34 protein-coding genes and 1 tRNA gene are annotated in these 41,456 nt (G+C 71.5%); 23 read left to right on the forward strand and 12 right to left on the reverse strand.

Annotated elements, in window-relative coordinates; all coding sequences use genetic code 11:
- Positions 1-115: 115 nt before the first annotated feature.
- Positions 116-655: a DUF309 domain-containing protein gene (locus GTY56_RS39010; protein ID WP_161369983.1), complete on the reverse strand. Its 540-nt coding sequence runs from the start codon at positions 653-655 to the stop codon at positions 116-118.
- A gap of 98 nt (positions 656-753) precedes the next feature.
- On the opposite strand from GTY56_RS39010, the gene GTY56_RS39015 reads away from it, so the two are divergent.
- Positions 754-827: transfer RNA gene (locus tag GTY56_RS39015), tRNA-Pro, on the forward strand.
- An 86-nt stretch (positions 828-913) separates the two neighbouring features.
- On the opposite strand, the gene GTY56_RS39020 is transcribed toward GTY56_RS39015, so the two are convergent.
- The gene (locus GTY56_RS39020; protein WP_161369984.1) at positions 914-2,104 is read right to left on the reverse strand and encodes an FAD-dependent monooxygenase; all 1,191 of its coding nucleotides are present in this window, start codon (positions 2,102-2,104) and stop codon (positions 914-916) included.
- A gap of 298 nt (positions 2,105-2,402) precedes the next feature.
- Between GTY56_RS39020 and GTY56_RS39025 the strand changes: the two genes are divergently transcribed.
- Positions 2,403-3,386: an aldo/keto reductase gene (locus tag GTY56_RS39025; protein ID WP_161369985.1), complete on the forward strand. Its 984-nt coding sequence runs from the start codon at positions 2,403-2,405 to the stop codon at positions 3,384-3,386.
- A gap of 56 nt (positions 3,387-3,442) precedes the next feature.
- Positions 3,443-4,270, forward strand: a complete 828-nt coding sequence (locus GTY56_RS39030) for a DUF427 domain-containing protein (RefSeq protein WP_161369986.1) — start codon at positions 3,443-3,445, stop codon at positions 4,268-4,270.
- On the opposite strand, the gene GTY56_RS39035 is transcribed toward GTY56_RS39030, so the two are convergent.
- On the reverse strand, positions 4,236-4,964 hold the full coding sequence (locus GTY56_RS39035; RefSeq protein ID WP_161369987.1) for a TetR/AcrR family transcriptional regulator: 729 nt from the start codon (positions 4,962-4,964) through the stop codon (positions 4,236-4,238). The genes GTY56_RS39030 and GTY56_RS39035 overlap by 35 nt on opposite strands.
- 169 nt (positions 4,965-5,133) lie before the next feature.
- Here GTY56_RS39035 and GTY56_RS39040 point away from each other — a divergent pair, with 169 nt between their 5' ends.
- The 4 genes from GTY56_RS39040 (at position 5,134) to GTY56_RS39055 (ending at position 11,588) form a co-directional block, all read left to right on the forward strand.
- The gene (locus tag GTY56_RS39040; RefSeq protein WP_161369988.1) at positions 5,134-6,219 is read left to right on the forward strand and encodes a phosphotransferase family protein; all 1,086 of its coding nucleotides are present in this window, start codon (positions 5,134-5,136) and stop codon (positions 6,217-6,219) included.
- Positions 6,220-6,299: 80 nt separating this feature from the next.
- Positions 6,300-7,385 (forward strand): GNAT family N-acetyltransferase, encoded by a 1,086-nt coding sequence (locus GTY56_RS39045; RefSeq protein WP_161369989.1) that lies wholly within the window; start codon positions 6,300-6,302, stop codon positions 7,383-7,385.
- A gap of 154 nt (positions 7,386-7,539) precedes the next feature.
- Positions 7,540-10,260, forward strand: coding sequence for an HAD hydrolase family protein (locus tag GTY56_RS41465; RefSeq protein WP_161369990.1), 2,721 nt, complete (start codon positions 7,540-7,542; stop codon positions 10,258-10,260).
- Positions 10,257-11,588: an oligosaccharide flippase family protein gene (locus GTY56_RS39055; protein ID WP_161369991.1), complete on the forward strand. Its 1,332-nt coding sequence runs from the start codon at positions 10,257-10,259 to the stop codon at positions 11,586-11,588. Before GTY56_RS41465 ends, GTY56_RS39055 begins: the two co-directional genes overlap by 4 nt.
- A 42-nt stretch (positions 11,589-11,630) precedes the next feature.
- On the opposite strand, the gene GTY56_RS39060 is transcribed toward GTY56_RS39055, so the two are convergent.
- Positions 11,631-12,506 carry an alkaline phosphatase family protein gene (locus GTY56_RS39060; protein ID WP_161369992.1) on the reverse strand — a complete coding sequence of 292 codons (876 nt, stop codon included), beginning with the start codon at positions 12,504-12,506 and terminating at the stop codon, positions 11,631-11,633.
- 205 nt (positions 12,507-12,711) lie between these two features.
- On the opposite strand from GTY56_RS39060, the gene GTY56_RS39065 reads away from it, so the two are divergent.
- The 10 genes from GTY56_RS39065 (at position 12,712) to GTY56_RS39110 (ending at position 24,035) form a co-directional block, all read left to right on the forward strand.
- Complete coding sequence (locus GTY56_RS39065) at positions 12,712-14,508, forward strand: glycosyltransferase (RefSeq protein ID WP_161369993.1); 1,797 nt, start codon at positions 12,712-12,714, stop codon at positions 14,506-14,508.
- Entirely contained in the window at positions 14,505-14,912 is a 408-nt protein-coding gene (locus GTY56_RS39070; protein WP_161369994.1) for a hypothetical protein, read from the forward strand. The genes GTY56_RS39065 and GTY56_RS39070 overlap by 4 nt, the downstream gene beginning before the upstream one ends.
- Positions 14,909-15,730 carry a family 16 glycosylhydrolase gene (locus GTY56_RS39075; RefSeq protein ID WP_161369995.1) on the forward strand — a complete coding sequence of 274 codons (822 nt, stop codon included), beginning with the start codon at positions 14,909-14,911 and terminating at the stop codon, positions 15,728-15,730. Before GTY56_RS39070 ends, GTY56_RS39075 begins: the two co-directional genes overlap by 4 nt.
- A gap of 124 nt (positions 15,731-15,854) precedes the next feature.
- Positions 15,855-16,619 carry a glycosyltransferase family 2 protein gene (locus GTY56_RS39080; protein WP_161369996.1) on the forward strand — a complete coding sequence of 255 codons (765 nt, stop codon included), beginning with the start codon at positions 15,855-15,857 and terminating at the stop codon, positions 16,617-16,619.
- Positions 16,616-17,932 carry a glycosyltransferase family 2 protein gene (locus tag GTY56_RS39085; RefSeq protein WP_346345679.1) on the forward strand — a complete coding sequence of 439 codons (1,317 nt, stop codon included), beginning with the start codon at positions 16,616-16,618 and terminating at the stop codon, positions 17,930-17,932. The genes GTY56_RS39080 and GTY56_RS39085 overlap by 4 nt, the downstream gene beginning before the upstream one ends.
- Positions 17,929-18,936: a glycosyltransferase family 2 protein gene (locus GTY56_RS39090; protein WP_161369997.1), complete on the forward strand. Its 1,008-nt coding sequence runs from the start codon at positions 17,929-17,931 to the stop codon at positions 18,934-18,936. Before GTY56_RS39085 ends, GTY56_RS39090 begins: the two co-directional genes overlap by 4 nt.
- On the forward strand, positions 18,933-19,748 hold the full coding sequence (locus tag GTY56_RS39095) for a polysaccharide deacetylase family protein (protein WP_161369998.1): 816 nt from the start codon (positions 18,933-18,935) through the stop codon (positions 19,746-19,748). Before GTY56_RS39090 ends, GTY56_RS39095 begins: the two co-directional genes overlap by 4 nt.
- A 102-nt stretch (positions 19,749-19,850) precedes the next feature.
- Positions 19,851-21,176 (forward strand): UDP-glucose dehydrogenase family protein, encoded by a 1,326-nt coding sequence (locus GTY56_RS39100; RefSeq protein ID WP_161369999.1) that lies wholly within the window; start codon positions 19,851-19,853, stop codon positions 21,174-21,176.
- A gap of 16 nt (positions 21,177-21,192) precedes the next feature.
- Positions 21,193-22,221 carry a UDP-glucuronic acid decarboxylase family protein gene (locus GTY56_RS39105; protein ID WP_161370000.1) on the forward strand — a complete coding sequence of 343 codons (1,029 nt, stop codon included), beginning with the start codon at positions 21,193-21,195 and terminating at the stop codon, positions 22,219-22,221.
- Positions 22,218-24,035, forward strand: a complete 1,818-nt coding sequence (locus tag GTY56_RS39110; RefSeq protein WP_161370001.1) for a glycoside hydrolase family 15 protein — start codon at positions 22,218-22,220, stop codon at positions 24,033-24,035. The genes GTY56_RS39105 and GTY56_RS39110 overlap by 4 nt, the downstream gene beginning before the upstream one ends.
- Positions 24,036-24,060: 25 nt before the next feature.
- Here GTY56_RS39110 and GTY56_RS39115 read toward each other — a convergent pair whose 3' ends face one another.
- The 8 genes from GTY56_RS39115 to iolC form a co-directional block, all read right to left on the reverse strand.
- Positions 24,061-27,096 (reverse strand): putative bifunctional diguanylate cyclase/phosphodiesterase, encoded by a 3,036-nt coding sequence (locus tag GTY56_RS39115; protein ID WP_237525240.1) that lies wholly within the window; start codon positions 27,094-27,096, stop codon positions 24,061-24,063.
- Positions 27,097-27,460: 364 nt separating this feature from the next.
- A complete protein-coding gene (gene galE, locus GTY56_RS39120) occupies positions 27,461-28,507 on the reverse strand; it encodes a UDP-glucose 4-epimerase GalE (RefSeq protein WP_161370002.1) in 1,047 nt (348 codons plus the stop codon).
- Positions 28,508-28,623: 116 nt separating this feature from the next.
- A complete protein-coding gene (locus GTY56_RS39125) occupies positions 28,624-29,409 on the reverse strand; it encodes a GntR family transcriptional regulator (RefSeq protein ID WP_161370003.1) in 786 nt (261 codons plus the stop codon).
- Between the two features lie 21 nt (positions 29,410-29,430).
- Positions 29,431-30,924: a CoA-acylating methylmalonate-semialdehyde dehydrogenase gene (locus GTY56_RS39130; RefSeq protein WP_161370004.1), complete on the reverse strand. Its 1,494-nt coding sequence runs from the start codon at positions 30,922-30,924 to the stop codon at positions 29,431-29,433.
- A gap of 42 nt (positions 30,925-30,966) precedes the next feature.
- Entirely contained in the window at positions 30,967-32,841 is a 1,875-nt protein-coding gene (iolD, locus tag GTY56_RS39135) for a 3D-(3,5/4)-trihydroxycyclohexane-1,2-dione acylhydrolase (decyclizing) (RefSeq protein ID WP_161370005.1), read from the reverse strand.
- Positions 32,838-33,731, reverse strand: coding sequence for a 5-deoxy-glucuronate isomerase (iolB, locus tag GTY56_RS39140; RefSeq protein WP_161370006.1), 894 nt, complete (start codon positions 33,729-33,731; stop codon positions 32,838-32,840). The genes iolD and iolB overlap by 4 nt, the downstream gene beginning before the upstream one ends.
- Before the next feature lie 13 nt (positions 33,732-33,744).
- Positions 33,745-34,623, reverse strand: a complete 879-nt coding sequence (locus tag GTY56_RS39145; protein ID WP_161370007.1) for a Cgl0159 family (beta/alpha)8-fold protein — start codon at positions 34,621-34,623, stop codon at positions 33,745-33,747.
- A gap of 13 nt (positions 34,624-34,636) precedes the next feature.
- A complete protein-coding gene (gene iolC, locus GTY56_RS39150; protein ID WP_161370008.1) occupies positions 34,637-35,614 on the reverse strand; it encodes a 5-dehydro-2-deoxygluconokinase in 978 nt (325 codons plus the stop codon).
- A gap of 322 nt (positions 35,615-35,936) precedes the next feature.
- Between iolC and GTY56_RS39155 the strand changes: the two genes are divergently transcribed.
- The 6 genes from GTY56_RS39155 to GTY56_RS39180 all read left to right on the forward strand — a co-directional run.
- A complete protein-coding gene (locus GTY56_RS39155; protein WP_161370009.1) occupies positions 35,937-36,956 on the forward strand; it encodes a sugar ABC transporter substrate-binding protein in 1,020 nt (339 codons plus the stop codon).
- On the forward strand, positions 36,956-38,032 hold the full coding sequence (locus GTY56_RS39160; protein ID WP_161370010.1) for an ABC transporter permease: 1,077 nt from the start codon (positions 36,956-36,958) through the stop codon (positions 38,030-38,032). The genes GTY56_RS39155 and GTY56_RS39160 overlap by 1 nt, the downstream gene beginning before the upstream one ends.
- A 5-nt stretch (positions 38,033-38,037) precedes the next feature.
- Positions 38,038-38,949: an ATP-binding cassette domain-containing protein gene (locus GTY56_RS39165; RefSeq protein ID WP_161370011.1), complete on the forward strand. Its 912-nt coding sequence runs from the start codon at positions 38,038-38,040 to the stop codon at positions 38,947-38,949.
- A 1-nt stretch (position 38,950) separates the two neighbouring features.
- The gene (locus GTY56_RS39170; RefSeq protein WP_161370012.1) at positions 38,951-39,853 is read left to right on the forward strand and encodes a sugar phosphate isomerase/epimerase family protein; all 903 of its coding nucleotides are present in this window, start codon (positions 38,951-38,953) and stop codon (positions 39,851-39,853) included.
- A gap of 18 nt (positions 39,854-39,871) precedes the next feature.
- Positions 39,872-40,891, forward strand: coding sequence for a Gfo/Idh/MocA family protein (locus GTY56_RS39175; protein WP_161370013.1), 1,020 nt, complete (start codon positions 39,872-39,874; stop codon positions 40,889-40,891).
- 101 nt (positions 40,892-40,992) lie between these two features.
- Positions 40,993-41,456: hypothetical protein (locus GTY56_RS39180; protein ID WP_161370014.1), on the forward strand; the 464-nt coding region annotated here is incomplete at its 3' end.

Consider the following 41,456-nt stretch of genomic DNA (forward strand, 5'->3'; position numbering starts at 1 on the left):
GCACGGAGATCCGGACGGGTACACCGAGGTCGGCGTGCACGGAGATCCGGACGGGTACACCGAGGCCGGCGTCCCGCCCCGGGGAGTTGGCGAGACGATCGTCCGTCGGCGCAGCTCAGCGACCGGCTGCCGGACCCCGCAGCCGAGGCGCCCGCGCCCCGGCGTCGACCGGCCGGCCGGTTCGTTCCACGTCCCCGGCCAGCTCCCGCGCCCACGCGGCCACGCCCACGACGTCGATGCCGTGCGGCAGGCCCTGCCCGGCCGCGCACACCCACGCCTCGGCCGCTCCCGCCCCGCGCCGCAGCAGCCGGGCCCCGCCGGTCAGGTTCCCCCGGGCGGCGTGCGTGAGCCCCACGGCGAGCTGGGCGAGCCCCCGCCACAGCTCGCGCTCCCGGTCGGGCCCCGACTTCCACGCGTCCTCGAACACCTCGTGCGCGTGGAACGGCTTGCCCTCGTCCAGCAGCCGCTGGGCTTCCGCGACGGTCTCCTCCGGGGTGCGGACGACGCCCTCGGGCTGCCGGGGCACACCGTCCGCGCCGTACGGCAGGGGCCGCCCGAGGCCGTCCCGGGGCCGGGCGTTGCGCGCCCGCCCCTCACTGTCGCGGTCCCGTGCGTCGCCCGGCCGGTCCGGCGAGGTCTCTCCTGTGCTGCCCATACGCCGATTGTCCCGCCCGGCCCGCTTTCGGCGCGGCCAGGGGTGTGGGGTAAAGTGCTGTTCGCGCGATCACGCGGCTCACCGCGGGTGGCGCGCACCGGGACGTGGCGCAGCTTGGTAGCGCACTTGACTGGGGGTCAAGGGGTCGCAGGTTCAAATCCTGTCGTCCCGACGGTGCGGAAGGTCCCCGCAGGCGGAGCCTGCGGGGACCTTTTCTGTTTCCGTCGGGCTCCCCCCGGCCTGGTCGAGGCAGCGAGGTCAGGGCACCCGGTGCCCATAGAGCCAGTCCAGCCGCCGGTGGTACACGCGCGGCGCCAGCTTCCCGAGGAACCACAGGGGCAGGTGGGCGAAACGGCCCCCTCGGTGGAAGCGCCGGCCGTTCTGGCGGGAACCGGCCTGGACCCGTGCGGTGCGCGGGCGCCGGGCGGCGGCGTACGACCGCAGCGCCCGCGGCACGTCGTCGGTGTGTTCGAGCCGGTCGGCGAGGACCCGGGCGTCCTCAAGGGCCATGGTGGCGCCCTGCGCCAGGTAGGGCAGCATCGGGTGGCACGCGTCACCGAGGAGCGCGACCCGTCCGTCCACCCACGTCTTCAGCGGATCGCGGTCGAACAGCGCCCAGCGGAAATGCCTCTCCGCTTCCCGCAGGGCGGTGGTCACCGTCGGGTGCCAGCCCGCGAAATCGGCCAGCGCGTCCTGCCGGGAGCCGCGCTCGGTCCAGGACTCCCCCCGCCACGCGTCGCGCTCCACCACCGCCACCAGGTTGGCCTGCGTCCCGCCGCGGAGCCGGTAGGTGATGGCATGCCGCCGCTCACCGACCCAGAGGCACGCGGTGGGCGGGGGTACGTCCCCTCCCAGACGCTCGACCGGGACGGTGACCCGCCAGGCGACATGACCGGTGAACCGGGGCTCGTCGGCCCCCAGCATCCGCTCGCGGATCGCCGAGTGGATCCCGTCCGCCCCGACGAGCAGGCTCCCGCCGATCCGCCGGCCCGAGTCGAGCACCGCCGTCACGTCCCGCGGCCCCTGTTCGTAGCCGCGCACGGCCGACCCCGCGAGCAACGTGATGTCCAAGCCGCTGTCGGCCGTCCCGGCGAGCAGGGCGTGGAGCAGGTCGGAGCGGTGGACGTGCAGGTAGGGGGCTCCCCACCGACGTACCGCGGTCTCGGCGAGTTCGACGCGGAAGACGCGCCGGCCGGAGCGGCCGAGCCGCATCTCGACCGCCTCGGGGCGGAACGTGGTGGGCAGCAGCCGGTCCAGCACGCCGAGGGCGCTCAGCACGCGCACCCCGTTCGGGCTGAGCTGGATGCCCGCGCCGATCTCCCCGACGGTCGCCGCCCGCTCCAGCACTGTCACCCGCCACCCGGTGCGACCGAGGGCGAGCGCGGTGGCCAGGCCGCCGATCCCGGCCCCGACCACGAGCGCGTGCCGTGCGTCCCGATCCGTTCTCATGGACCCTCCCCCGTGAGGTGCATCGGCTCATTACCGTCCGCCGTCCGCCGTCCGCTGCCCTCGTAGCCCGTAGCCCGTAGCCCGTAGCCCGTCACCACGAGGGCCGTGAGGGGGCGGACCCCTACTGTCCCCCGCCGCACGGCGCGAGGGGCAGTCCCTGACACGTCATGCTGCGTACCCCGCGTCGAGGAGGGCGAGGACATCGAGATCCTCGAACTGCCCTTGACTTCGAGCGCTGTTCAACAGGAAGACTCCCGTGCGTGCCCCGAGGTCCGGGGCGCGCACGGGAGGAGCAGCCATGAAGTACCGCACGATCGGCACGGACCCGCGCACCCGCCGTGAGGTGAGCGTGCTCGCGCTCGGCACCATGCTGTTCGGCTCGGTGACGGACGAGGCGACGTCCTTCGCCCTGCTCGACCGCTACGTCGAGGCCGGCGGCACCTTCATCGACACGTCCGACAACTACGCCTTCTGGACCGACGGCGGCCAGGGCGGCCAGAGCGAGGAACTCCTCGGGCGCTGGCGGCGCAGCCGCGGCGTCGGCGACGAGATCGTCATCGCGACGAAGCTCGGCGCCCGCCCCCTCGCCCCCGGCACCAGCTTCACCGACAACCCCGAGGGCCTGTCGGCGAAGGTGATCCGCGAGTCGGCGGAGCGCAGCCGCGAGCGGCTCGGCATGGAGAAGCTCGACCTGCTCTACGCGCACATCGAGGACCACACCGTCCCGCTCCAGGAGACCGTCGAGGCCTTCGGCGGGCTCGTCGCCGAGGGCACGGTCTCACTGCTCGGCGTCAGCAACCACGCCACCTGGCGCGTCGAGCGGGCCCGGGCCCTTTCCGCCGCGGCCGGCCTGCCGGGCTACGAGGTGCTCCAGTACGCGCACACCCACCTGCGCCCCCGCACCGACGTGCCCGACGGCCTCTTCCCGGACGGCAGCCTCGGCCACGCCGGCCCTGACCTGCTGAGCTACCTCAGGGCCGAACCCGGCCTGACCCTGGTCGCGTACTCACCCCTGCTCAAAGGCGCCTACAGCCGGCCGGAGCGGCTGCCCGCCGACTTCGACCACCCCGGCACACCGGCCCGGCTGGCCGTACTGCACGAGGTGGCCCGGGAGACCGGGGCGACCGTCAACCAGGTCGTGCTCGCCTGGCAGATCGGCGGCGACCTGCCCGTCCTGCCGCTGGCGGGGGTCTCCTCGATCGCCCAGCTGGAGGAGAACCTGGCGGCCGTGGACCTGGAGCTGACCCCGGAGCAGCGCGCCCGGCTGGACGCGGCGCACTGACACCGTGGGACCGTGGAGGGGAACGGCACACCGGACCTCCGGAAGGAGCACCGGCCATGACCACCCACCCGGCCCACCCCGCCGCCGGCTCGATCAGCACCACCCCGGAAGGCCTCCTGTGGGAGCCCAGCGAGCGCTGGGTGCGCGGCCGCAAGGGCGACGTGACCGTCGTCGACAGCCGCCACCCGGTGCTCGTCTGGGAGCCCGGCCTGCCCGTGCCCCAGTACGCCTTCCCGCGGGCGGACGTGCGTACCGACCTGCTGCGCCCGGCGGCCGACCCGCCCGCCGGCACCCACACCGGCTCCCGGATCTTCTACGACCTGGTCGCCGACGACGGTGAGGTGCGCGCGAACGCGGCCTGGACCTTCCCCGCCGAGGACCTGGCCGGCCACATCGCCTTCGAATGGTTCCGGCGCACCGACACGGGCCTCGACCACTGGTACGAGGAGGACGAAGAGATCTTCATCCACCCCCGTGACCCGCACAAGCGCGTCGACGCGCTGCCCAGCAGCCGGCACGTGCGGGTCGAGATCGACGGGCAGGTCGTCGCGGACAGTCACGACCCCGTCCTGCTCTTCGAGACCTCGCTGCCCACCCGGTACTACCTGCCCCGCGAGGACGTCCGCCTCGACCTGTTCGACGCCACCGACCACCACACCGGATGCCCGTACAAGGGCACCGCCTCGTACTGGTCCTGGCGCGGCGGGGCCGATGTGCCGCCCAACGTCGTGTGGACCTATCCCGAGCCGCTGCCCGCGGTGGCGGTCATCCAGGGGCGCGTCGCCTTCTTCAACGAGGTCGTCGACATCACGCTGGACGGCGAGCGCCTGGAACGCCCGGACACGCCGTTCAGCGGGATGCTGCGGAAGGCGAGCCGCCGGTGAAGCCGTCGAGCAGGGCGTCGAGGCCGGCCGCGAGACCCTCCGGGCCGCCCCGCTCGGCGAGCGCCGCCGCCGTCTCCCGCAGGGTCGGCAGCTCCTTCGCGGACAGCCGGTGCAGTCCGAGGCGGAAGGCCGGATCGGTCTCATCCGGGTTGTCGACCACGGGGCGCAGTTCCACGGACACGTAGCCGAGCAGCCAGGCGGTGAAGGCGCGGAACACGGCGGAAGCGCCGGCCTCGTCGAACCCGGCCCGTCGCAGCAACGCGAGCACCCTCTCGTGATCCCGCAGCACGGCCTCGGGCCGCCGGGCCAGCGGAACCGCGAGCAGTCGTGTCCCGAGCAGCGGCACCGCCTGGGGGTGGGCCAGGCACACGTCGTAGGTCGCGCCGGCGATGCGGTGCAGCCCGTCCCGCCAGTCGGCGCCCGCCCGCCCGTCCGGGCCGAGCCGCTCCTCCAGCTCCAGGTAGAGAGCCTCGACGAGACCGTCGAGCAGAGCGTCTTTGCTGGACGCGTACCGGTAGAGCGCCATGGCCTCGACGCCGAGTTCCGCGCCCAGCCGGCGCATGCTCAGAGCGGACAGCCCTTCCCGGTCCACCAGTGCCAGCGCGCTGGCCAGGACCCGCTCCCGGCTCAGTCGGCCATAGCGGCCGCGGTCGCTGGCGCGGCGCGCCGGGCTCGTCTCGGGGACACCCGTCATCACCATGCCTCCTCGCCGCATCGTCACCTGCTGGGACCCTGTCCCCGTGCAGCGTATCCAGGCACGCGCTGTGCCGCAGAGGGGGCGCGCGTCGTCGGGTCGCCCCTCTGCGGAGCAGTGGTGATGATGGGAAGACGGGGGGCGGGCCTGCTGGCGGGAAGGAGGGCTGATGCCCCTTGCTGCGGAGCTGCGCGGTCTCCTGCCGCTGCGGCCCGCCGGAGCCCTCACCCGCCCGGCGGACGTTCTGACCGCGCGTCGGCTGGCGGACTCCCTGCATGCGGACGGTGTCGCCCTCGGGCAACCGGCCGGGGCGCGCCGGACGTTCTCGGATCTGCTGGTGTTCCGGCTGAGCGGTGACGGCGTTCCGGCGATGCTGGTCAAGCACCCCCGCAGCTCACGCGCCATCGAGTCGCTGGCGAGGGAATGCGACGTCGTGCGGTCCCTGGCGGGCGACGAGCGCCTGGGTGCTTGGCGGCGACTGCTGCCGAGCATCGAGCGGTGCCGCCTCGAAGAGCCGCTGCCCCTGCTGGTGGAGAGCGCCCTGCCAGGTGTCGAGGGCGACGCACTCCTGAGGCGCTCCCCGCACCTGGCCCACCCGGTCGCCGCGTCCGCCCTGGCAACCATCCGCGCACTGCACCGCGCCACCGGACGCACGCAGGAGGTGACGGAGCTGGCGAGCGACTGGGTCCGGCCCCGCCTGGCCGCGCTGGCCGACGAAGTCCGCTGGTGCCGCGAGGGCGGCGGCGCGGACGCCCTGCTGGTGCTGCGCCAACTACTGGAGCGGGAACTGGCGGGCCGCAGGCTGCTGGTGGCCTGGACGCACGGCGACTTCCACCCGGGAAACGTGCTGCTGACGGGGCGCCAGGGGGCGCTGAGCGGGGTGATCGACTGGGCGGGAGCCCTCCCCGACGGCCCGTCCGAACTGGACTGCCTCACCTTTGTCCTGACCTTGCGACACCGACTAGGAGGGCGGCAGCTGGGGCGGATCGTCGCCGATGCCGTCCGGGTCGGCGCCCTGCCACCCGCCGACCGGCGACTCCTCGCCGAGGCGGGTGCGCTCGCTCCCGACGCACCGGGCGAGACCGCGCTCACGCTGTTGACCTGGCTGTGGCATGTCGCTGGCAACGTGACCAAGTCGGCCCGGTACGGCCGCAGCCGCCGCTGGATCGCCCAGAACGTCGTGCCGGTGCTGACCGAGGTGGCCGCCCGTGAGGCAGCGGACACCCGGGATGCCCGCCACTTTCACCCCACCTAGGATGTGCAGAGGGAGGTTCGTGGGTCTTCGGTCCGTGAGCGTCGTCCTTGCGGGATCCGCGCCCTCGGCAGGAGAAGGTCGTGAACGCACCCGCTGAACTCCTGATCCACACCGCGGCCGGTCCTGCGCACGTGACGACGCCGGCACCACGCGACACCTGGTGGGACCTCGTCGAACGGGACACGGAGAGCCACGTCACCCAGACACCGACCTGGCTCGAATGCCTCTGTGCCTCGGGACGGTACGGGGACGCCAGCCGGCTGTACACCTTCGGTGACGGCAACCGGATCCTGCTGCCGCTCGTGCGCCGGCTGCGGCATCCACCCCGGCTGGGCGCCGAGGAGTCCTGGCCGACGGGCTGGGGGGTCGGAGGTCCGGTGGCCCCGGGCGGCATCGGGCCGGAGAAGGCGCGTGTCCTCTTCGACGATCTGGCGGACCGGCCCGTCCTCCGCGTCGGAGTGCGCTTCCGGCCCGGCGACAGCGGCACGTGGGAGCGGGCGGCCCCGGCGGGCTTCCGGCTGGAACCCCACACGACACAGGTCGTGGATCTGGACGGCGGCTTCGACACCGTATGGCGGAGCCGCTTCCACACGCGGGTGCGGCGCGACGTCCGGCGGGCCGAGAACTCGTCCCTTGAGGTGGAGGTGGACCGCACCGGCCGGCTCGTCCCCGCCTTCCAGTACCTCTACGACCAGTCGATCGAACGCTGGGCCGGGCAGCAGCACGAGCCGTTGGCCCTGGCCCGGTGGCGAAGGAGGAGAGAGTTCCCCGGCGAACGACTCGCCGCGGTGGCCGCGAGGTTCGGAGCGGACTGCGCGATTTGGATGGCCTGGCGCTCGGGGGAGCCCGTCGCGTCGATCGTCGTGCTGCGGCACGGGCCGCACGCGAAGTTCTGGCGCGCGGCCATGAACCGGGAACTGGCTCACCCGGTCCGGGCCACCCCGCTGCTCAACCGGCTGGCGATCGAGGAGGCGTGCGAAGAGGGGTGCCGGTGCTACGACATGGGGGAGTCCACCCCGGACTCGTCCCTGGCGCACTTCAAGGCCGGTTTCGGCGCCGTGGCCCACTCGTCCCCCCGTTACTCCCGTGAGCGGTTGCCGGTCTCCGCGGTGGAGCGCGGGCTGCGAACGGCCGTCAAACGAGTGATCCGCTTCCGGGACGCCTGACCGCCGACCGGCCCGTGGGAAGCAGGCCCGGGTCGCGAACCCAGGGGGCGGACCCCGTGAGTCGCCAGCGGCGGCGGAGAACGAGCGACACGGCAGGAGAGGAGTGGTCCCCATTCCCCACGACCCGCCGGGTCACCCCGGCCCCCGATCGGCGGTGCCCGATCTCTACGCCGACGTGACGGAGCTGCACCGCGGCCTGGTCGACTCCGCGGAGCGCGGCAACCCCTTGGACGCCTTCCTCTACGCAGCCGGCCTCGTCCAGGTCTGTGAGGACCACCTGGCGGGCACACCCTGGCTCCTCAGCCGGGCGGCGGCGCAGTTGGACGGCACGAGAACCGGGACGGTGCTGGGCCGGGCGCTGAACGGCGCGGTGACCACGACCGGCCTGACCCCCGGCACCCGGCGGCTGAGGGCCTGGCTGCCAGTGCCACGGCAGCTGACCGACGCGCTGGCGGACGCCGTGACTGCCCGGCCGGCGGACGCGGGCAACGACCGGAGCGGAATTCCGGAGCCGAGCGTCGTACTGCTCGAGCGGCTCGGCGCACAGGTCCCGCCGCCCCTCACGGACCTGCTCAGGCACTCGGTCCTGCGTCCGCCCTCCTGCTTCCGCAGCTTCGACCAACACCCCCGCGACATCGTCGCACTCGTTCGCCGCTTCGCCGGCACCCACCCCGACCGCAACCGCCCGCTCCTCGTCATCGGCGTGCGCACGTCGGGTTCCTACATGGCGCCCCTGGCCGGAGCCGCCCTGCGGGCCGAGGGCTACGCGCGCGTGACGGTCCGCACGACACGGCCCGCGGGCGGAACCGTGCGCGCGGACGCCGCCGCGCTTCGACGCGCCGGACGGGACGGCACGCTCGCGCTGCTGATCGACGATCCGCCGATCACCGGCGGCAGTCTGGTCGGGGTGGCTCGCGCGCTGCTGCGCGCCGGTTTCTCCGCCGACCGGGTCGTGGTGCTGGTGGCAGCCTTCGCCGACCGGCCGGTTCCGGCATTCCTCCCCGGCCAGCCACGCATCGTCCTGCCGCCGCGGTCCTGGCACATCCGGGACCTCCTCGGGGTCGCGCACCTGCGCCGTACGCTGGCGGCGCTGCTGCCGGACCAGGAAGTGCTCGGCCTGAAGGCGGACGAGCCCGGCCTGCCCTCGCGCTGGTCCCGTCTGCGGGTTCCCCTCACCGCCCGGGTGCGCTCCGGCGCGGGGGACAGGGACGTGCACATGCTCGCGCAGGGGGCGGGAACCGGGTACTTCGGGCGGCACACGCTGGCCGTCGCGGAGGCGCTCGACGGCCTGGTACCCCGCGTCCACGGGTTCCACGACGGGGTGCTGCTCAGTGAGCGCCGGTTCGGTGAGAACGGTCTGCCGCCGGACCTCGCCGCCACCCATCAGATCCCCGCCGGAGACGTCGTCCGCTATGTGGTCCAGCGTCGCGCGAGGGTGCCGCTGGCCGCGGACCGCAGCCCACTGCTGCGGGGATGCCAGCCGGTCTGGGAGATCGCCGCGCGCATGTTCGCCGGCCGGTGTGGCCGGCTCGGGTCCCCCTTGCGTCCGTTGCTGGTCGATCCCCTGGTGCGCGACCTGCTGCAGACCTCCTCCGCATCGCTGGTGGACGGCCAGATGACGGACGGACGCTGGTCGCCCGGCCCCGGTGGATGGACCAAGGCAGACTTCAACGAGGGGTACTTCAGCCACCTGGACCTTGCGGCCTACGACGCGGTCTACGACCTCTCGGGCGCGGCGCAGGCCCGGCTCGATCTTGAGAACGGGCTGCTGGCCGCCTACGAGCGCCTCACGGACAGCAGGGTCCCGGCCGCGCGCTGGTGTGTGTACGGTGTCGCGCACGGCTGGAACACCGAGCGTCTCATCCATGCGGGCGCGTGCGCGGGGCCGGGAGAGGCCGACGCGAGACGGGCGCGAGCCAGGGCCGTCCAGGAATTTCTCGCCGGGCTCTACCTGAGGGACGCCCCGGACGCCGCCGCCACCGTGCCGTCGGACGAAGCGGCCACGGGTGGCTGGTGCGCGCTGGACGTGGACGGCGTCCTGGAGTCGGACCTGTCCGGCGCGCCCGCGTCCTCACCGGCCGGGATGCTGGCTCTGCGCGGCCTGCGCGCGCACGGGTACCACGTACTGCCGGCCACCGGGCGCCCGGTACCCGAGTTGATCGACCGGTGCCGTGCGTACGACTTGCAGGGCGGGGTCGCCGAGTACGGCGCCCTCGTGTACGACGCCGAACGCAACCGTTGCGTGCCGCTCGTGACCGGCCCGGACCGCGCAGGGCTGACGCGGCTGCTGTTGGAGCTGCCGTCCGTCAGCCTCGACCCTCAGTACCAGTGCTGTGTGCGGGTGTCCCGCGGCTGGGGCGCCGGCCGTAGAGCGCTCGACGCGGGAACCGTGCTCCAAGTGGCGTCCCGTCCGGAAGCGGACGGCTTCGTCGTGGTCCAAGGCGAGACACAGACCGATTTCGTTCCCGCGGACGTCGACAAGGCGACAGGCCTCGCGGTGCTCCTGGACATGCTCGGGGCGCCGGAGGGGACCCGCCCGGTTCTCGCGGTCGGAGACAGCGCCGGCGACATCCCTATGTTGCGGTGGGCCCGGCACGGCTTCGCACCGGCCAATGCCGCTCCCGAGGTGAGGGCAGCCGGCATCACGGTCCTGCGACGGCCCTACCAGGCGGGGCTGGCCGACGCAGTGACCCGGCTGCTGGGGCACTCGCCGGGCCGTTGCCCGGGGTGTCGCGCCCCTTCGCTGTCATCCGCCGACGCGGCCCTGGCGGCTCTGCTGGGGATCCCCGAAGCAGGCCGGGCCGGAATGCCCGTGCGGCTGGCCCGGCTGCTCAGGGCCCGTGCGGCCATGGCCGGAAAGGGGAGCGCGGGGTGAGGGCCGGCGATGCCGTACGCCGGCTGAAGCGTGGCCCGGACGCCGCGCCCAGGCGCATTCTCTCCGCGGAGTTCAGGTCACTGGAGACGGTGCTCCGCAACGGCCACATCCTGACCTTCAGCACGCTGCTCACCTCCGGTCTCGGCGCCCTGTACTGGGCCTTGGCCGCCCGCTCCTACAGCGACGACACCGTCGGCCGGAACTACGCGGCGGTGGCGGCGATGATGCTGTTGGCCGGGATCGGACAGCTCAACCTGACCAACGTGATGATCAGGTTCACGCCGGTCGCCGGTCACCGCAGCCGCCGCCTGGTGGCCGTGTCCTATCTGGCCGCCTCCCTGACCACTGCCTCCCTCACCGTGGGATTCGTGCTCCTCATCCCCGTGCTGTCCCCGGGCCTGACGTTCCTCCGCAGTCCGCTCGTGGCCTGCGGCTTCATCCTGGCTACGGCCGGCTATGCCGTCTTCGTGCTGCAGGACGGCGTGCTGACGGGACTGCGCAGGTCCGGCTGGGTGGTGGTGGAGAACCTCGTCTTCGCCCTCGTGAAGATCGTGCTCGTGGTGGCGCTCGCGTTCCTCACGATCACAGGAATCCTCTGGTCCTGGGCCCTGTCGGTCGTCGTCGCCGTTGCCCTGGCCAACTTCCTGCTGTTCGCACGATTCCTGCCCCGGCGAGGCGACATCGTGTCCGCGGACCGGACGGACCCCGGCGGCCCCACCGGCCGCTACATCGTCGCGGACTACACGGGGGCCATGTTCTGGCTGGCCGCCACGACCTCTCTGCCGATCTTGGTGCTCAATCATCTGGGACCGCGGCAGGCCGCCTTCTTCTCGCTCTCGTGGTTGGTCGCCTTCTTCCTCTACCACCTGAACACCAGCATGGGCTCCTCCCTCATCGTCGAGGCCGCCAACGACCCGGCCCGGCTCGGCACCCACTGCAGGCTGGTCCTCCGGCACACCGCTGTGCTCCTGGCCTGCGGCGTCATCGTGCTGTGCGCCGCGGCCCCCCTCATTCTGCGGATCTTTGGTGAGGGCTACGCCGAGAACGGTGCCGCTCTGCTCCGGCTGACGGCAGTGTCCGCCCTGCCCAACCTTGTGGTGGTCGCGGCAGTCAGCATCTGCCGCGTCCGCCGCCGACTGCGCCTGCTGATGGTCATCATGGTCACGGAGTGCACGCTGGCCACCGGGCTGTCGTACGTCCTGTTGCGGGCCATGGGCATCACCGGGGTCGGGGTGGCCTGGGTCGTGGCTCAGACCGTCGTCGCGGCCGCCTTGTGGTGGCGCAGGGCCCAGTGGCTGCCCCGCGCGCACCCCCAGGCCGCGGGGTGAGGTGCCGGCCGGTGGCCGGCGCCGAGGGCGCGGTCCGTCGACTCAGGCGTCGTCTTTCCAGACGTCGAGAGGTTCTGCTTCCTCGGCATGACCGATCGGAGGCAGGCCGTAGGCATCCAGCAACGTGCGCAGGAGGCCGTAGAGATTGCTCGGCTGCTCATGGTCGCCCGGCTTGATCTTCTCGCCGACGAGAACAGTCGGGACCCGGTTGGCCTGTCGGTCCTCGCGGTCCTCGTCCCAGGTGACCACCAGCAGGCTGTTGTGCGTCATGGCCCATCGCGCGTAGTCGTCGAGGTTCTCCCGCAGCCAGGTGTCGCCCTTCGCCACGGCGCCGTCGCTCATGTCGTGCTCCGTGTCGGGGACGACGAAGGAAACGGTGGGCAGTTTGCCGAAGTCCCGTGGGAAGGAAGTCCAGGGGCGGTTGATCGACGAGGGCAGGGGGTAGAAGTTGACCCACGGGTTGTGCCGGCGCACATAAGGACCCTGCTGGCAGCCCGTGAAGCCCACGCGCGGCATGCTCTGTGCGTATCCCGCGAAGGTCCTGCCGGCGTCGGACAGCGCGGCGGCCAGATTGGGGCGCTCCCAGAACTCGTGCGGGCACGTGTCACGCCGCACGCCCTGAGGGGAGCCGGAGAAAAGGGCCAGGAAGTTCGGCTGGCTCGGGTGGGTGAGGGAGTAGAAGTCGGTGAGCGAGGCGCCCCGTTCTGCCAGTTCGTTGAGGTAGGGGGCCCGCGGGTTGCCGATGATGTCGGCGAAGCCCTGATTCTGCTCGATCACCACCACGACGTGGTCCGGCCGGGGCGTCTCGGCCCGTCCGGCGCCGCATCCGGCCGTCGGCAGCAGGGCACCGAGCACGATCAGCAGGGCGGTGGATCTCCGGCTCGTGCGGCGCTTCGGGCAGGGTGGTGCACCCGTCACGTGCGACCTCACGGCTCTCCCCTCGGAGCGGCTCTGGGCTTCCTGACTGCCACCGAGCAAAAACGACTGCAACGCTACTAATCTGTATTAACACGACATGCTGGGCATCAGGTCGTCCTGACGTCGTGGCGACGACGGGTGTGGCGATCTCCGGCCGGACCCGCATCCGCACCCAAGGAGGCTGCCCGATGAGGATGGCGCGGCCGTGAGAGGGGAACTGGCGCGCTCACCGGCCGAGGATGCGGCCGTACCGGTCGCCACGCGGGAAGGCCGTGCGCGAGGTTCGGCCCTCGGCCGTTGGGCGATCCGCCTCCTGCCGTTGGCGGTAGTCGCCTTCTGGCTGCTGTCCCTGCGCGACGTGAACCTGCGTGCCATGGGTGACCTGGGGTTGCTGCAGGTGCTGCCCGTGCTCTTCTGGGTCGCCCTGGGGCTGCTCGTCCTCGGTTTCTGTCTGGCTCTCGGAGACCGGCGCATCGGCAACGGCTGGCTCCTCGCCTACGTTCTGACGCTGATCGGGATGGTTCACGCCACGCCGTCGATCCTCTATCCGGAACTGCGCTACTCCTGGGGCTGGAAGCACGTGGCGGTGGTGGACGCCATGCTGCGGCACAACGGCCCGGTGCCGTACGCCCCCGAGTTCGACATCTACGACCAGTGGCCCGGGTTCTTCCAGGTCAATGTGCTGTTCCTGCGGCTCACCGGGTTGGATTCCCCTCTCGGCTACGCGGAGTGGGCTCAGCCCTTCTTCAACGTGGCGCTCATCGGGCCACTGCTGCTGATCTACCGGTCTGTGACCCGTGACCGCCGCCTGATCTGGGGAGGCGTGTGGATCTACTACTCGTGCTCGTGGGTGGGGCAGGACTACTTCGCCCCCCAAGCACTGGCCTTCCTGCTGTTCGTGACCGTGATCGCCCTGGTCATGCGGCAGTTGCCCACCTCGACGTTGCCCCGCACGGGGCCGGGTGACCGGAGCTGGCCGGTCGGCAGGCTGATCGCGGTCCTGCTGATGACGGCCGCGATCGCCTCCTCGCACCAGCTCACCCCGGTCATGCTGATCACCGCGCTGGCGGCCCTCTCGCTTCCTCGCCGCAACCGAAGAGTGACCGGGCCGGTCCTCCTGGGGGCGGTCGTGATCACGGTGGCGTGGGACGCCACCGTGGCCCGGCCCTATATGGCGGAGAACATCAAGGGCATGCTGAGAGAGCTGGTGTCGCCCGATGCCAACGTCACGTCGGGGCTGTACCGGCTCGGAACGGCCGCACCGGCGCAGGTCTTCGTGGCCTGGGTGGACCGGGCCCTGTCGGGCGCCGTCCTTCTGCTCGCGGTGATCGCCGTCCTGTACCTGCGATGGACCCGCCGTACAGGGCTGCCGCTGCTTCTCCTCTCGCCCTTCCTGCTCCTGGCCGCGAACTCGTACGGCGGTGAGATGATTTTCCGGGCCTATTTGTTCGCCCTCCCGGCTGCGGCGTTCCTCATCTCCGCCCTCGTCTTCCGAAGAGGCCACCGGCTCAGATGGCGCACCCTCGCCGTGTTTCCGCTGCTGCTGCTCATGCTCGGGAGCCTGCTTTTCGCCTACTACAGCAAAGAGGCGATGAACTCCTTCACCCGCCAGGAAGCCACCGCCATCCGCTACGCCGTCGCCACCGCCCCGACGGGATCACAGCTCGTGTCCATCAGCGGGGCGGCCCCAGGACTCGACATGCAGTACGACCAGCACTACCGGACCCATTTCAACCTTCAGCGGTCGTTCGACGTCCAGCAGCAGGCCAGGGACCTGCGATCTGCGCTGGTGGGGGTCACCGAGACCAACGCGTCCGCTCCGACGTTCGTCATCGTCAACAAAGCGGCGTTCGCCGACAACCGCCTCAACGGACTCTTCCCCGCCGAGACGCTCGATCACCTGAAGACAGTGCTCCCGAAGATGCAGCGTTTCACTCTCGTCTACCGCAACGACGACGCGGAGGTCTACCGCTACGACCCGCCGCTGAGGAGGGGATCGTGAGGATCTTCCGGCGCCTGGGGCTCGCCCTGTCCGGCTGGGTGGCCGCTGCGTTCGCCACCCTGCCGGACGCCGCGCCGCCGCGCCTGGTCGTCGTCACCGCGTTCCTGCTCGTGTGTCCGGGGCTGGCGGCCCTGCGCTGGGCCCGGCCGCCCGGGGCGGTGGCGGACCCGCGGGGCACCGCCGTGGTGGAGTCCTGTGTCCTCACACTGGTGCTCAGTCTGACGCTGTCGATCGTCGTGGCCGAGACGCTGTTCCTGGCCCGCGCCTTCACGCCGGCCCGTGCACTGCTGATCCTCGCTGCGCTGACCACCCTCCTGGTGCTGCTGCCGCCTCCGGGTCGCCGGCGCCGAGTCCGGCGGCGACCGGCGGGGAAGCGGCCTGAGGCGGCCGAGGAGGGGCGGTGACGGTGAAAGCGAGGACGGCGGGGCGCGCGCTCGCCGCTGTCGCGCTGCTGCTCGCGGTGTCCTGCGGCAGCGGCGAGACGGACAAGCCGGGATCGCCCGTGCCCGACGGCTGGCGAACGGTCTTCCATGATGACTTCGGCGGCTCACGTCTCGACTCCGGCCGTTGGACCACCTGCTACGACTGGAACGACGGGGGATGCACCAACAGCGGCAATCCCGAGCAGCAGTGGTACCTGCCCGGCCAGGTGTCGGTGGGTGACGGCGTGCTGACGCTGTACGCGGACCGCAAGTCCGCACGGGGCAGCGACGGCAAGACCTACCCGTGGGTGTCCGGCATGATCTCCACGGGCCGGGACCACTGGGACGCCCGGCCCCGGTACACCTTCACGTACGGCTACTTCGAGGCGTCGATCCGGATCTCCCCGGAGAGAACGATGTTCCCGGGGTTCTGGCTGATGCCCGCGTCCCGATTCACGCCGCCGGAACTGGACATCATGGAGTTCTTCGGCACCACGGAAGAGGTGTCGATGTACACGCACTGGCGTGACCGCAACGGGGTGGACCACCAGAAGGCGGGCAACTACGGACCGGTCGACTTCCCGGCCGAATACCACAGGTTCGGCATGCTCTGGGAGGCCGATGCGGTGACCTGGTACGTGGACGGCGTGGAGCGGTTCAAGGTGACCGAGCCGGAGCGTATCCCGCACGTTCCGATGGAACTGCTGATCAACCTTGCCGTAGGGGTCCCGCAGCCACCACCTCCCTCCGTGGACTCGGGCCGGATGACGGTGGACTGGGTCCGCGTCTGGCAGAGGTGACTCGTATGCGTAGGTCGGCAGGACCGAAAGATGCGGCCGTTTTCACTTGACGGTGGGCCTCAAGAGGACAAAAGTGCACATATACGCCGTAAACATATGCCGTTGCACTCGGAGACCCGCGATCATGTACAGCGACCCGATCACCAGCCACACGGCCGACCTCAGCCGGAGGACCGACAAGCCGCCCGCCACCGTGAGCCTGGTCGTGCCGGCTCGCAACGAGGCGCGCAACATCCCCTGGGTCTTCGAGCAGATCCCTGACTGCGTCGACGAGGTGATCCTCGTCGACGGCGACTCCGTCGACGCCACTGTGCCCATGGCCATGCTCTGCCTGCCCGAGGTGCGCTCCGTGCGGCAGAGCGGTCCCGGCAAGGGAAACGCCCTGCGCACCGGCTTCCTGGCGGCCACCGGGGACTACGTGGTGATGATGGACGCCGACGGCAGCATGTCGCCGGCGGAGATCCCGCACTTTCTGCACTTCCTCGACCATGGCTACGACTTCGTCAAGGGGTCGAGGTTCGTGCAGGGGGGCGGCTCCCTGGACATCACCCCCTTCCGCCGGCTCGGGAACCACGTCCTCCTGGCCGCCGCGAATCGGCTCTACCATGCGTCGCTCACCGACCTGTGCTATGGCTTCTGCGCCTTCCGGCGCAGCTTCCTCGAACAGCTGGACCTGCACGCCTCCGGATTCGAGATCGAGACCGAGATGGTGGTGCACGCCCTGCGCTGCGGGCTGCGCATCGCCGAGGTTCCCAGCCTGGAGCTGCCGCGGCGCAGCGGGCGCTCGAACCTGCACGCCATATCCGATGGGCGCCGGGTGCTGCACACCCTGTTGTCGGAACGCGCGGGTGCGCGCACCTCACTGGTGCGAGAGCCGAGCGCGCGGTGACCGTGGTGGCCCCGGGCCCGGCCCCGCTCCGGGTGGTCGACGTCGACCTGGCCCGTCCGGGGCAGTTCCGGCTGCCGGGCACGCGGGAGGAGGTTCGCCCTCGTGGGCCGGTCCGGGCCTTGGTGCGCCTGCACAGCGTTCCCCTGGGCATGGTCGACGCCGTCGTCGGGGCCTCCGGGTCCGCAGAGCCCTGGGCGGCGGTGGCGGCCGCCGCCCACCGCGAACTTGCCGACCCGATCGCCCGGCACCGCGCGGCGGACCTGGTCGTGGCTCCGGACGGGCGCGGCGGATGGCCCTGTCTGTCCCGGCGTGGGCGCACCCTGCGTGAGGCGCCCGCCCTGAGCGTGATCGTGGCCACCCACAACCGGGCCGGGCGACTCCGCCGCTGCCTTTCCTCCCTCCTGGAGTCGGACTACCCCGATTTCGAGGTCATCGTCGTCGACAACGCACCGGCCGACGACGCGGCCGACGAGCTCATCCGGGCAGAGTTCGCGAGGCGGGTGCGCTACGTCCGCGAGCCCGTCCCCGGTCTGGCGCTGGCCCACAACCGGGGACTGGCCCACGCGAGCGGCGACGTGGCTGCCTTCACCGACGACGACACCCTCGTCGACCCTCAGTGGCTGTCCGCGCTGGCCGAGGCATTCGCGAGGGACGGCGGCATCGGCTGTGTGACCGGACTGATCGTGCCCGCGGAACTGGAGACACCGGCCCAGGTCGCGCTCGAGCGGCACGGCGGCTTCGCCAAGGGGTGTACGCCACGCGTCTGGTCGCTGTCCGACCCGCCGGCGGACCCGCTCTTCCCCTTCACCGCAGGGCGTTTCGGCTCCGGCGCCAACATGTCGTTCCGCACCGAGGTGCTCCGGTCGCTCGGCGGCTTCGACCCCGCGACCGGTGTCGGCACCCCGGCCAGGGGCGGAGACGATCTGCTGGCCTTCTTCGACGTCCTGGCCGCCGGCCACACCCTCGCCTACCAGCCCGGCGCCCTCGTCTGGCACCACCACCGCCGTACGCAGGAGGCCGTCGCCGCGCAGGCGTTCGGGTACGGGGCCGGACTCGGCGCGTACCTCGCCGGGGCGCTGAGCGCCCATCCTCGAGCGCTGCCGGCCCTGCTGCGCCGCCTTCCCCGAGGTGTGCGTCATGTCATCGCGCGATCGCGCGACCGCGGTCATGACCCCGAGGCGGCGTGGTCGGCGCGGATGGCCGTCCTGGAGGTGTGCGGCATGGTCTACGGGCCGTACGGGTACCTGCGCGGGCGCCTCACCCCTGGCGGTGGCAGATGTTCCGGCCGGCGACGAAGCCAGGGGGCACCATGAACGACGCACCGTCCGACACGCCCCCGGCTCCGACCCTGTCGGTCGTCATCTGCGCCTACACCCTCGATCGCTGGGACGACCTGAGGGCGGCGGTCCGGTCCGTCCTGGACCAGGACCCGCCCGCCGCCGAGGTCGTGCTGGTCGTCGACCACAACCGCGCTCTCCTGGAGCGGGCCGCGCGGGAGCTGGTTGGAGCCCGGGTGGTTCCCAACCAGGAGCGGCGAGGGCTGTCCGGAGGGCGTAACACCGGCGTGGCGGTCTCGCACGGCGACGTGGTGGCCTTCCTCGACGACGACGCGACCGCTGAACCGGGCTGGATCCGGAGCCTGCTGGCGCCTTACGGCGATCCACGTGTGGTGGGGGTCGGCGGGCTCGTCCGGCCGTCGTGGTCCACCGGGCGGCCGGTGTGGTTCCCTCCGGAGTTCGACTGGGTGGTGGGCTGCTCCTACCGGGGCCAGCCCGAGCGGGCGGCTCCGGTGCGCAACTTCATCGGGGCCAACATGTCGTTCCGAAGATCGGAGCTGCTGGCCGTCGGTGGATTCCTCGACGCCCTGGGCCGGGTGGGCACCCGTCCGGTGGCGAGTTGTGACGAGACGGACCTGTGCCTGCGCCTCGCAGCCCGTGACCCGCGGGCCGTCCTGTTGTACGAGCCCGCCGCCGGGATACGGCACCGGGTTCCGCGGTCCCGGACGAGCTGGTCCTACTTCCGGTACCGCTGCTACGTGGAAGGGCTCTCCAAGGCGCTGGTGGCGCGGCGCTGCGGCAGCGGCCCGGCACTGGCCGACGAACGCGCGTACGTGCGATCGACGCTGTCGCGGGCCCTGGTCCGGAACCTGACCCGGGTCGGGCGTCCCGGCGGGCTCGGCACGGTCGGCGCGTTGCTGGCGGGGGTGGGCGCCACTACCGCCGGCTACCTCGTCGGATGGGTCCGCCCGCTGGATTCCGGAGGATCGGAGCGGCGATCGCGGGCAGTTGCCGACCCCCCGACGACGGCCCGCTCATGAGCGTCGTACCCGTCTTCCTCTACCACGCGGTTTCGGACGATCCGCCGAGCTGGCTCGCGCCCTTCACAGTGAGCCCTCGTGACTTCTCGGAGCAGCTCGACATGATCATCGACGGTGGCCTGTGCGTCGTCCCGCTGAGACGGTTCGTCACGGCGCTGCTCGCCGGTTCCGCGCTGCCGCCCCGGTGCGCGGTGCTGACCTTCGACGACGGATACGAGGACTTCGCCACGACGGTCGCCCCGCTGCTCGACGCGCGCGGACTGCCGGCCACCTTGTACGTCACCACCGGGGCGCCGGACGCCACGCGTACGGCTTCGGCCACCGGGCCGTTCCCTTCCGTCGCGACGCTCAGCTGGGCCCAGGTGCGGGACCTGGACGCGGCCGGGTTCGAGATCGGCGGGCACAGCAGGACCCATCCGCAGCTGGACACGCTGCGCCGCACCGCGCTGCGCGAAGAGGTCGCGGGCTGCAAGCGCGACCTGGAGGACGCTCTGGGGCACCCCGTCTCGTCATTCGCCTACCCGCACGGCTACCACAGCCCTACCGTCCGCGCGGAGGTGCGGGCGGCGGGATGGACGTCGGCCGCTGCCGTCCGGGGGCCGTCGGCGCTCAGTTCACCAAGGGACGATCCGCTGCAGTTCGCCCGGCTCATGGTCCGGGCCGACACCGGCCGGAACCGTCTGGGGCTCTGGATCCGGGGCGAGGGTGCACCCGTGGCGCCGTTCGGCGAGAGGCTGCGGACCAAGGGCTGGCGTGCCTACCGCCGAGCGAGGGCGGCAACGGGACGGCCTCACCGGGCACTTCCGCACTGACTCCCGGACGCGGTTGACCCGGTCCGCGTTGGGGTTGATTATGTACGTATACGTCGTAAACGCACCTTTGATTCCTTTTCCCCCGCTCGGCGGTGGTACGACATGCGTCTGACAGTCATCGGAACCGGATACGTCGGAGTGGTGCACGCCGCCTGCATGGCCGACATCGGCCACGAGGTCCTCGGAGTGGACCTGGACGCCGAGCGAATCGCCGCACTCGCGGACGGGCGGCCTCCGTTCTACGAGCCGGGCCTGCCCGGGATGCTCAGGCGCACGGTCGAGGCGGGCCGTCTGCGCTTCACCACCTCACCGGCCGAAGCGGCCAGGTTCGCGGACACCCACTTCATCTGCGTCGGCACCCCACAGCGACCCGGCTCCGGCGCCGCCGAGCTCGGTCATGTCGAGGCCGCTGTGGACGGTCTCGCACCCCATCTGTGCGACAGCGGGTACGAGCGGGTCCTGGTGGTCGGCAAGTCCACGGTGCCGGTCGGCACGGCGACCCGGCTGGCCGCGCGCCTGCGCGCCACGGCCCCGGCCGCGGATGTCGCCTGGAACCCCGAATTCCTGCGTGAGGGCTGCGCAGTCCAGGACACTCTGCGGCCCGAGCGCATCGTCGTCGGCACCCGCTCCGTGCATGCCGAGACCCGCCTGAGGGAGCTCTACGCTCCCCTGCTGGCCGCGGGCACGCCTTTCATCGGCACCGACCCGGCCACCGCCGAACTGGTCAAGATGGCCTCGAACGCCTTCCTCGCCACCAAGCTCTCCTTCATCAACGCCATGGCGGAGATCTGCGACGTCTCTGGGGCCGACGTGCTCACGCTGGCCGATGCCATGGGGCGGGACCCCCGCATCGGACGCCGATTCCTCACCCCCGGCCTCGGCTTCGGCGGCAGTTGCCTGCCCAAGGACATCCGGGCCCTCACCGCCCGTGCCGAAGAGCTCGGCAGGGGTGCGTCGCTGGCTTTCCTCCGGCAGATCGACGAGATCAACACACGCCAGCGCGGACGCACGGTCGGGCTGGCGCGCGAGCTCGCCGGCGGAACCTTCAGCGACCGGCGCGTCGCGGTGCTCGGAGCGGCCTTCAAACCGGGCAGCGACGACGTGCGCGATTCTCCAGCGCTCGCGGTCGCCGACGAGATCCGGCGCGGGGGCGCCCAGGTCCGTGTGCACGATCCCGCCGCAACCGACAACGCCCGGGCGACCCATCCCGCGCTCCAGTACACCCTCGACGTCGCCAAGGCCTGCGAACACGCCGACCTGGTCCTGCACCTGACTGAATGGCCACAGTACCGGGAGCTCGACCCCGTCGGCCTGGCCACGGTGGTGCGCGCCCCTGTCGTGATCGACGCGCGCCACACACTCGACCCGATTGCCTGGCGGGCGGCCGGCTGGTCGCTCCACGCCCCGGGCCGGCCCCCGGCCGGCTGACCGGCAGGAGGAAGCCATGCGTGTCGTAGTGTCCGGCGGATGCGGCTTCCTGGGATCGCATCTGTGCGAAGCGCTGCTGGCCAGGGGCGACAGCGTCCACTGTCTGGACGACTGCTCGTCCGGGAGGGCGGCCAACGTCGCCCATCTCCTCGCGGTGCCGGGCTTCCGGTACCAGGAGTGGGACATCACGCAGTCCTTCGTCCTGCCCGACCGGGCCGATGCCTTCGTACACCTCGCGAGCCCCGCCTCGCCGTTCGACTACCACCGTCTTCCCCTCGAAACGCTGGCGGCCGGGAGCCGGGGAACGGAGAACCTTCTGAGGACGGCGGCGCACCACTCCGCCCGCTTCGTCCTGGCGTCCACCAGCGAGGTCTACGGCGATCCTCTGGTGCATCCGCAGGACGAGGACTACTGGGGGAACGTCAACCCCATCGGACCGCGCAGCGTCTACGACGAGGCCAAGCGCTTCGCCGAGGCACTGTCCATGGCCTACCGGCGCAGCCTCGGCGTCGATGCCGGGATCGTCCGGATCTTCAACACCTACGGCCCCCGGATGCGTGCGCACGACGGCCGGGTCGTCTCCAGCTTCATCCGGCAGGCCCTGGCGGGGGAACCCCTGACCGTCTTCGGCGACGGCAGCCAGACGCGGAGCTTCTGCTATGTCGACGACCTCGTCCGCGGCCTCGTGGCCATGATCGATTCTCCCGCGCCGGGTCCCTTCAACCTGGGAAATCCCATCGAGCGGACGGTGCGGGAGCTCGCAGAGCTGGTGCTGTCGACGACCGGGGCGAGCAGTGGGATGCGCTTCCTTCCCCTGCCCGTGGACGACCCCGTCCGCAGACGGCCCGTCATCTCCAGGGCGCGCGAAGAACTCGGCTGGCACCCCGCGGTGCCGATGGAGGAAGGGCTGCGGCGCACCGTCGCTTGGTTCCGTTCACACGGAGACGACCCCGCAAGGGAGGCCGGGCGGTCGGCAGTCGAGCGGTCCGCGCAGCGTGAGGCGCCGGCCGACAGGGGGGAGGAAAGGTCGGTCCTCCGATCATGAACGCGTACATCGAGGACTACGCCCTCCTCAGCGACCTGGAGACGGCCGCCCTCGTGGGCCGGGACGGCTCCGTGGACTGGCTGTGCCTGCCCCGGTTCGACTCACCGGCCTGTCTGGCCGCCCTCCTGGGCACGGAGGACAACGGCTTCTGGCAGGTCGCCCCGGCATCCGGAGGACCCTGCACCCGCCGGGCCTACCGTCCCGACACCCTCGTGCTGGATTCCGTCTGGGAGACCGGTACCGGGACGGTGCGCGTCACGGACTTCATGCCGCCCCGGGCTCAGCTGCCGTGTCTGGTCCGGGTGGTGGAGGGCCTGTCCGGCACCGTCACGATGCGCAGCGAACTGCGGCTGCGCTTCCACCAGGGCAGGGTCGTGCCCTGGGCCCGCGACGCCGGTGACTGCACCATCGCGGTCGCCGGACCGGACGCCGTCTGGCTCGGCGCCGACGGGCCGGTACGAAGGGACGGCGCGGAGGACACCACGATCTGGTATTTCACCGTTCCGGCCGGCCGGCGCCTGGCGCTGACACTGGTCTGGTCGCCCTCCCACCGGCCGGCGCTGCCCGCCCCGCTGGGCGTCCCCGCCGAGACGGCACTGAAGGAGACCAGCGACTTCTGGCAGCGGTGGAGTGCCCAGTGCCGCTATGAGGGACCGTGGCGGGACGCCGTGGTGCGTTCCCTGATCACTCTGAAGGCCCTCACCTACGCGCCCACGGGCGGCATCGTCTCCGCACCGACCACCTCGCTGCCCGGCTGCCTGGGCGGTGAGCGCAACTGGGACTACCGGTTCTGCTGGCTGCGCGACTCCGCCCTGACCCTGTCCTGCCTGCTGCGCAGTGGCTACCGGGAGGAGGCCACGGCCTGGCTGGACTGGCTCATGCGGGCCGTCGCGGGCGACCCCGCCGACCTGCAAACCGTCTACGGGGTCAAGGGACAGCGACTGTTGCAGGAGACCGAGGCGCCGTGGCTCGCCGGGTACGAGGGTTCCCGGCCGGTGCGGTTCGGCAACTCCGCGGTGAGCAGCTTCCAGTTGGACGTGTACGGCGAGGTCATGGACGCCCTTTGTCTGTCGTTGAGAGCCGGGATCCCCATGCCCGCCCATGTGTGGGACCTGGTCGAGGCGCTGATGGGATTCCTGCTGCGGCACTGGCGCGAACCCGATCAAGGACTGTGGCAGATACGCGGCCCGCGACGGCAGTTCGTGCACTCCAAGGTGATGGCGTGGGTGGCCGCCGACCGGGCCGTGCGGATGGGCGAGCTGCTCGGCCGCAACGGTTCCTCCGACCTGTGGCGGGCTATGCGGGACGAGGTGCACCGGCAGGTCTGCCAGGAAGGCTGGGACACCGCGCAGAGGGCTTTCGTCCAGTCCTACGGAGCACCGGACCTTGACGCGGCGGCTCTGCTGATACCCCGGCTCGGCTTCCTGCCGCCCGGGGACGAGCGGGTTCGGGGTACTGTCCGCGCCCTGCGGCGACTCGGTCACAAGGGATTCCTCCGGCGCTACGAGCAGGGCGGTGCCGTCGGCGTGGACGGTCTGGACGGCCGTGAGAGCACCTTCGTCTCGTGCTCCTTGTGGTACGCACACGCCCTCGCCGCGACGGGGTTTTCGCGGCAGGCCTGTGAGGCCTTCGAGCGGGTCCTCGCCGTCCGTAACGACGTGGGACTGCTCGCCGAGCAGTGGGACCCGGACACCGGCCGCCAACTGGGTAACGCTCCGAAGGCGTTCAGCCACATCGCCCTGGTCGAGACAGCCTTCGCCCTGACCCCGGCAGCGGCCCGTCGTTCCCACGGACCGGCCCGGGTACGGGGCTGAGTCCCGCCCCTTCGCGCCGGGCCCGTCACCCGGGCCCGCTGCCCCCGGTCCGCAGCACGGCCTCGCTCTGCTCCAGGGTCATCGGACGGGCGAACAGGAAGCCCTGGCCGTACCGGCAGCCGATGCGCGACAGCAACGCCCGCTGCTCCTGCGCCTCGATGCCCTCGGCGATCACCTGCAGACCGAGCGCGTCGGCGAGGTGCACGATGCCTTCGACCAGGGCGACCTGCCGGGGATCGTGCGGGATGCCGTCGATGAACGTCTTGTCGATCTTGAGGACGTCGACGGGGAAGTCCCCCAGGTAGCGCAGCGAGGAGTAGCCGGTGCCGAAGTCGTCGACGGCGATGCGCACACCGCGGTCCTTCAACGCCCTCAGGAGCACGTCGATCCGGTCGGTCCGCCGCATGAGCACCGACTCGGTCAGCTCCAGCTGGAGTGAGCCGGGGGCCAGTGCGGTGCTGTCGACCGCCGCGCACACCTCGTCCAGGAAGCCGGCGTCCCGCCATTGCCGGGCGGACACGTTGACGCTGACGTACGGCGGGGTGGAACGCCGGGTACGGCGCTGCAACCGGGCGATGTCCGCCGTGGCATGGCGCAGGACCCATCCGCCCAGAGACGAGATGTGCCCGGTCTCCTCCGCGAGCGGGATGAACCGCCCCGGTGGCACCGGATCGTGCCCCAGGTGGTGCCAGCGGGCCAGCGCCTCGAAGCCGACGACGCCGCCCGCCTGGATGTCCACGACCGGCTGGTAGCGCAGGTCGAACTCCTGGCGGGCTATCGCACGGTCCAGGCGTGCCCGGAGGTCGTGCCGCTCCACCATGCGGACACGCTGCTGCGGCTGGAAGCGGCGCCACTGGCGCTTGCCCGCGGCCTTCGCGGCGTACAGGGCCAGGTCGGCGAGGGCCAGCAGTTCCTGGGCGTCCGTGCTGTCCCGGGCCGTGGCGACGCCCACGCTGGCGGAGACGCTCACCGACTCACCGGAAAGACGGAAGGGCCGGCCGAGTGTCCGAAGCACTTGGGCGGCCAGGAGCTCGGCGTCCCGGGGCGCGCCGGCCTCCTCCATCAGCACGGCGAACTCGTCACCGCCGAGACGGGCGGCCGTGTCGACCGGGCGCAGCATCGCCGACAGCCGCTCCGCCACGGCGCGCAGCAGCCGGTCGCCGGCCGGGTGGCCCAGCGAGTCGTTGACGACCTTGAAGTCGTCCAGGTCGATGAACAGCAGGCAGGTGAGCGGCGATTCCCGGCCGCGCAGCAACGCGCTGCGGGCGCGCTCCAGCAGCATCGTGCGGTTGGGCAGACCGGTCAGGGAGTCGTGGAAGGCGCGCCGGGTCAGTTCGTGTTCCAGTTGGCGCTGCTCGGTGACGTCCCGCAGTGTGACGACCAGGCCGCCCACCGTGCGGTCCTGGCGCAGATCACGGCAGCGCACCTCCACTTCGACACGGTCGTCACCCCGCACCACCAGCCAGTGGTCGTGTTCCTCTCGCCGATCGCTCTTCCTGAGGGCCGTGAGAGTGCCGATCACCCGGTCCCGCTGCAGCGGATCCATCAGGTCCGGCAGCTCGGCGCCGGTCAGCTCGGCGTTTCCGAACACGGCCCGGGCGGAAGGGCTGGCGTACCGGACCGTTGCGTTGTCGTTGACGATCAGGATGACGTCCGACGCGTTGTGCACCAGGGTGCGGAAATACGCCTCGCTCTGCCTGCGTACGACCTCCTGGCGCAGCAGGACGCGTTCGGTCGCCAGGCCCGCGTGCGAGGCCAGCAGGTCCAGGGATCCGCGCATCTCGGTGAGTGGCTGCTCGTGTCCCGCTGCCAGCAGCGCGCCCCGGAGTTCCGCGCCGGCCGGGGGGCCGGGCCGGGTGATGGGGCAGATCAGCGCGGCCGGCGGAGTCCCGAGCCGCACGGCGAGGTCCGCTGCGAGCCCGGCACCGGGAACCAGGAGCGTGCGGTAACGGGCGAGGCCGGCCGGTTCCTCGCGCGCGGCTTCGCCGCGCTCCCGCACACGACGGCTGCCCGTCCGGGTGGGGGTCCGCGCCGCCCGCGCGTACAGTTCTTGAGCCTCCCGGGCCGACAGCACGACGACCGCGTGCCGACCCCGCGGTCCGAACAGCGCTTCGACCGCCGTGGTGCAGGCCTGAGTGATTTCCTCCGGCCAGAACGCCGCGTCGAGTCCGGCGCCCGCGCTGCGCAGGACCTGTTCCCGTGCCACGGCCTTGCGGTGTGCCACGACCATCACCGTGAGCCGCAGAATCACCAGCACGTACAACGCCCCGGATGCGGTGGCGAGCACGGTCGCGCCGCTCACGTCGCCGAGATTCGCCTCGACGACGAGCAGCGCGGGCGGCACCAGCGAGGCCACCGCGAGCACCAGGAGTCGACGCCACGGCGGCAGCTGGGACTGCGGCGGGGAACGGGGCTCGGTCAGCTCAGCCATGGAGGGGTGCAGAGCGGCCAGCCCCCATGCGGTGCAGAAGACGATCCGGCCGAAGTCCAGCAGCGTGCCCGCACGCCAGGTGCTGTTGAGTTGCAGGACCCCGTACGCGATGTCGAAGCACAGCAGCGTGAGCGTACCGAGGAGGAGCAGGCGTGCGGCGGGGTTGGGAACCGATGCGGGGTCCGGGGCGAGCAGCCGTGCGAGCAGCGCCAGGACCAGGAGGTCCCCGAGCGGATAGGCGATGGCGATCGCCCGTTGCTGCCACGTCAGCCCGTCCGGCCGGCTCAGCGGCTGCACCAGATGCAGCCAGACCGGCAGGGCGAGCGCGGTGGTGATGATCAGTGCGTCGAGCAGAGCGGGGAGATCGTGGCCCACCCGACGGTGGCGCAGCAGCCCGAAGAGGCCCGCGGTGAACAGGGAGTACACCGCGAGGGAGCAGACGACAGCAGGGGAGGGGACCGGATGGGAGGCGTGGAAGGACGCCTCTTGGGCGTTGTAGTAGGCGTTTCCGGCAGCGAAGGCGAGGAGCCCGGCGGCCAGGGCCCGCCACGGCCAGCGGTGCGCGGGGCGGTTCAGGCGCGCACCGAGGAGAACTGCGGCGGCACTCGCCGCTCCGAGGAAGGCCCACAATGGCGTACGCAGGTCCGGGAAGGTGCGGTACAGCGCGGTGAACGCTCCGAGCGAGATCGCGAGGGCTGCCGCCGGCCGGAGGGCCCGCCGGCGGGCGGAGCGCCCGGCCGGCGCTTCGCGATTCTTTCTGGGACGGTCGGCCGCACAGCGACGCCGTCGGCTCTCCGAGCGGAGTCGCCCCGGCCTTCCCGGGAGTGTGGCGCGGCCCGCGTCCCGGGGCGCGCGGAAGGCGTGGGGCGCCACGACGCTACCGCTTCGTCTTCGGTGACAGCGCACTGCGTTCCATGAAGGACTTCCCTTGTCAGCACCGTATATTTACGGCGTATACATCCAACTCTGGGTCATCACCCCCTGTGAGTCAATATCAGGCGCGCCGTGCGAAGCCGTTCGGGTTGAGCCGCTGGAAGCGCCACGCGTCGCGGCACATGTCGGCCAGGCCCCGGGTAGGCCGCCAGCCCCAGGCGCGGTTCACGGCGGTCGCGTCGGCGACCAGCTCGGCGACGTCCCCCGGCCGCCGCGGCGCGATCTCGTACGGGATCGGCCTGCCACAGGCCCGAGAGAACGCGTTGACCACTTCCAGGACCGAACTGCCCTTCCCCAGACCCAGGTTGTACACCTGCATGCCCGTGCTGTCGCCGAAGTGATCCAGGGCGACCCGGTGCGCTTCGACGGTGTCCATGACGTGAAGGTAGTCGCGCACGGCCGTGCCGTCCCGGGTGGGATAGTCGTCGCCGAACACGCGCAGCCGCTCCCGGCGGCCGACGGCCACCTGGGCGATGTACGGCATCAGATTGTCGGGCGTGCCCCGCGGTTCCTCGCCGAGCAGCCCGCTGGGGTGGGCGCCGGCCGGGTTGAAGTACCGCAGGCACAGCACGGTGTACTCCGGGAGGTGCCGGCACACGTCCGCGAGTATCTCCTCGCAGTGCCGCTTCGAGGACGCGTACGGATTGGTGGGGCCGGCCGGGGTGGACTCGTCCAGTGGTCCGGAGCCCGCGTCGCCGTAGACGGAGCAGGAGGACGAGAAGACGAGCCGGTGCACCCCGTGTTTCTGCATGGCGTGCAGCAGCGCGGTCGTGCCGCCGACGTTCGCGTCGTAGTACTCCACGGGTCTCCGGGTCGACTCGGTCACCGATTTGAGTGCGGCGAAGTGCATGACGGCATCGATGGGGTGCCGGTCGAAGACGGCGGCCAACGCCTGGCGGTCCCGTAGATCCAGCTCGTACACGGCGCCGACGAAACGGCCGGCGAGACGCTCCACGCGGGCGAAGACCTGAGGAGTGCTGTTGGAGTAGTCGTCGACCACGATGACTTCGTAGCCGTGGTCCAGGAGTTCCACGCAGGCGTGGCTGCCGATGAAGCCGGCCCCGCCCGTGACGAGGACAGTCGACGGTACCGGTCTGCTGCTTGCCATAGAAGTGCGCTCCCGCGCGAGACGTCGTACGTTTACGTCGTATATTCGACTGTGCGTCGCCTCGCCCCCGAGAGTCAAGCGGGATGCACCCTGGTCACGCTTTTCACTCCGAGATCTCAGACCCTGACAAGCAACTGGAAGTCGAACGTGTAGAGCGAGGCCCGGTAGATGTGCGTTCCGTACTCGACCGGGCGCCCCGTGTCGTCGTACGCCGTGCGCTGCATGGTGAGCAGCGCCGCTCCCTCCTCCTCGTCCAGGCGGGACGCCTCCCGGGCGGTCGCCGCGCGGGCGCCGACCGTCTGGCGGGCGCTGTGCAGCGTGATGCCCGCCGAGCGCATCATGCGGTACAGGCCGGTCGACTCCAGGCGTGCGCCGTCCAGGTCCAGCAGGGGCACCGGCAGGTAGTTGCACAGCAGCGCCACCGGCCGGCCGTGCGTGCGGCGAAGCCGGTCCAGGACGGTCACCTCGCTGCCCTCCGGCACCCCCAGGGCGGCGGCCACGTCGCAGGGGGCCGGGACGACCTCGTTGCGCACGACCTCGGTGGTCGGCCCCTGCCCCGCCGTCTCCAGGTCGTCGTAGAGGCTGCTCAGTTCCAGCGGGCGTCTGACCTGGCTGTGCACCACCTGCGTGCCCACCCCGCGCCGCCGGACCAGCAGCCCCTTGTCGACGAGGGACTGGATGGCCTGGCGGACGGTGGGGCGGGACAGGCCGAGGCGCACGGACAGGTCCACCTCGTTGCCCAGGAGGTTTCCCGGGGCGAGGACCCCGTGTCCGATCGCCGCCTCCAGCTGCTGCGCGAGCTGGTGGTAGAGCGGCACGGGACTGCCCCGGTCCAGGGCGAAGTCCAGTGAGCTGAGTGCAGGGGCGGCCGTGGTGCGGGCCCGGTCACCGGTCTTCGCCATGGATGAACCCCCTTACGGGTGTCAGGAGTTGCTCGGGAAGCCGAGGTTGATACCGCCGTCGGAGGGGTCCGGCCAGCGGGTGGTGATGACCTTGCCCTGCGTGTAGAAGGCGATGCCGTCGTTGCCGTAGACGTGCAGGTCGCCGAAGAGGGAGTCCTTCCAGCCGCCGAAGGAGTGGTAGCCGACGGGGACCGGGATCGGCACGTTGACGCCGACCATGCCCGCCTTGACCTCCAGCTGGAAGCGGCGGGCCGCGCCGCCGTCCCGGGTGAAGATCGCGGTGCCGTTGCCCCAGCGGGAGGAGTTGATCAGCCGGATGGCCTCCTCGTACGTCTCCGTGCGGACGACCGCCAGCACCGGGCCGAAGATCTCGTCCCGGTACGCGTCCGCCGTCAGCGGCACCCGGTCCAGCAGGGAGACACCGAGGAAGAAGCCGTTCTCGTGGCCCTCCACCGAGAAGCCCGTGCCGTCGACCACGACCTCGGCGCCCTGCTCGGCGGCCGACGCCACGTAGGACGCCACCTTGTCGCGGTGCTCGCGGGTGATCAGCGGGCCCATCTCCGAGGCCGGGTCGTCGCCGGGGCCGATCCTCAGGTTCTTCGCCCGCTCGGCGATCTTGCCGACCAGCGCGTCGCCGATGTCACCGACGGCCACGACCACCGACACGGCCATGCAGCGCTCGCCCGCCGAGCCGTACGCGGCGTTGATCGCCTGGTCGGCGGCGAGTTCCAGGTCGGCGTCGGGCAGCACCAGCATGTGGTTCTTGGCGCCGCCGAGGGCCTGCACCCGCTTGCCGTGCTCGACGGCCTTCAACTGGATGTACTTGGCGATGGGCGTCGAGCCGACGAAGGACACCGCTTCGATGTCCGGGTGCTCAAGGATGCGGTCCACGGCCGTCTTGTCGCCCTGGACGATGTTCAGGACACCCTCCGGAAGGCCCGCCTCGGCGGCCAGCTCGGCCAGCCGGAAGGAGGCCGACGGGTCCTTCTCGGACGGCTTCAGCACGAAGGTGTTGCCGCAGGCGATCGCCAGCGGGAACATCCACATCGGCACCATCGCAGGGAAGTTGAACGGGGTGATGCCCGCGACCACGCCCAGCGGCTGGCGGATCGAGGCCACGTCGACCCGGGTCGAGACCTGGGTGGACAGTTCGCCCTTGAGCTGGACGGAGATCCCACAGGCCAGCTCGACGATCTCCATGCCGCGCGCGACCTCGCCGAGCGCGTCCGAGTGCACCTTGCCGTGCTCGGCGGTGATCAGCTCGGCGATCTCGTCGCGGTGGGCGTCGAGCAGCTCGCGGTACTTGAACAGGATCGCCGTGCGCCTGGCCAGGGAGGACTCGCCCCAGCTCTCGAAGGCGACCCGGGCGGAGGCGACCGCGGCGTCGACCTCGTCGACGGACGCGAACGCGACCTGCTTCTCCTGGACGCCGGTCGCCGGGTTGTAGACGGGGCCGAACCGGCCGGAGGTGCCCTCGACGGGCTTGCCGTCGATCCAGTGGGTGATGGTCTTCATGGTGCGCGGGGGCCTTTCGTGGAGCCTGGGTTCGGGGCGGGTTCAGAGGTGGCGGCGGCGGTCGGCGACCTGGCGGTCGTAGCGCTCGCGGGCCTCGACGGCCGCCTCGCGGGAGGCGGTCTCGGCCACCGGCACGTCCCACCAGGCCTCGGCCGGGGGCGCGGTGGGCGCCGGGTCGGTCTCGACGTACACGCACGTCGGCCGGTCCGAGGCGCGGGCCGCGGCGAGGGCCTCGCGCAGCTCGCGCACCGTCTTGGCGCGCAACACGTCCATGCCGAGGCTGGCGGCGTTGGCGGCCAGGTCGACGGGGAGCGGGGCGCCGGTGAAGGTGCCGTCGGCGGCCCGGAAGCGGTACGCGGTGCCGAACCGCTCGCCGCCGGTCTCCTGCGACAGACCTCCGATGGAGGCGTAGCCGTGGTTCTGGATCAGGACGATGTTGACCGGCAGGCCCTCCTGGACGGCGGTGACGATCTCCGTGGGCATCATCAGGTAGGTGCCGTCGCCGACCAGCGCCCACACGGGCGTGCCCGGGGCGGCCTGCTGGACGCCGATGCCGGCCGGGATCTCGTAGCCCATGCAGGAGTAGCCGTACTCCAGGTGGTACTGGCGCGGGCTGCGGGAGCGCCACAGCTTGTGCAGGTCGCCGGGGAGCGAACCGGCCGCGTTGATCACCACGTCCTCGTCGCCGACGGCCGCGTCCAGCGCGCCGAGCACCTGCGTCTGGGTGGGCACCGCGTTCTCGTCGGCGGCGCGGTAGGCGGCCTCGACGACCTCGTCCCAGCGCTCCTTGCCGGCGCGGTACCCGGCCTCGTAGGCCTCGGGCACCCGGTGCCCGGCCAGCCCCTCGGCCAGCTTCTCCAGACCGGACCGGGCGTCGCACACCAGCGTCCGCGCGGCCAGCTTGTGAGCGTCGAAGCCGGTGATGTTCAGGTTGAGGAAGCGCACGTCCGGGTTCTGGAAGAGCGTGCCCGAGGCGGTGGTGAAGTCGGTGTAGCGGGTGCCGACGCCGATCACCAGGTCGGCGGTGCGGGCCAGTTCGTCGCTGACCGCCGTGCCCGTGTGGCCGATGCCGCCGAGGTCGGCGGGGTGGTCGTGGCGCAGCGAGCCCTTGCCGGCCTGGGTGGAGGCGACGGGGATGCCGGTGGCCTCCACGAACGCCTTCAGCGCCGCTTCGGCCTCGCTGTGGTGGACGCCGCCGCCCGCCACGATCAGCGGCCGCTCGGCCGACCGGACCGCCTCGACCGCGGCGTTCAGCTCGACCGGGTCCGGCGCGGGGCGCCGTACGTACCAGACGCGCTCGGCGAAGAACTCCTCCGGCCAGTCGTACGCCTCCGCCTGCACGTCCTGGGGCAGGGCGAGGGTGACGGCGCCGGTCTCGGCCGGGTCGGCCAGCACCCGCATCGCCTGGAGCGCCGAGGGGATCAGCGCCTCGGGGCGGGTGATCCGGTCGAAGTAGCGGGAGACCGGGCGCAGGGTGTCGTTGACCGAGACATCCGCCTCGACCGGGTGCTCCAGCTGCTGGAGCAGCGGGTCGGCCGAGTGCGAGGCGAAGTAGTCGCCGGGCAGGAGCAGCACCGGAAGGCGGTTGATCGTCGCGAGAGCGGCGCCGGTGACCAGGTTGGTGGCCCCAGGGCCGATGGAGGTCGTCACCGCCTGCGCGGACAGGCGGTTCAGCTGCCGGGCGTAGCCGACCGCCGCGTGCACCATGGACTGCTCGTTGCGCCCCTGGTGGAACGGCATGACCTCCTCGCCCGCCTCCAGGAGCGCCTGGCCGACCCCGGCGACGTTGCCATGGCCGAAGATGCCCCAGGTCCCGGCGATCAGCCGGCGGCGCACGCCGTCCCGCTCGGTGTACTGGGCGGACAGGAACCGCACCAGTGCCTGGGCGGTCGTCAGTCGGCGGGTGCGGGCGCTCATGCGGAGGTCTCCGGGGCGGTGTAGAGGGGGAGGCGGGGGTCGACCGGCTGGTCCGGCCAGGTGTCGCGGACCCAGGCGTGGTCGGGGTGGTCGCAGATCAGCCAGGCGCGCTCGGCCTCCGGGCCCGCCATGACGTTGAGGTAGTACATGTGATGGCCGGGCGTGGCCATCGACGGTCCGTGCCAGCCGTCCGGGATGAGGACGACATCGCCGTCGCGGACCTCGGCCAGCACGTCGGTGTCCCGGCCCGGGCCGGACGGGGACACACGCTGGTAGCCGAGGCCGGGGATGCCGTCGTGCCCGGCGAACTCGAAGTAGTAGATCTCCTCCAGCACGGACTCCTCGCCCGGCCGGTGCTCGTCGTGCTTGTGCGGCGGGAACGACGACCAGTTGCCGCCCGGCGTGATCACCTCGACCGCGATGAGCTTGTCGCACTCGAAGACCCCGGCCGCGCCGAAGTTGTTGACCTGCCGGGAGCAGTTCCCGGTGCCCCGCAGCTCCACCGGGACCTCGGAGGCCGGGCCGTAGCGGGCGGGCAGGCGGCGGGTGCAGCGCGCGCCGGTCAGCGCGAAGCGGCCACCGCCGGCGGACGTCACGGTCGCCCGGGCGTCGCGCGGCACGTACGCGAAGTCGCTGACGCCGCTGAACACGTCGGCGCGGCCCTTCAGTTCGAACGTCTCCTGGCCGAAGTCGTCCGCGGCGGCGACCGTGCAGCCGCCGCTCAGCGGGACGACGATCCACTCGCTGTCACCGGTGCCGAAGGAGTGCGCGCCGCCCGGCGGCAGCTCCAGGACCCGCAGGCTGGAATGGCCCCAGCCGGCCTTCTCGGGCGTGACGTCGACGGCGTAGGGGCCGCCGAGGGCCTTGCCGGCGGGAAGGTGGTACGTCATTGCATCCTCCGGATCACAGCAGACCGACGGCCGTGTCGACCGCTTCTTCCACGCTGCCCCCGGCCGGGTAGAGCAGCGACCGTCCGACGACCATGCCCTGGACGGTGGGCAGCCGCAGGGCCTTGCGCCAGCGTTCGTAGGCGCCCTCCTGGTCCTCGCCCACCTCGCCGCCGAGCAGGACCACGGGCAGGGTGGAGGTCTCCAGCACCTCGGCCATGTCGTCCGGGTCGTCGGTGACGGGCAGCTTCAGCCAGGTGTAGGCGGAGGTGCCGCCGAGCCCGGAGGCTATGGCGACGGAGCGGGTGACGGCCTCGGCGGACAGGTCGTTGCGCACCCTGCCGTCGGCCCGCCGGGAGATGAACGGCTCGACGAACAGGGGGAGCCGCAGGTCCGCCATGGCGTCGATGGCCCGGGCCGTGGACTCCAGGGTGGTCAGCGAGCCCGGGTCGTCGTAGTCGATGCGGACCAGGAGCTTGCCCGCGTCGAAGCGGAGCCGGGCGATGTCCTCGGCGCGGTGCCCGGTGAAGCGGTCGTCCATCTCGAAGGCGGCGCCGGCGAGTCCGCCGCGGTTCATCGAGCCCATGACGACCTTGTTCTCCAGCACCCCGAGCAGGAGCAGGTCCTCCAGGATGTCGGCGGTGGCGAGGACCCCGTCGACGCCGGGTCGCGACAGCGCCGTGCACAGCCGCTCCAGCAGGTCGGCACGGTTGGCCATGGCCAGGCGCCGGTCGCCGACCCCGAGGGCGCCGCGCGCCGGGTGGTCCGCGGCCACGATCATCAGGCGACCGCTGTCGCCGATGAGCGGACGGCGCACCCGGCGGGCCGCCGCCTCGGCGACGGCCTCGGGGTTGCGGGCCCGGACCGTGGTGAGGTCGGGGATGCCGATGTTCAAGGAAGGCTCCGTTTCAGTGGCTCGTGCTCGGCGACGGCACCCCGGCGAGGAGGTCCGCGACCTCCGACTCGGTGGGCATCGCGGAGGAGCAGGCGAGGCGCGAGGCGACGAGGGCGCCGGCGGCGTTGGCGTGGCGCATGGTCTTCTCCAGGTCCCAGCCGGCGAGCAGACCGTGGCAGAGCGAGCCGCCGAAGGCGTCGCCCGCGCCCAGGCCGTTGAACACGTCGACGGGCACCGGCGGCACCTCGGCCCGGGTGCCGTCGCGGTGCACGGCCAGGACGCCCTTGGGGCCCTGCTTGACGACGGCCAGCTCCACGCCGGCCGCCAGCAGCGCGTCCGCGCAGGCCTGCGGCTCGCGCACGCCGGTGGCGATCTCGCACTCGTCGAGGTTGCCGACGGCGACCGTGGCGTGCCGCAGGGCCTCGCGGTAGTACGGGCGGGCCTCCTCGGGGTCGCGCCAGAACATGGGCCGCCAGTCGAGGTCGAAGACGGTGGTGCCCGCCCTGTCACGGGCCTTGAGGGCGGCGAGGGTGGCGGAGCGGCTCGGCTCCTCGCTCAGGCCGGTGCCGGTGATCCAGAAGATGCGGGCTCCCCGGATGGCGAAGAAGTCCAGCTCGTCGGTGTGGATCTCCAGGTCCGGCGCCTTGGGGCGGCGGTAGAAGTAGAGCGGGAAGTCGTCCGGCGGGAAGATCTCGCAGAACGTGACCGGCGTCGGGTACGCGCCGACCGGGGTGACCCAGCGGTCGTCGACGCCGAAGCCCTTGAGCTCCTCGTGCAGATAGGTGCCGAAGGGGTCGTCGCCGGTGCGTGTGATCACCGCCGCACGGCGTCCGAGGCGGGCGGCGGCGACCGCCACATTGGCCGCGGAACCTCCCAGAAATTTCCCGAACGTCTCCACTTGCTCCAGCGGGACGCCGGCCTGGAGGGGGTAGAGGTCGACCCCGATGCGGCCCATCGTGATCACATCGAAATACTGGGCTGGCTCGGCCATGCGCGACCTCCTCGGGAAGCTGGGGATGCGGGTCCCGGGGCGCCCTGCCACGGTGGGGGCGTGGATCCACGGGACCTGCCGCCCCCCAGGTGTAGGTCGCGGAGGGCGGCGCTGTCAATAGTTTGTACTTACATTCGGACCTGCTTGTGAAATGATGTCTTAACAAAGTATTGACAGCGGGCGTGGCAGCGACTTGTATCCCGTGCCATCGCAACAGTCGGTTTGCGGCATCATGATCCGGACTCCGTAAGGCTCCGGGACCACGGATCCCTTCGTGATCCCTTCCTTTCCCCCGCAGTAGCACAGTGAGGTGCCAGGAAAGATGGACCGCTCTTCTCACCCCCGCTCCCGCAGGTTCGCGCCCGTCGTCGCCGTGGCCGCGGCAGCGGCCCTGACCCTCGCCGGCTGCTCCAGCAGTTCCGGAGGCAAGAAGTCCGAGGAAGGCGCGGCGGACGCGTCGGCGGGCAAGGCGACCACGCCCCGCATGACCGTCGCCCTGGTCACGCACCAGGCGCCCGGCGACACCTTCTGGGACACCGTCCGCAAGGGCGCCGAGGCCGCGGCCGCCAAGGACAACATCAAGCTCATCTACTCGGCCGACCCGAACGCCGGCAACCAGGCCAACCTCGTCCAGAACGCGATCGACCAGAAGGTCGACGGCATCGCCGTCACCCTCGCCAAGCCGGACGCCCTCAAGGGCGTCATAGGCAAGGCGGAGAAGTCCGGCATACCCGTGGTCGGCCTCAACTCCGGCCTGAGTGACTGGAAGAAGCTCAACCTGCTGGAGTTCTTCGGCCAGGACGAGTCCGTCGCCGGCGAGGCCTTCGGCAAGAAGCTCAACGAGGTCGGCGCCAAGCACGTCCTGTGCGTCATGCAGGAGCAGGGCAACGTCGGCCTCACCCAGCGCTGCGACGGCGTGGCGAAGACCTTCGACGGCAAGGTCGACCCGCAGAACGTCAACGGCACCGACATGCCGTCCGTGAAGTCGACGATCACCGCCAAGCTGAAGCAGGACCCCTCCATCGACTACGTCGTCACCCTCGGCGCCCCCTTCGCGCTGACGGCCGTGCAGTCGGCCGGCGACGCCGGCAGCAAGGCGAAGATCGCCACCTTCGACCTCAACAAGGACCTGATCAAGTCCATCAAGGCCGGCGACATCCAGTTCGCCGTCGACCAGCAGCCCTACCTCCAGGGCTACCTGGCCGTCGACGGCCTGTGGCTCTACAAGAACAACGGCAACTACAGCGGCGGCGGTGAGCAGCCCGTGCTGACCGGCCCGGCCTTCGTCGACAAGTCCAACGTCGACGCGATCGGGGAGTTCGCCGCGAAGGGCACCCGGTGATGAGCATGACCCAGCAGGCCACGCCGGCGGTGGAAACACCGCCGGCCCCCGGCCAGAAGCAGTCCGACGGCCGGACGCGGCGGCGCCCGCTGGCGCTGCGGCTGCTGGCCAGGCCCGAGGTCGGGGTGTTCCTGGGCGCCGTCGCGGTGCTCGTGTTCTTCCTGATCGCCGCGCCGCCGGTACGTGACGGCAGCTCGATGGCGAACATCCTGTACCAGTCGTCGACCATCGGGATCATGGCGCTGCCCGTGGCCCTGCTGATGATCGGCGGCGAGTTCGACCTCTCCGCCGGTGTCGCCGTGATCACCTCGGCGCTGACCGCGTCGATGCTCAGCTACCAGCTGACCCTGAACGTCTGGGTGGGCGTGATCGTCGCCCTGATCGTGTCCCTCGCGATCGGCGCCTTCAACGGCTGGCTGCTGGTCAAGACCGGCCTGCCCAGCTTCCTCGTCACCCTGGGGACGTTCCTGATCCTCCAGGGCGTGAACCTGGCGATCACCAAGCTGGTCACGGGCAACGTGGCCACCGACGACATCAGCGACATGGACGGCTTCGCCCAGGCGCAGAAGATCTTCGCCTCGTCGTTCGAGGTCGGCGGGGTGAACGTCAAGATCACGGTGGTGTACTGGCTGGTGTTCGCCGCCCTCGCCACCTGGGTGCTGCTGCGCACCAAGTACGGCAACTGGATCTTCGCCGTCGGCGGCAACAAGCACTCCGCGCGGGCCGTCGGCGTGCCGGTGACCTTCACCAAGATCTCCCTGTTCATGCTGGTCGGCTTCGGCGCCTGGTTCGTCGGCATGCACCAGCTGTTCTCCTTCAACACCGTGCAGTCCGGCGAGGGCGTGGGCCAGGAGCTCATCTACATCGCCGCCGCCGTCATCGGCGGCTGCCTGCTCACCGGCGGCTACGGCTCGGCGATCGGCCCGGTCTTCGGCGCCTTCATGTTCGGCATGGTGCAGCAGGGCATCGTCTACGCCGGCTGGAACCCGGACTGGTTCAAGGCCTTCCTCGGCGTGATGCTCCTGGGCGCCGTTCTCATCAATCTGTGGGTCCAGCGCACGGCGACCCGGAGGTGACCGCGATGACCAGCAAAGAAACCGGCACCCACGGGGCCGTCCTCGAAGACACCCCGCCCGCCGGCGAGCGTCCCCTCGTCGAACTCCGCGGAGCCGGCAAGTCCTACGGCAACATCCGCGCCCTGCACGGCGTGAGCCTGGAGGTACACCCCGGCAAGGTGACCTGCGTCCTCGGCGACAACGGCGCCGGCAAGTCCACCCTCATCAAGATCATCTCCGGGCTGCACCAGCACACCGAGGGCGAGTTCCTCGTCGACGGCGAACCGGTGCGCTTCTCCACCCCGCGCGAGGCTCTCGACAAGGGCATCGCCACCGTCTACCAGGACCTCGCGGTCGTCCCGCTGATGCCGGTGTGGCGCAACTTCTTCCTCGGCTCCGAGCTGACCAAGGGCCCCTGGCCGCTGCGCCGACTCGACATCGAGCAGATGAAGAGGACCGCGGACGAAGAGCTGCGCAACATGGGCATCGTCCTGGACGACATGGAGCAGCCCATCGGCACGCTCTCCGGCGGCCAGCGCCAGTGCGTGGCCATCGCCCGCGCCGTCTACTTCGGTGCCCGCGTCCTCATCCTGGACGAGCCGACCGCCGCCCTCGGCGTCAAGCAGTCCGGCGTGGTCCTGAAGTACATCGCCGCCGCCCGCGAGAAGGGCCTGGGCGTCATCTTCATCACCCACAACCCCCACCACGCCTACATGGTCGGCGACCACTTCAGCGTCCTGCGCCTGGGCACCATGGAACTGTCCGCCTCCCGCAGCGACGTCTCCCTCGAAGAGCTGACCAACCACATGGCCGGCGGCGCAGAACTCGCCTCCCTCAAGCACGAGTTGGCGCAGGTCCGCGGCGTCGACGTCGAAGGGCTCCCCGAAGAGGGGGACCTCACCGCTCCCGCAGCCACGTCCTCGGAAGGAAAGTCCTGACATGGCCCACGCGCTCGACCGCATCCGGGTCGGCTCCGCCCCCGACTCCTGGGGCGTCTGGTTCCCCGACGACCCCCAGCAGGTGCCCTGGGAACGCTTCCTCGACGAGGTCGCCGAGGCCGGCTACTCCTGGATCGAACTCGGCCCGTACGGCTACCTGCCGACCGACCCGGCCCGGCTCACCGACGAGGTGACCAAGCGGAACCTGAAGGTCTCCGCCGGCACCATCTTCTGCGGACTGCACCGCGGCCCCTCCGAGTGGGACTCCACCTGGGAGCAGGTGAGCAACGTCGCCGCCCTCACCCAGGCCATGGACGCCAAGCACCTGGTCGTCATCCCGTCCTTCTGGCGCGACGACAAGACCGCCGAGATCCTGGAGGCGCCGGAGCTCACCACCGAGCAGTGGCGCAACCTCACCACCGGCATGGAGCGCCTCGGCCGCGAGGTGAAGGACAAGTACGGCCTGGACATCGTCGTCCACCCGCACGCCGACACCCACATCGACACCGAGGAGCACGTCGAGCGGTTCCTCGACTCGACCGACTCCGGCGCGGTCAACCTCTGCCTGGACACCGGGCACTACGCCTACTGCGGCGGCGACAGCGTCAAGCTGATCGAGACCTACGGCGAGCGCATCGGCTACCTGCACCTCAAGCAGGTCGACCCGGAGATCCTCGCGGACGTCGTCAAGAACGAGGTGCCGTTCGGCCCGGCCGTCGCGCGCGGCGTGATGTGCGAACCGCCCGCCGGTGTCCCGGAGCTGGGCCCCGTCCTGACGGCCGCGCAGAAGCTGGGCGTGGACCTCTTCGCCATCGTCGAGCAGGACATGTACCCCTGCGAGCCGGACAAGCCGCTGCCGATCGCGGTGCGCACCCGCAAGTTCCTGCGGTCCTGCGGCGCCTGACGACCCGAAAGGACGGCCATGACGGAGCGCGCCCCCCTCGGAGTCGCGGTCATCGGTACCGGAAGGATGGGCGCCGACCATGTGCGCCGCATCCACGAAGTCACCAGCGGAGCGCGGGTGACGGCCGTCGTGGACGTCGACGCGGAGCGCGCGAAGGCCGTCGCCGCCCGTGTCGACGGCTGCACCGCCCACACCGACCCGGCGGCCGCGATGGCGGCGCCCGGCGTCGACGCCGTCCTGATCGCCTCACCCGGCCCGGCCCACGAAGCCACCCTGCTCGCCGCCTTCGAGCACGATCTGCCCGTCCTGTGCGAGAAGCCGCTCACCCCCGACGCGGCTTCCGCCCTGCGCGTCCTCGAAGCCGAACAGCGCCTCGGCCACCGCCGGGTCCAGGTCGGCTTCATGCGCCGTTACGATCCCGAGTACGCCAAGCTGAAGGCCCTGCTGACGACGGGTCAGCTCGGCCGTCCGCTCATGCTGCACAACCGGCACCGCAACGTTGCCAGCCCGCCCTTCTTCACCAGCTCCATGCTGATCAGCGACTCCGTCGCCCACGAGGCCGACGCGACCCGCTGGCTGCTGGGCCACGAGATCACCGCCGTCACGGTGCTGCGCCCCACCCCCTCGGCCAGCGCCCCGGAGGCCCTTCAGGACCCCCAGTTCGTCGTCTTCGAGACCGATGGCGGCGCCCTCAGCGACGTCGAGATCTTCGTCAACTGCGGCTTCGGCTACCAGGTCCAGGCCGAGGTCGTCTGTGAACGCGGCACCGCCCGCATCGGCGACGGCCACGCCCTGGTCACCAACATGGCCGGCCGCTGGGGCGGCACCATCGCCCAGGACTGGACCGAACGCTTCGAGACGGCCTACGACCGCGAGATCCAGACCTGGATCGACGCCACCCGCCGTGGCGAGGTCACCGGCCCGAGCAGCTGGGACGGCTACGCCGCGGCGGCGGTGTGCGAGGCGGGGGTCCGGGCGCTGGAGGACGGCGGCCGGGTGGAGGTCGAGCTGGTGGAGAAGCCGGCGCTGTACAGGTGACGACCAGGGCCCTTTCCATACCTTCGCCACGGGCCCTACGCTCGGGACGCGGTTCCGAGGGCCGGAACCAGTCGTCCGATACGCCCGGGGGGACCGTGGACGTGCCGACGCTGATCCTGCTGGGAGCGGCAGGCGGCGTGCTCCGCGGGCTGCTGGACGTCTACACCCGCTTCCTCGACTGGCACACGGACCGGCGGGGCCACCGCCGGTCATCCCCGGCCCAGGAGGGGGAGCCGCCGCGATTCCAGCAGTACTTCGACCCCGTCGGTGATTCGATCGCGGCCGTCGTGCACAGCGCGATGGGTGCGGGCGCAGCGGTGCTCTTCGGCACCACGGGTCAGATCAGCGGCGCCTACGCGGCCCTCGTGGTCGGCATCTCCGCGCCGGTGATCCTGACCCAGCTGGGCCGTGTCCCCTCGGTGAACGACGCGCTGACCGGTGCGCCGCAGGCCGAACCGAACGCCGCGACGCCTGCGGGGGACCTCCTGCCGCAGCCGACGGCCGCGGCCTCGGGAGAACCGGCTCCGGCTCCGGCTCCCGCCGCGCTGCCCGGGCCGCCCGCCGC

The sequence above is a fragment of the Streptomyces sp. SID5643 genome, assembly GCF_009872555.1.
In the GTDB taxonomy this organism is placed as follows: domain Bacteria; phylum Actinomycetota; class Actinomycetes; order Streptomycetales; family Streptomycetaceae; genus Streptomyces; species Streptomyces iakyrus.

Excerpts from the sequence above, each read along its gene's own strand:
- GTY56_RS39010 (WP_161369983.1), bottom strand. The coding sequence starts at position 655 with ATGGGCAGCACAGGAGAGACCTCGCCGGACCGGCCGGGCGACGCACGG.
- GTY56_RS39020 (WP_161369984.1), bottom strand. The coding sequence starts at position 2,104 with ATGAGAACGGATCGGGACGCACGGCACGCGCTCGTGGTCGGGGCCGGG.
- GTY56_RS39025 (WP_161369985.1), top strand. The coding sequence starts at position 2,403 with ATGAAGTACCGCACGATCGGCACGGACCCGCGCACCCGCCGTGAGGTG.
- GTY56_RS39030 (WP_161369986.1), top strand. The coding sequence starts at position 3,443 with ATGACCACCCACCCGGCCCACCCCGCCGCCGGCTCGATCAGCACCACC.
- GTY56_RS39035 (WP_161369987.1), bottom strand. The coding sequence starts at position 4,964 with ATGACGGGTGTCCCCGAGACGAGCCCGGCGCGCCGCGCCAGCGACCGC.
- GTY56_RS39040 (WP_161369988.1), top strand. The coding sequence starts at position 5,134 with ATGCCCCTTGCTGCGGAGCTGCGCGGTCTCCTGCCGCTGCGGCCCGCC.
- GTY56_RS39080 (WP_161369996.1), top strand. The coding sequence starts at position 15,855 with ATGTACAGCGACCCGATCACCAGCCACACGGCCGACCTCAGCCGGAGG.
- GTY56_RS39090 (WP_161369997.1), top strand. The coding sequence starts at position 17,929 with ATGAACGACGCACCGTCCGACACGCCCCCGGCTCCGACCCTGTCGGTC.
- GTY56_RS39095 (WP_161369998.1), top strand. The coding sequence starts at position 18,933 with ATGAGCGTCGTACCCGTCTTCCTCTACCACGCGGTTTCGGACGATCCG.
- GTY56_RS39100 (WP_161369999.1), top strand. The coding sequence starts at position 19,851 with ATGCGTCTGACAGTCATCGGAACCGGATACGTCGGAGTGGTGCACGCC.
- GTY56_RS39105 (WP_161370000.1), top strand. The coding sequence starts at position 21,193 with ATGCGTGTCGTAGTGTCCGGCGGATGCGGCTTCCTGGGATCGCATCTG.
- GTY56_RS39110 (WP_161370001.1), top strand. The coding sequence starts at position 22,218 with ATGAACGCGTACATCGAGGACTACGCCCTCCTCAGCGACCTGGAGACG.
- galE (WP_161370002.1), bottom strand. The coding sequence starts at position 28,507 with ATGGCAAGCAGCAGACCGGTACCGTCGACTGTCCTCGTCACGGGCGGG.
- GTY56_RS39125 (WP_161370003.1), bottom strand. The coding sequence starts at position 29,409 with ATGGCGAAGACCGGTGACCGGGCCCGCACCACGGCCGCCCCTGCACTC.
- GTY56_RS39130 (WP_161370004.1), bottom strand. The coding sequence starts at position 30,924 with ATGAAGACCATCACCCACTGGATCGACGGCAAGCCCGTCGAGGGCACC.
- iolD (WP_161370005.1), bottom strand. The coding sequence starts at position 32,841 with ATGAGCGCCCGCACCCGCCGACTGACGACCGCCCAGGCACTGGTGCGG.
- iolB (WP_161370006.1), bottom strand. The coding sequence starts at position 33,731 with ATGACGTACCACCTTCCCGCCGGCAAGGCCCTCGGCGGCCCCTACGCC.
- iolC (WP_161370008.1), bottom strand. The coding sequence starts at position 35,614 with ATGGCCGAGCCAGCCCAGTATTTCGATGTGATCACGATGGGCCGCATC.
- GTY56_RS39155 (WP_161370009.1), top strand. The coding sequence starts at position 35,937 with ATGGACCGCTCTTCTCACCCCCGCTCCCGCAGGTTCGCGCCCGTCGTC.
- GTY56_RS39160 (WP_161370010.1), top strand. The coding sequence starts at position 36,956 with ATGAGCATGACCCAGCAGGCCACGCCGGCGGTGGAAACACCGCCGGCC.
- GTY56_RS39165 (WP_161370011.1), top strand. The coding sequence starts at position 38,038 with ATGACCAGCAAAGAAACCGGCACCCACGGGGCCGTCCTCGAAGACACC.
- GTY56_RS39170 (WP_161370012.1), top strand. The coding sequence starts at position 38,951 with ATGGCCCACGCGCTCGACCGCATCCGGGTCGGCTCCGCCCCCGACTCC.
- GTY56_RS39175 (WP_161370013.1), top strand. The coding sequence starts at position 39,872 with ATGACGGAGCGCGCCCCCCTCGGAGTCGCGGTCATCGGTACCGGAAGG.